At 26.3% G+C, this 57,671-nt stretch carries 54 protein-coding genes, 3 pseudogenes, 3 riboswitches and 1 other annotated feature; of the genes and pseudogenes, 15 read left to right on the top strand and 42 right to left on the bottom strand.

Annotated features, from left to right (window positions below):
• Positions 1-47 precede the first annotated feature (47 nt).
• Entirely contained in the window at positions 48-692 is a 645-nt protein-coding gene (locus tag KGF36_RS07820; protein WP_227828024.1) for a TetR/AcrR family transcriptional regulator, read from the bottom strand.
• 298 nt (positions 693-990) lie between these two features.
• Here KGF36_RS07820 and KGF36_RS07815 point away from each other — a divergent pair, with 298 nt between their 5' ends.
• The 5 genes from KGF36_RS07815 (at position 991) to KGF36_RS07795 (ending at position 7,106) form a co-directional block, all read left to right on the top strand.
• Positions 991-2,055: a 4Fe-4S dicluster domain-containing protein gene (locus KGF36_RS07815; RefSeq protein WP_227828023.1), complete on the top strand. Its 1,065-nt coding sequence runs from the start codon at positions 991-993 to the stop codon at positions 2,053-2,055.
• 165 nt (positions 2,056-2,220) lie between these two features.
• Positions 2,221-2,907, top strand: a complete 687-nt coding sequence (locus tag KGF36_RS07810; protein WP_227828022.1) for a response regulator transcription factor — start codon at positions 2,221-2,223, stop codon at positions 2,905-2,907.
• Positions 2,897-3,928, top strand: a complete 1,032-nt coding sequence (locus KGF36_RS07805) for a sensor histidine kinase (RefSeq protein WP_227828021.1) — start codon at positions 2,897-2,899, stop codon at positions 3,926-3,928. Before KGF36_RS07810 ends, KGF36_RS07805 begins: the two co-directional genes overlap by 11 nt.
• An 82-nt stretch (positions 3,929-4,010) precedes the next feature.
• Positions 4,011-4,676 (top strand): ABC transporter ATP-binding protein, encoded by a 666-nt coding sequence (locus tag KGF36_RS07800; protein WP_227828020.1) that lies wholly within the window; start codon positions 4,011-4,013, stop codon positions 4,674-4,676.
• A gap of 12 nt (positions 4,677-4,688) precedes the next feature.
• Positions 4,689-7,106 carry an ABC transporter permease gene (locus tag KGF36_RS07795; protein WP_227828019.1) on the top strand — a complete coding sequence of 806 codons (2,418 nt, stop codon included), beginning with the start codon at positions 4,689-4,691 and terminating at the stop codon, positions 7,104-7,106.
• Between the two features lie 115 nt (positions 7,107-7,221).
• On the opposite strand, the gene KGF36_RS07790 is transcribed toward KGF36_RS07795, so the two are convergent.
• The 19 genes from KGF36_RS07790 to KGF36_RS07700 form a co-directional block, all read right to left on the bottom strand.
• Entirely contained in the window at positions 7,222-8,013 is a 792-nt protein-coding gene (locus KGF36_RS07790) for a class I SAM-dependent methyltransferase (protein WP_227828018.1), read from the bottom strand.
• Between the two features lie 32 nt (positions 8,014-8,045).
• Positions 8,046-8,633: a TetR/AcrR family transcriptional regulator gene (locus KGF36_RS07785; RefSeq protein ID WP_227828017.1), complete on the bottom strand. Its 588-nt coding sequence runs from the start codon at positions 8,631-8,633 to the stop codon at positions 8,046-8,048.
• A gap of 177 nt (positions 8,634-8,810) precedes the next feature.
• The gene (locus KGF36_RS07780; RefSeq protein ID WP_227828016.1) at positions 8,811-10,202 is read right to left on the bottom strand and encodes a hypothetical protein; all 1,392 of its coding nucleotides are present in this window, start codon (positions 10,200-10,202) and stop codon (positions 8,811-8,813) included.
• 150 nt (positions 10,203-10,352) lie between these two features.
• On the bottom strand, positions 10,353-11,651 hold the full coding sequence (locus tag KGF36_RS07775; protein WP_227828015.1) for an acyl-CoA thioesterase/bile acid-CoA:amino acid N-acyltransferase family protein: 1,299 nt from the start codon (positions 11,649-11,651) through the stop codon (positions 10,353-10,355).
• 447 nt (positions 11,652-12,098) lie between these two features.
• A complete protein-coding gene (locus tag KGF36_RS07770; protein WP_227828014.1) occupies positions 12,099-12,974 on the bottom strand; it encodes a kinase in 876 nt (291 codons plus the stop codon).
• A gap of 182 nt (positions 12,975-13,156) precedes the next feature.
• On the bottom strand, positions 13,157-13,843 hold the full coding sequence (locus KGF36_RS07765; protein ID WP_227828013.1) for a DUF554 domain-containing protein: 687 nt from the start codon (positions 13,841-13,843) through the stop codon (positions 13,157-13,159).
• Positions 13,844-13,892: 49 nt separating this feature from the next.
• Positions 13,893-14,432 carry a prolyl-tRNA synthetase associated domain-containing protein gene (locus KGF36_RS07760; RefSeq protein ID WP_227828091.1) on the bottom strand — a complete coding sequence of 180 codons (540 nt, stop codon included), beginning with the start codon at positions 14,430-14,432 and terminating at the stop codon, positions 13,893-13,895.
• A 65-nt stretch (positions 14,433-14,497) separates the two neighbouring features.
• Positions 14,498-15,130, bottom strand: a complete 633-nt coding sequence (locus KGF36_RS07755; protein WP_227828012.1) for a cyclase family protein — start codon at positions 15,128-15,130, stop codon at positions 14,498-14,500.
• Between the two features lie 82 nt (positions 15,131-15,212).
• Positions 15,213-16,295, bottom strand: a complete 1,083-nt coding sequence (locus KGF36_RS07750) for an SIR2 family protein (RefSeq protein WP_227828011.1) — start codon at positions 16,293-16,295, stop codon at positions 15,213-15,215.
• A gap of 138 nt (positions 16,296-16,433) precedes the next feature.
• The gene (locus KGF36_RS07745) at positions 16,434-17,780 is read right to left on the bottom strand and encodes a M20 family metallopeptidase (protein WP_227828010.1); all 1,347 of its coding nucleotides are present in this window, start codon (positions 17,778-17,780) and stop codon (positions 16,434-16,436) included.
• Between the two features lie 69 nt (positions 17,781-17,849).
• Positions 17,850-19,130 carry a methionine gamma-lyase family protein gene (locus tag KGF36_RS07740; protein ID WP_227828009.1) on the bottom strand — a complete coding sequence of 427 codons (1,281 nt, stop codon included), beginning with the start codon at positions 19,128-19,130 and terminating at the stop codon, positions 17,850-17,852.
• A gap of 123 nt (positions 19,131-19,253) precedes the next feature.
• Positions 19,254-19,523, bottom strand: coding sequence for an RNA chaperone Hfq (gene hfq / locus KGF36_RS07735; RefSeq protein ID WP_169466998.1), 270 nt, complete (start codon positions 19,521-19,523; stop codon positions 19,254-19,256).
• 115 nt (positions 19,524-19,638) lie between these two features.
• Positions 19,639-20,574, bottom strand: a complete 936-nt coding sequence (miaA, locus tag KGF36_RS07730) for a tRNA (adenosine(37)-N6)-dimethylallyltransferase MiaA (RefSeq protein WP_227828008.1) — start codon at positions 20,572-20,574, stop codon at positions 19,639-19,641.
• A gap of 38 nt (positions 20,575-20,612) precedes the next feature.
• Complete coding sequence (gene mutL / locus KGF36_RS07725) at positions 20,613-22,598, bottom strand: DNA mismatch repair endonuclease MutL (RefSeq protein WP_227828007.1); 1,986 nt, start codon at positions 22,596-22,598, stop codon at positions 20,613-20,615.
• Between the two features lie 10 nt (positions 22,599-22,608).
• Positions 22,609-25,452: a DNA mismatch repair protein MutS gene (gene mutS, locus KGF36_RS07720; RefSeq protein ID WP_227828006.1), complete on the bottom strand. Its 2,844-nt coding sequence runs from the start codon at positions 25,450-25,452 to the stop codon at positions 22,609-22,611.
• A gap of 162 nt (positions 25,453-25,614) precedes the next feature.
• A complete protein-coding gene (locus KGF36_RS07715; protein WP_227828005.1) occupies positions 25,615-26,349 on the bottom strand; it encodes an ABC transporter ATP-binding protein in 735 nt (244 codons plus the stop codon).
• Entirely contained in the window at positions 26,318-27,337 is a 1,020-nt protein-coding gene (locus tag KGF36_RS07710; RefSeq protein ID WP_227828004.1) for an ABC transporter substrate-binding protein, read from the bottom strand. Before KGF36_RS07710 ends, KGF36_RS07715 begins: the two co-directional genes overlap by 32 nt.
• Positions 27,338-27,358: 21 nt before the next feature.
• Positions 27,359-28,129, bottom strand: a complete 771-nt coding sequence (locus KGF36_RS07705) for an ABC transporter permease (protein ID WP_227828003.1) — start codon at positions 28,127-28,129, stop codon at positions 27,359-27,361.
• Positions 28,104-28,394 carry an MTH1187 family thiamine-binding protein gene (locus KGF36_RS07700; protein ID WP_227828002.1) on the bottom strand — a complete coding sequence of 97 codons (291 nt, stop codon included), beginning with the start codon at positions 28,392-28,394 and terminating at the stop codon, positions 28,104-28,106. The genes KGF36_RS07705 and KGF36_RS07700 overlap by 26 nt, the downstream gene beginning before the upstream one ends.
• A 130-nt stretch (positions 28,395-28,524) precedes the next feature.
• Positions 28,525-28,624, bottom strand: a riboswitch (TPP riboswitch).
• A 469-nt stretch (positions 28,625-29,093) separates the two neighbouring features.
• Positions 29,094-29,183, top strand: a riboswitch (cyclic di-GMP riboswitch).
• Positions 29,184-29,236: 53 nt separating this feature from the next.
• Here KGF36_RS07700 and KGF36_RS07695 point away from each other — a divergent pair.
• Entirely contained in the window at positions 29,237-29,413 is a 177-nt protein-coding gene (locus tag KGF36_RS07695) for a hypothetical protein (protein WP_227828001.1), read from the top strand.
• Positions 29,414-29,907: 494 nt separating this feature from the next.
• On the opposite strand, the gene KGF36_RS07690 is transcribed toward KGF36_RS07695, so the two are convergent.
• From KGF36_RS07690 to KGF36_RS07665, 6 genes and pseudogenes are all read right to left on the bottom strand, one after another.
• A complete protein-coding gene (locus KGF36_RS07690) occupies positions 29,908-30,054 on the bottom strand; it encodes a hypothetical protein (protein ID WP_227828000.1) in 147 nt (48 codons plus the stop codon).
• A 151-nt stretch (positions 30,055-30,205) separates the two neighbouring features.
• Positions 30,206-31,690, bottom strand: a complete 1,485-nt coding sequence (locus tag KGF36_RS07685) for a metallophosphoesterase (RefSeq protein WP_227827999.1) — start codon at positions 31,688-31,690, stop codon at positions 30,206-30,208.
• A gap of 108 nt (positions 31,691-31,798) precedes the next feature.
• Positions 31,799-32,107 carry a hypothetical protein gene (locus KGF36_RS07680; RefSeq protein WP_227827998.1) on the bottom strand — a complete coding sequence of 103 codons (309 nt, stop codon included), beginning with the start codon at positions 32,105-32,107 and terminating at the stop codon, positions 31,799-31,801.
• A gap of 197 nt (positions 32,108-32,304) precedes the next feature.
• Positions 32,305-32,403, bottom strand: a pseudogene (locus KGF36_RS07675) (XRE family transcriptional regulator); the annotation flags it as partial.
• Positions 32,404-32,508: 105 nt separating this feature from the next.
• Entirely contained in the window at positions 32,509-32,685 is a 177-nt protein-coding gene (locus KGF36_RS07670; RefSeq protein ID WP_227827997.1) for a hypothetical protein, read from the bottom strand.
• On the bottom strand, positions 32,652-33,503 hold the full coding sequence (locus KGF36_RS07665; protein ID WP_227827996.1) for a M56 family metallopeptidase: 852 nt from the start codon (positions 33,501-33,503) through the stop codon (positions 32,652-32,654). Before KGF36_RS07665 ends, KGF36_RS07670 begins: the two co-directional genes overlap by 34 nt.
• Before the next feature lie 177 nt (positions 33,504-33,680).
• On the opposite strand from KGF36_RS07665, the pseudogene KGF36_RS20345 reads away from it, so the two are divergent.
• The 3 genes and pseudogenes from KGF36_RS20345 (at position 33,681) to KGF36_RS07650 (ending at position 35,920) form a co-directional block, all read left to right on the top strand.
• Positions 33,681-34,248, top strand: a pseudogene (locus KGF36_RS20345) (aspartate/glutamate racemase family protein).
• A 421-nt stretch (positions 34,249-34,669) separates the two neighbouring features.
• Positions 34,670-35,281: an NUDIX hydrolase gene (locus tag KGF36_RS07655; RefSeq protein ID WP_227841444.1), complete on the top strand. Its 612-nt coding sequence runs from the start codon at positions 34,670-34,672 to the stop codon at positions 35,279-35,281.
• A gap of 300 nt (positions 35,282-35,581) precedes the next feature.
• Complete coding sequence (locus KGF36_RS07650; protein ID WP_227827994.1) at positions 35,582-35,920, top strand: DUF3784 domain-containing protein; 339 nt, start codon at positions 35,582-35,584, stop codon at positions 35,918-35,920.
• A gap of 387 nt (positions 35,921-36,307) precedes the next feature.
• Here KGF36_RS07650 and miaB read toward each other — a convergent pair whose 3' ends face one another.
• The 4 genes from miaB to KGF36_RS07630 all read right to left on the bottom strand — a co-directional run bounded on the left by miaB (position 36,308) and on the right by KGF36_RS07630 (position 40,559).
• Positions 36,308-37,744 (bottom strand): tRNA (N6-isopentenyl adenosine(37)-C2)-methylthiotransferase MiaB, encoded by a 1,437-nt coding sequence (gene miaB, locus KGF36_RS07645; protein ID WP_227827993.1) that lies wholly within the window; start codon positions 37,742-37,744, stop codon positions 36,308-36,310.
• Between the two features lie 352 nt (positions 37,745-38,096).
• Positions 38,097-38,648, bottom strand: a complete 552-nt coding sequence (locus KGF36_RS07640) for a tryptophan transporter (protein WP_227827992.1) — start codon at positions 38,646-38,648, stop codon at positions 38,097-38,099.
• A gap of 150 nt (positions 38,649-38,798) precedes the next feature.
• Positions 38,799-39,063 (bottom strand) — a binding site (T-box leader).
• A gap of 282 nt (positions 39,064-39,345) precedes the next feature.
• The gene (locus KGF36_RS07635) at positions 39,346-39,744 is read right to left on the bottom strand and encodes a hypothetical protein (RefSeq protein WP_227827991.1); all 399 of its coding nucleotides are present in this window, start codon (positions 39,742-39,744) and stop codon (positions 39,346-39,348) included.
• A gap of 320 nt (positions 39,745-40,064) precedes the next feature.
• Positions 40,065-40,559, bottom strand: coding sequence for an AAA family ATPase (locus tag KGF36_RS07630; protein ID WP_227827990.1), 495 nt, complete (start codon positions 40,557-40,559; stop codon positions 40,065-40,067).
• Positions 40,560-40,932: 373 nt separating this feature from the next.
• On the opposite strand from KGF36_RS07630, the gene KGF36_RS07625 reads away from it, so the two are divergent.
• Positions 40,933-41,463, top strand: a complete 531-nt coding sequence (locus KGF36_RS07625) for a PadR family transcriptional regulator (protein ID WP_227827989.1) — start codon at positions 40,933-40,935, stop codon at positions 41,461-41,463.
• Positions 41,464-41,708: 245 nt separating this feature from the next.
• On the opposite strand, the gene KGF36_RS07620 is transcribed toward KGF36_RS07625, so the two are convergent.
• Positions 41,709-42,191, bottom strand: a complete 483-nt coding sequence (locus KGF36_RS07620) for an SH3 domain-containing protein (protein WP_227827988.1) — start codon at positions 42,189-42,191, stop codon at positions 41,709-41,711.
• A gap of 85 nt (positions 42,192-42,276) precedes the next feature.
• Positions 42,277-42,370, bottom strand: a riboswitch (cyclic di-GMP riboswitch).
• A gap of 496 nt (positions 42,371-42,866) precedes the next feature.
• Between KGF36_RS07620 and KGF36_RS07615 the strand changes: the two genes are divergently transcribed.
• The 3 genes from KGF36_RS07615 to KGF36_RS07605 all read left to right on the top strand — a co-directional run bounded on the left by KGF36_RS07615 (position 42,867) and on the right by KGF36_RS07605 (position 47,082).
• Positions 42,867-45,200 (top strand): FtsX-like permease family protein, encoded by a 2,334-nt coding sequence (locus KGF36_RS07615; protein WP_227854659.1) that lies wholly within the window; start codon positions 42,867-42,869, stop codon positions 45,198-45,200.
• Positions 45,201-45,210: 10 nt separating this feature from the next.
• A complete protein-coding gene (locus KGF36_RS07610) occupies positions 45,211-45,978 on the top strand; it encodes an ABC transporter ATP-binding protein (protein WP_227827986.1) in 768 nt (255 codons plus the stop codon).
• Between the two features lie 279 nt (positions 45,979-46,257).
• Positions 46,258-47,082: a hypothetical protein gene (locus KGF36_RS07605; RefSeq protein ID WP_227854658.1), complete on the top strand. Its 825-nt coding sequence runs from the start codon at positions 46,258-46,260 to the stop codon at positions 47,080-47,082.
• A gap of 308 nt (positions 47,083-47,390) precedes the next feature.
• Here KGF36_RS07605 and KGF36_RS07600 read toward each other — a convergent pair whose 3' ends face one another.
• The 4 genes from KGF36_RS07600 to KGF36_RS07585 form a co-directional block, all read right to left on the bottom strand.
• Positions 47,391-47,717: an AzlD domain-containing protein gene (locus KGF36_RS07600; protein ID WP_227854657.1), complete on the bottom strand. Its 327-nt coding sequence runs from the start codon at positions 47,715-47,717 to the stop codon at positions 47,391-47,393.
• Positions 47,710-48,411 carry an AzlC family ABC transporter permease gene (locus KGF36_RS07595; RefSeq protein WP_227854656.1) on the bottom strand — a complete coding sequence of 234 codons (702 nt, stop codon included), beginning with the start codon at positions 48,409-48,411 and terminating at the stop codon, positions 47,710-47,712. The genes KGF36_RS07600 and KGF36_RS07595 overlap by 8 nt, the downstream gene beginning before the upstream one ends.
• 288 nt (positions 48,412-48,699) lie before the next feature.
• Complete coding sequence (locus KGF36_RS07590) at positions 48,700-50,082, bottom strand: PLP-dependent aminotransferase family protein (protein WP_227841625.1); 1,383 nt, start codon at positions 50,080-50,082, stop codon at positions 48,700-48,702.
• A gap of 291 nt (positions 50,083-50,373) precedes the next feature.
• A complete protein-coding gene (locus KGF36_RS07585; protein WP_227435106.1) occupies positions 50,374-50,538 on the bottom strand; it encodes a hypothetical protein in 165 nt (54 codons plus the stop codon).
• 570 nt (positions 50,539-51,108) lie between these two features.
• On the opposite strand from KGF36_RS07585, the pseudogene KGF36_RS07580 reads away from it, so the two are divergent.
• Both KGF36_RS07580 and KGF36_RS07575 read left to right on the top strand, forming a co-directional pair.
• Positions 51,109-51,312, top strand: a pseudogene (locus KGF36_RS07580) (MerR family transcriptional regulator); the annotation flags it as partial.
• Between the two features lie 237 nt (positions 51,313-51,549).
• Positions 51,550-52,089 carry a GyrI-like domain-containing protein gene (locus tag KGF36_RS07575; RefSeq protein WP_227842007.1) on the top strand — a complete coding sequence of 180 codons (540 nt, stop codon included), beginning with the start codon at positions 51,550-51,552 and terminating at the stop codon, positions 52,087-52,089.
• Between the two features lie 386 nt (positions 52,090-52,475).
• On the opposite strand, the gene KGF36_RS07570 is transcribed toward KGF36_RS07575, so the two are convergent.
• The 7 genes from KGF36_RS07570 to KGF36_RS07545 form a co-directional block, all read right to left on the bottom strand.
• On the bottom strand, positions 52,476-52,808 hold the full coding sequence (locus KGF36_RS07570; RefSeq protein WP_227827980.1) for a carboxymuconolactone decarboxylase family protein: 333 nt from the start codon (positions 52,806-52,808) through the stop codon (positions 52,476-52,478).
• Positions 52,809-53,074: 266 nt separating this feature from the next.
• Positions 53,075-53,716 (bottom strand): SdpI family protein, encoded by a 642-nt coding sequence (locus KGF36_RS07565; protein WP_227827979.1) that lies wholly within the window; start codon positions 53,714-53,716, stop codon positions 53,075-53,077.
• Positions 53,697-53,990, bottom strand: coding sequence for an autorepressor SdpR family transcription factor (locus tag KGF36_RS07560; RefSeq protein WP_227827978.1), 294 nt, complete (start codon positions 53,988-53,990; stop codon positions 53,697-53,699). Before KGF36_RS07560 ends, KGF36_RS07565 begins: the two co-directional genes overlap by 20 nt.
• A 267-nt stretch (positions 53,991-54,257) precedes the next feature.
• On the bottom strand, positions 54,258-54,392 hold the full coding sequence (locus KGF36_RS20160; RefSeq protein ID WP_255287792.1) for a hypothetical protein: 135 nt from the start codon (positions 54,390-54,392) through the stop codon (positions 54,258-54,260).
• Between the two features lie 368 nt (positions 54,393-54,760).
• Positions 54,761-55,513, bottom strand: coding sequence for a sulfite exporter TauE/SafE family protein (locus KGF36_RS07555; protein ID WP_227827977.1), 753 nt, complete (start codon positions 55,511-55,513; stop codon positions 54,761-54,763).
• A gap of 62 nt (positions 55,514-55,575) precedes the next feature.
• Positions 55,576-57,240 (bottom strand): helix-turn-helix domain-containing protein, encoded by a 1,665-nt coding sequence (locus KGF36_RS07550; protein WP_227827976.1) that lies wholly within the window; start codon positions 57,238-57,240, stop codon positions 55,576-55,578.
• 11 nt (positions 57,241-57,251) lie between these two features.
• Complete coding sequence (locus KGF36_RS07545; RefSeq protein WP_227827975.1) at positions 57,252-57,614, bottom strand: metal-dependent transcriptional regulator; 363 nt, start codon at positions 57,612-57,614, stop codon at positions 57,252-57,254.
• Positions 57,615-57,671 lie beyond the last annotated feature (57 nt).

Here is a 57,671-nt window from a genome sequence, read left to right as displayed (position 1 = left end):
ATTTAATTACAGTTTTTTATTTATAGATTATTTTTCTTATTTATAGGTTATTTTTCTTTAGAACATTCTCTATAAAATGCTTTAATTAATTTTAAGTCGTTATCAGCTATAATAGGTACACCACTTGCACTTAATAAATTAGCTAGACATTCAATACGTTTGAAATGTTTTTCTGTACTTTCACTAAATAATACTGGGTCTAACCAAATATTTATTAATATTATAAATACTTCAGACATTTCATCTGGATAATCAGTTTTAAAAACGCCTTCTTCAATACCTTGTTTTATTAAGCAAGATAATAAAGGAGTCATTTCAAGCGTAGATGCTCGTATACTCTTTATAAAGAAGGTAGGTTTTTTTTGAGAGCACATATAATCAATCAATTTCTTTCTTATTTCTGAGCTAGATATACATAAGATAAACGCAGATATTTTTTCTCTAATCGTAAAGTCAGAATTATGTAATATTAACTTTAAATTTTCTATCTCTACTTTTAAAATATTTGATATAATCTCTTCGAACAGGACTTCTTTATCTTTAAAATGATAGTATACAGATTCTTTAGATATATCAAGAGTATCTACGACTTGTTGCATGGTTACATCATCATAGTCACTTTCTTCAAATATTTGCCATGCAACTTCTAATATCTGACTTCTTATCTTATCAGAATGCTTATTTCTTGACATATAAATTCACTTCTTTCTTTATCAATTTGTATTAATTCTTAGTATATTTATTATAATAAGATTTTTTACAATATGTCAATACACTCCATTTAAAGACAATAAATCATATTTATTCTTAAATTTTTTATTATTTATTATTAATATAATTTATATGTAAAAATATTATAAAACTTGTATAAATACAAATTATTTAATTTAACGACGCTTAAATTGAAAATATAACCTTATTCTTATATAATTAAGTTATGTAAGGATAAGGTTATATTATTTAATTATACTTTTACTAGGGGGAATAGAATTGAAAAGGGTTGATGAAAGAAATACTATGTTTGCAAGAGCAAATTATAAAAAAAATGGTTTTGCTTATAATGACTATTATGAGAAAAATCCTAAAAAAAAAGAAGTTGATGATAGTATAAGAAGTAGACCAAATTTATGTAGTGAAGGAACTATGACTTATAATGAGATAAATTCTCCAATGGCAAGTAGTGCATTTGACTTTTTATCTGATATAAAATCACTATGTGAAGGAAAAATTTGTGACAATAAAGTAGATGTAGATGCAAAGTCAATGACTAAAAAGATAAAAGGGTTTGCAAAGCAATATGGAGCTTCTGTGGTTGGTATAACTAGATTAAAAGACTACCATATTTATACAAATAGAGGAAGACATGAAGAAAACTACGGTGAAGAAGTTAATCTATCTCATAAATATGCAATTGTATTTGGATGTGAAATGGATAAAGAAATGATAAACAGAGCCCCAATGATATGTGAAGTTATAGAAACTTCAAAATGTTATGTAGATGCATCTATTGTCGGTATGATTTTAAGTTACTACATAAGAAACCTAGGATATGATGCTAGAAATCATATGGATGCTAATTATCTAGTAATGCCTGTTTTTATAGCTCGCGATGCTGGATTAGGTGATATAGGGAGAAATGCAATACTTACAAATAAAGATTATGGTTCTAGACTTAGACTAGGGGTTGTCACTACTGACATTCCACTTATAGAAGATGAATATGTTGATTTTGGACTTGAAGACTTTTGCAAAGTATGTAAAAAATGTTCTTTTAATTGCCCTTCTCACTCACTTTCTAATGATATTAAAATTGGTGATGATGGAAAATATAATTGGGTGATTGAACATGAAACATGTTATATTAAATGGAGATATCTAGGCACAGACTGTGGTATGTGTATATCTGCTTGCCCATTTAGCCAAAACCTTGAAACTATAAAAAACACTACTTCTTTTAAAGGCAATAATGAGCTTATTGAGAAGGCTTTGGATGAATATACTTCAAAATTTGGTAAAAGAATATTTGTACCTGGAAATCCATCTTGGTTAAAATAATTTTATATATTTAATAATTAGTCTGTTCTATGATAAATTCTAGGGCAGATTATTTATTAAATATTTTATTTATATAAATAATTTATATTATTTATGACAATTTAGCAACATTTTGAGTCTATAATTGACTTTATATAGAATATTAAAAATAAAAGGAGTGAATATATGGAAAAAATATTAGTAGTAGAAGATGATACTATATTAAATAAAACACTATCATATAACTTAAATGAAGAGAGATATATGGTTATTTCAAAATTTACAGCTATATCTGCTTTAGAATCTATTGCTAAACACAAATTTGATTTAATTATTTTAGATGTTAATCTACCAGATAAAAGCGGATTTGATTTATGCAAGAAAATTAAAGAAAATTATGATATCCCTATAATTTTTTTAACTGCCAATGATATGGATTATGATATGATTAAAGGTTATGAACTTGGAGCTTTGGATTATATAACAAAACCATTTAACATCAATGTGTTTAAACAAAAAGTAAGAGCACTTTTAAAGCATATTACAACAAAAACAAAACAAGATTGCTATGATGATGGACATCTCAAGATTAACTTTTCTGAGCTCTCTGCATGTATAAATGGCAATCAAATTGTATTTACGCCACTAGAATATCGTACTTTAAAACTATTTATTGAAAATCCCAAAAATATTCTAACAAGAAAAATACTTTTAGAAAAACTTTGGGATATAGATGCTAATTTCGTAGATGAACATACTTTGACATCTGTTATAAGTAGAATTAGAAGTAAAATTGAAAAAGATGACTCTCAATATATTAAAACAGTATATGGTATGGGATACATGTGGATAGGTGAAAAAAATGAATTTTAAAAAATTTTCTTTTAATTCTATTTATTTAATAATTGCTGTTAGTATGGCTCTTACAACTATTCTATTCAATATAGGAATTTATATAATAACTAATGATTTTAAAATAGTTGCCCTATTATTAATATATACAATAATATTCTGTGGTTTTATATTATTAATCATGCTCTTACTTCATAAGAAAATAACTCTCTTTTGCTCTGAGATATGTTTAACTTTAGATAAGATGATGAATAGTGAAGATAATCTAGAAATTGCTTTTGAAGAAGAAACTCTTTTGTCGCGTATTAATCATAGAATGATTAGAATGTATGAAGTCATTCAAGAAAGTCGTCATAATATTGCTATGGAAAAAGCTGATTTACAAGAATTAGTTTCTGATATATCTCATCAAATCAAAACTCCTATTGCAAATTTAAAGATAATTAATACTACCCTATTAAATCAGAATCTTAAAACGGAAATTCAAAATGAGTTTTTGATGGATATGCAAGGTCAATTAGATAAATTAGAATTTTTAATGCAGTCTATGATAAAAACTTCAAGACTAGAAACAGGTATAATTACATTATCTAAAAAGAAGAATTTGATTTATGAAACAATTGCTACTTCACTTAGTGGAATTTTATTTGATGCTGAAAAAAAGAACATTGAAGTTACAGTTGATTGTGATTCAAACTTATGTATATGTCATGATAAAAAATGGACTTCTGAAGCTATTTTCAATATATTAGATAATGCAGTGAAGTACACAAGCCCTAAAGGTAAAATACATATATCTACAGAATGCTGGGTTATGTATGTTAAAATAGATATTACTGATACTGGAAAAGGCATATCGGAAAGTCACCAAGCAGAAATTTTTAAGAGATTCTATCGTGAAGAAGATGTACATGATATAGATGGTATTGGAATTGGTCTATATCTCTCAAGAAAAATTATATCTCTTCAAGGTGGATATATTAAAGTTACATCAAAAATTGGAAAAGGCTCTACTTTTTCTATATTTTTGCCTAATAAATAAATTTTCAAATATTTTATTTGTGATAATTCTGCAACATTTTGATTATATACTGTACTTACAATATATGAAGGAGGTCCTTATGATGAGTATTTTACAAGTAATAGACTTAAAGAAATATTATGGTAGAAATTCAAACATTACAAAAGCTCTTGATGGTGTGAGCCTATCTGTTGAAAAAGGTGAATTTATTTCTATTGTAGGTACATCTGGTAGTGGTAAATCTACATTATTAAATATGATGGGCGGTTTAGACAATCCTACATCCGGAAATGTAATTATAAGAGGAAAAGAATTATCAACTATGAATGATGAACAACTTACAATTTTTCGACGTAGAAACATAGGTTTTATATTCCAAAATTATAATCTTGTTCCCTTACTTAATGTATATGAAAATATCATTTTGCCAATTGGATTGGATGGTGAAACACTAGACAAAGACTTTATAAATGAAATTATAAGTCTACTAGCACTAGATGAAAAACTATATGATGTTCCAGGTAATCTTTCTGGAGGACAACAGCAACGTGTTGCTATTGCAAGGGCACTTGTAACGAAACCTGCTATTATACTTGCTGATGAACCAACAGGTAATCTTGACAGTAAAACAAGTGCAGATGTATTAGGTTTACTTAAAATGACAAGTGAGAAATTTAACCAAACAATTGTAATGATTACCCATAATAATGAAATTGCACAATTAGCAGATAGAATTATTCGTATTGAAGATGGAAAAATTGATAACTAGGAGGTGAAATATATGTTTAAAAATAATAATGGTGCTTTCATTAGAAAAATAGCATTGAATGATTTAAAAATTAATAAGCTTAAATTTTTTCTTTCAGGTATTATTATAATGATTTCTACATGTTTATTATTAACGACTGCTTTAGTTTCATATAATGGTTCTATGGATTTAATTAATGCATCTCCCTATCATGCGAGATATCAATCTGTAAATGAAAAATCAAAAAATATATTACAGCAAAATAAAAACTTTAGTAGCGTAGGAGTTTATAAGTTACTTGGTAATGAGATAAAATCAGATTATAGGATGTCAATGATATATGCAGATAAGACTGCAATTGAGCTTCTAAATTTTAAACTACTAAAAGGAACTATCCCAACAAATAAATATGAAATTGCTATTTCAGAAAAATATCTGCATGAACTTGGTTTAAATAAAGACCTTGGAGATAGTATTACATTAAAATATCGTGATAATATTACTAACAAAGAAATACAAAGTAATTTTATTATTGTTGGATTTGTAGAAAATTATTATCAAGATAATGCTAAGCAATACTATACAGTTGTTTCCAATGATTATCTAAAGAATGTAGCTTCTACACCTTTACAAATCAAAAGCAATAATTTTGATGAAGCAACTCCAAATACTGTAGATGTATTAGTTAGATTATCAAAAGAAAATTTAGAAAAATCCCCTACTTCAATTAAGACTCAATTAAATGAAATTGGTTCCTCTTTAAATATTAAAAAACATAATATATATTTAAATGATAATTATATTGAATCAAATTTAATTGATAGTGAACAAGTTATTACAGTTTTAATAGTAGGAGTAATTATTCTTTTTTCTAGTTTATTTGTTATTTATAGTATTTTTTATATTTCAGTTGTTAATTCGGTTCAAATGTATGCAAAATTGAAAGCACTTGGTATGACTTCTTTGCAATTAAGAAAGATTATTTACCTACAAGGAAATATTTTATCTATTATTTTTATTCCAATAGGCATTATATCTTCCTGCATAATTACATATATAATTCAACCTTTAGCATGGCAAATGACTACTGACTTATTTATTATTGTAGTATTATCAATAGTAATATTTTTGACTGTAAGAATTTCTTTAAATAAACCAGCTAGAATTATTTCTAAAACTTCTGCTATTGAAGCTATGCAATATGCAGAAATTAAATTTAGAAATAAAATTAAAACACTTAATCATATAAATATTAAAAATTTAGCACTAAAAAATATTGAGGTAAATAGAAAGAAAAATTTAATAGCATTAATTTCATTGAGTATTAGTGGAATATTATTTATTTCAATTGCTAGTCTTGCTAATTCTATAGATTTTAATAAACAGATGTCTCAGACATTCGTTTATAATGAAAATTATATTATTGGAAATAAAATTGACAATTTGTATGAACGCATTACACAAATTCAGCAAAATAATCCATTTACAAACACTCTTAAAAATGAAATCAATTCAATTTATGGAGTACAAAAGGTAATTGAATCTAAAGGAATTAAATGTGAAGTTATAGACCCTTCAATTAAAGATGAAGATGGAAGTAAAGTTACAACATTGATTGAAGGTATCACACCAGAGCTTGCAAAATCATTCCAAAAGTATATTGTAAATGGAAAAATTGACTATAATCAATTGGATTCAAACAGCTTAATTGTAAATAAATATAAAACAAAATCTTATGGAATTGATTTGAAAATTGGAAGTACAATTACATTTAACATATTTAGTGGAAATGACATCATCAAAAGACAAATGAAAATAGTTGGAATAATCGATAATTCCAATACAGGATGTATGTTCTTTACTTCAGATAAGGCTTTAGATAAAATAACACCATATAATACAAATTTACATTTTTCAATTTTATCTGATAAAAAGTATTCAAAAGAAGTTGAAGAAAAACTATTAAATATTATTCAAAATAATTCAAATTTAATCCTTTATTCATATGATAATGATTATAAAATGCTAACTAGAGCTTTTAAGTATATGATTATAGCTGCATATGTATTTGTTGGCTTAATTTCCTGTTTTGGTATCCTTAATATGACAAATATTCTTGTAAATAGTGTATTAATTAGAAAAAAAGAGTTTGCCTTGCTTCAGGCAGTTGGAATGACAAAAAAACAGTTGCACAAAATGCTCTATCGAGAAGGTTTGAATTTGAGTATTAAAGCTATATTTGTATCGATTATATTGGGTTATTGTGGTTCAAAATTACTCTGCTTTTTTATAAAAGATGTTATTAGATTAGACTTCATTAATTTCAATTTTTCTATCTTTTCTATTTTAATTTTTTCATTTGTGTTAATATGCATACAAATATTAATAATTGAATTACTTATAAGAAATCTAGAAAAACAATCCCTTACAGAACGTTTACGCTCTCAATAAGAATAGATATAAAAATAGCTACTTTTATACTACACTCAACATAGATTTTCAAAATTCGGAGGGTCAGAAAACTTTGATTTTACGACCCTCTGTTTGTTTTTTTACCTTCTATTGTTTATCTTCTGAATATATCAATCGAATGACTCGTAACGCCTATTAAATCTTCGCGTTCACAAGTAGCAAAGTGATACTTCAAATATAACTCAAATGCGTCATCATCCATAGCATCTACTGCTTCATGCATACATAGGGCTAAACCGTCTGATGCGACGTAATGCAGTCTTGTTACAGGAAAGACAGACATCAAATCGTCAATGTTTTCTTTACGGACAAGTTCAAACAAATCATTTGGCTCTGACTTGGTAGCAAATGTCTGTGGGTCAATCAAGCCCTTTTCAATATATTCAGCTACATTGATATTTCCTCGGTTGAACCCTTCATCAATAAGACAGCCATCAGATATAACATATGCAGCAAAAATCACACCCCCATGTTTTGTTACACGAATAGCCTCATGTAGAGCTTGTTGCTTATCCTCTTTGTTATAAAGATGATACAACGGACCTAACAACAATGTAATGTCATATTCATTATCTGGGAAAACAGATAAATCCATAGCATTACCTTGAGTAATAGTTATATTTTCATTTGATTGAATATTTTTACGGAAAACTTCTATGTTATGTTCGACCAATTCCACTGCATCGACGTCATATCCCTGACGTGCCAGCGTGTGAGAATAGCGACCAGTTGCAGCACCAATTTCAAGCACACGGTCGCCAGGTTTTATGTACTTCTCAATGTAATGCATAGTAGTTAGGAATTCAACTGTTCCATACTTTAATGCCAACCGACTATCTTCGTCGTAATTATTGTAAAAATCAATTAAGTATTGGTTTGTTTTCATATTGCACCCCCTTCTGTATTAGTTAGTAAACATCAAATAGATAAATTCCAATCCGTTTTTTCTTGTCTTATAAAAGCTGATAATATATTTTTTAACATTTTTTCAGCACTATTTCTATCTAATGTTATTTTTTTTGTTGCTGTTAAGACAGCTATGCCATGAGTATAAAGAAATAAATCTAAAAATATGACTTTTGCACATTCTAACTCTATTCCAATGCTTTCCGAAAAAAGCCTTGCCTTTTTTTCATTATCAATTTCTTTATAAAAATCATTTGCCTCTTCCATCATCAAATCTAAATCGTTTATAAATAGCAACTTAAATAAATGTGTTTCTTCTTGAGCAAATTCAATGTATGAAAGTGGAAGTAATAAATAGTGACTGACATTTTCAGAGTTATGATAATTAATAACATACTGATTATAGTATTCGTATGCAAAAGCAAGAAATTCAGATTTTAATTCATCCATGTTTTCATAACAAGTAAAAATTGGTCGAGTAGAACATTGTAATTTACTTGCAATACTCCTTGCATTTACAGTTTCAAATCCTGTTTCTCTTGTAATATCCAAGACAATATTCAAAATCATTTCTTTCGTTATTTTTGCTTTAGGTGGCATATAAGTTCACTTCTCCATTAAAATTTTATAAAACACATGTGTTGTATAACAATTATTATATATCAAAAAAATTATGTCAAGAAAAAATTTTACATTTTTTTGTCATTCCTGGGGTTAATAAATAAAAAATGAGTTGCAATTAATCAATTAACAGACAATTGCAACTCATTTTTTATTTTAAATAGTTTTCTTTTTATCTGATATTTCATATACATAATCTTCTGATGAATTACTATCATTTTCTCTTCTCTTTTTAGAATCTATTAGCACAAAATAAAGTATAAAGCCTACTACAAGACCCCATGTTCCACCTTTAGCAGCAATTACACCACCCATCAGCCCAATTAAACCTCTCTCTACGCCAGTATCACATAGTTCCATTGATAGTTTAGTACATAAATAACCTTGAACTAGAAGTGTCACTGATAATGCTAATGGTATAAGAGGAGTAGCTATTTGTGCAATTGGATAAAAGCAAATAAAAATAGCTGAAACCCATACTAACGTACCCATACCACTAAAAATAGACTGCATTGCTTCCTTTCCGACCTTATATCTTTGAGCAACACTTCCAGTAAGAGTTGCCGCCAATGGACCACACATAGCTATATATGGAGAAATAACTGCCATAGCAATATTTCTTATTCCACTTATAACATTAGACCTATTGGAATTAAAATCAATATACTCATCTGTTCTGTTTTTACTTTCAGAAAGAACTAAATTTTCACCTGTTATAAAATCACCAAACGCAATTATGTATATCATGAAAGCCATTGGCAATCCTTGTATAAATAATATTACACTTGGAAAACCTATTCCAAAAGGAGATACTGTATCTATTAGTTTTTGAAAATCCATTATATAAATAATATTTTCAAAATTAAAGCTAGGAATTCCTATTTCTTTACTAAATATTCCTATAATTAAACTCACTAAAATAGCTGGAACCACGCCATATTGACCTAATCGAAACAAAAACTTATTCTTTATTTTTAGAGCATCAAATTTTTCAGAAAACATTACAAAACAAGCAACTAAAATCCCTACTGTTATAGATATTGGATAAGATTCAAATCTGCCTTTAGGACTAAATTCTGATATTACAGTTGATATACCAACTCCCATAAGTATCCCACCTTTGATGGAATTTGGGATTCTATTTACTAGTTTTCCAGCTATACCTGTTATTCCCATTAAAATAAATATAATTCCTAAATCTATTTGTAAAGCTGTTAATGCTTGTATTCTTTCAATACCAATATTGAACTTTAACAAATATGCAGTTGTAAGAGTTATAGAAGCTGTAATCCAGCCAGGAACTACTGGGTCTCCCATAAAAACATGTAAGCAGTACAATATTGAGTTAATGATAGCCATACTCCATGCGACTTCATATGGTAATCCTAATATTTGCGTGCTAAGTCCAATAGTTCCTAAGCTTGTCATACTTGATATTATGCCTTGAATAGCTTCTGGTTTCTCAAATCTGTAATGTATAAATGGAATTCGTATCTTAAACATTCCAAATTTTATATGAGGCTGTTCACTTCTAGTGAGTCTTTCCATAATTTCACTCCACCTTTCAATAACTCTTATAATTGTTTATAAATTATCAATCTTGTTAAAACTAGTATATAACATACAAATTACATAAACAATAAATTAAAGTTGTAAAATTGATAGATTTTGTGCATATATAGAAAAATATAGTCATTTTTATTTTTTTATATCAATTGATAAAGGTTCTTTATAAAATTCAATAGTTCTTTTCCATGATTCAAACTGTCCTTTTGCATTACCTTCTACAGTTCCTCCTGAAGAAAATATTCCTCCATCCATATTCACAAATAAAGTTTCCTTTAGAGGCACAATATATGGAATTGGTAAAGGATGTCCCATCTTATCATATGTTAATAGTTCCACATTATATTGGTAGTTATTTTTTTTAAGTTTTTCCATGATTTCTACACAACCATCATAACTATTCCAAATATTATCTTCTTTTCCAGAAATCATAAGAATATCAGCTTCAGAATTTTCTACTTTTATTCTAGCTTCTTCTTTATTGTCTGCCCTTACAATGCTTTTCTTATAGGTACTGGCAAATCCAAATGGGATTCCTTTTTCTATATCTTTTTTCTGGTCTTCAAAAAATATATTATTGTCGACTTTGATATATGGAAGTGGCTTACCTTTATATGACCATGATGAAGTATCTTTTCCATTCATCTGTCCATCAAGTGCTTGAAAACAATACGCATGAGGCTGTGATACTACTACTTTTTTAATTTGCTTATATCTTGAAGCAAGTAAAAGTGCTAATTCGCCACCTTTTGATGTTCCATGTACAAATAGTTCTTTAGTATTAGTGATTTCATTTTCACTAATCCATTTAAATACGTTTTCAAAGTATTCTAATGGTACTTCTTCTAATTTACTTGGCAATCCTTCTAAATCAAAATAAGCAACTGTTAGTACATTGAATCCTCTAGATGCAAGTGGAGCTGCTAAAAGTTCTAAAGCATCTAAATTTCCATCAGAACCACCTAAAACTAAAATTGTTTTATTACTAGAATTTTGTTTATAAAATAATTTTCCTATAAATTCATCTGATATGTCTTTTGTGATAATATCTTCTGTTTTAAACAATCTCTTCAACCTAACCTCTTTTCTTTCAATATCAGATTCAAATATCATATTCATGATTATTGGTTTATCAATAGATATATTTTCTGCAAAATTTTTACCTTCAGTTTTCGATTTTTTCAAGGAATAAATTAACCCCATGCAGTCAGCCGTTTTATAAGACCCTTCTAAAGGTTCCACTGAATCTAAATTCACTTCTCCTTTTTCATTTGAATAAAATACTCCATAAGATGAAAATTCCTCTCCTTTACACCATGGAAATTCCATTTTCATAGATACTCTTAATTTACTATTTGGAATTAAGTCTGAAACTATAACTTTAATTTTATCATCTACAAGTGATTCTACATCGTACACATTTACTTTCATAATTGATTCCTCCATATAATAATTAGTGTTCATGAGTTATATATATTTGAAATAAATTTCTTTAGTAGACTATTAATAATTCAAATATACGACATTATGTTGACTATTTTATTATATCAATTCAAATTAATTTAGTCAATATATTGTCTTTTTTATTTGATTCAAATTCTCTTAACAATATGAACCATTTTTAACTTAAATTTTGCTTCTTATATTGGATGATAAAAAAAATGAAATTTAAATATAGTCTTTATCATTAATAAAATACCATAGAAATTTTCTTTAAGAAATTAGATAGAATATAGCTGAAAAAATAAAAAACCACCCCTTTAAAGGAATGATTTTTATCTAGAAAATATAAATTATTTTTTAGTAAGCTTAACAAGTATTTTTTATTTAAAATTTTAGTACAATCATATATTTTTTTATTTACAGATTATATAAAATTTATGCATTGGCAAAAGTGTATATGGCATTAACTCTTGCTATATATAGATTTTCATCACTACATCCAATATACTTAGCATACTTTTCAATCTTCTCTCTTGCATTTTCAGCATCACTTTCATCGCTCTCTACTAGTTCATTTATATAAAGATCCATTAAGGAAGCCTTATATTCTTTTATATCATATCCTAAAAACTCAGTTAATCTTTCAATCTCTTTACTAAAATCACCATCCTCTTTTACCAAAAATTCGTATACGTCTTCTCTATATGGATTTAATGTTATTATTTGTTTTACAACCTTACACTCATCTGCTTTTCCAATAAAACCATCTTTATAATTATTAAATAAGGCATTAGATTTTTTTATAGATTCTTCATCAATATAAGAATGGACTTCACTGACTCTATTTTCTATAAGAGCATCTATAACAGCATAATGAATTTTGAAACAATCATTATACAAATAATTACTCATTTTTTTTACTGTAGATTCGATTTCTAAAAAATTTGCATAATTATTTTTTTTATTCTTATTTGGTATAATAAAAGTTTTATTTAAGTTATTAAAAAGCCTTTTAAAATCTAAATATTTTTCACAATAAACACTTTTAAAGGTATCAATATCTATAGTTATAATTCCAAAACTCACTATAGTCTCGATTCCTTTCTTAAAAGATTCTTCTATATATTTTTCTCCTAGATTTAGACCTCTATCTGATATTTGTTTTAGATTTTGAAAATTATTTAAACAATCTCTCTCAAAGTTTTTAGAAATTTCTAAAGCATACAATTTAAAAATTTTTCTTATCTTATTATAATTATTTTTTGTATCATCAAACCTGATAATAGCTCCATTTACATCAAATGTAATCATTGAGTTTTAACCTCCCCCATTAGTTTCATCAATAAAATAAATTTAATATAAACTTTATAATCATAATATTAAACTTATTTCTACTATAATTATTAATTTGATGATAAAAGCCATTTTCCTTCTAAATAAAAAATTTGTCTAAAGTTTTTAAAAAATTTAGACAAACTTTAAGTTTTTAATTTCTAGATTAATCCAAACACACCAAATAATATTGGCATAAATATAGCTGGCAAAAGATTTGCTACCTTTATATTTGTTAGCTTAAGTACATTTAAACCAAGACCTATAATTAATAAACTTCCTGCAGCTGTCATTTCTGTAACTACAGGGTCACTTAAAAATCCATTTAAGAATGATGCCCCTAAACATATAATACCTTCATATAAAAATACAGATACAGCAGAAAACATTACACCTATACCTAAAGAAGCCGTAAATATAATAGAAGCTATCCCATCTATTACTGATTTTACAAATAGAGTATCATGGCTTCCTGTAAGTCCACTTTCTAATGAACCAACTACTGCCATAGCCCCTATACAAAACAACAAACTAGATGATATAAAACCTTCAGCAATAGAATCTTTTTTGTTGCCTTTAGAAAATCTACTCTGTAAAAATGCCCCTAATTTATTTACCCATTTATCAATATCTATTAATTCTCCTATTAAAGCCCCTAAAGCTATAGATATTATCGTTACTAGTGTATTTTTTCCTTCTAGTGCTCCTGATATCCCTATATATAATACACATAATGCAATTCCATTCATTATAGTATCACTTACTCTTTGAGGTAATCCTCCTTTGATTATAAGACCTACTATACATCCTCCTGCAATTGCTAGACTATTTGCTATTACTCCAAACATTTTTTCTCCCCTCGATTAGCTAATTAAAATTTGCTCCCATTATCAAAACTTAAACATCAATACTTTGTATTGGATATTTTAAATATTCCAAAAATTCTTCAAAGCCCTTTCTAGATATGTTTACAGTTTTAGTATTTATATTCGGATGAAAATTTAAATACTCTTCTTTAATTACATCCTCATCTATGTAAAGCTCTACTTTTCTTTCTGTATCATTTACCAATGAAAAAGGATTTACACTTCCAGGAAGAAGTTTAAGTACATTGTATAATCTTTCAGGCGAAGCAAATGATAACCTAGAACTTCCTATTTTTTCTTTAACTGAATTTAAATCAACATGTTTATCCCCTCTAACTACAATTAGATAGTATTTATTTCCTTTAGCATTTCTTAAAAATAAATTTTTACACTGACATCCTTTTGTTATATCATTTAAAATTACTAACTGTTCTGCTGTATATACAGCTTCATGTTCTACTACCTCATATTTAATATTTAATTTATCTAATACATTGTATATTTTAGTTTCATTTAAATTTAATTCATTTTCATCTGATAATTCTGTCATTTTATCTTTTAAATCACTCATCATACTATAATCTCCTTTAATACTTTGTATATTACACCTATGTCACTTTATTTTATAGTAAAATATTATTCTACTATGGCTATTGCTCTTACTGGAGCACCATCAGCATCATTATACTTAAATGGAGCTGCTATAAATAAAAATCTTTCTGGCACAGCTTCTAAATTGGTAAGATTCTCTATTATTATTTTACCTTTTTCAAATAAAATATGATGCACTTCAAACGATAACGTATCATATCTATCTACTGACAACATATCAATCCCTATTCCTTTTATATTACTATCAGCTATATAGTGTGCAGCCTCTTCTGTTAAAGTAGGATAACCTACATAATATTGTTTTTTATCCCAAAACTTTGACCAGCCTGATTTAAATATTATAAACTCACTACTTTTTATCTCATCTTCATATTTTTTTAGATATTCCAATTCTATATTTTTGCTTCCTTGCTCAAGTTCTAATACATAAGCCTGACCAACAAAATTTTCTATATCCAATGTATCTAAGGATTCCCCTTTAGTATACATATGTTTTGGCGAATCCATATGAGTTCCATTGTGAGAAAATACACTGATTAATGTTTCTTGATATCCATTTTCTTCAATAATAGCTATTTTTTTTATATCTGGTCTATTAGGCTCTGCATATACAGGCATATCATTATGTGTCACATGAGTTAAATCAAAAACCTTCATTTTTATACCCCCTATGTTTTATTTTCTATTATATACCTAAATTCACTTTATTTCTATTGGATTTTATCCTATTATTGCCAAATTAATATATACTTTTTATAAAATTTAATGGATTCATAGAAAAATCTTGAAAAGAATTATCAGTAAATATAATATCTTCTCCCAAAAAACGTTTATATCTTCTTTCTTCTTTCTTTAAAGTAATCCTTTGTTTTTGTGAATGATTGTTAAAAACCATTATTTTAAGTGGGGCTTTTTTTCGATTTGTCTGAACTCTTTTTAACATATATTTTATATGCATATCAGCTTCAGGAAATGAATATCCACAAAATATTAAAAGGTCAGTATCTCTTAAAGTTTTTTCTGTTTCATTCCAGACATTACTTAAAAATATATTTGACATATTCTTAAAATATGTTGGTGGAACTATAATAGGTTCTGTCAATTCATTGCATTCTAGACATTTTGTCTCTGAACTGTTTTCAATTAGTTTCATAACACCACCTTCATGTGGTGTAAGAGTTAAACTGTTACAAATGGGACAGTAAAGCCAGTTCAATGAACCATGTATCTTATAGAGTTTAATTAATGGTTCTTTCGGTTTTCTCCAGTTTAATTCTTCCTTAAAATTAGTAAATTCTACACCATAATCAAGCATAATAGGCAAATTATTTTTATCTCTTAAACCAGTAACTGTATTGTCTATATGTATATCATAATTTGCACTAATAAAAGTTGTATCAAGGAGTAAATCATCTTGTAAAAGATTTTCAACTAGAAGTTTGTGATATTTATTATCTGTTCTAGGTGTGTTATGGATTGCTTCAGCCATCAACAGTATTAAATACTGTCTTAAAAAACGTATACTATCACTCCTATTATTTAAATTTTCAAGTCCAAAATTTCTAAATCCTTCTCTTCTTTGTTCTGCTAAATCTAAAAGCCCTAAAACTTCTTCAAATGTTGGAAAATTTGCATTATCTAGATTATCTTTTCTTATATCAATATTAAACATTTGTTTAAAAAAAGCATACAATTCTCTATTCATATCAGTATCATAATTTTTAGGTTTTAATTTCTTAAAGTATTCACTAAATAATTCATTTTGAATAGGTAAATTTTCTGCAGCTGATGCTCCTGCTCCCAAAAATATAGCTATTTTCATATAATTCCTCCTATATAAACATTACTATTATTTTTTATATCTATTAAATATTTATCTTATTAACCTATTTAATAATACAATAATAAAGCTGTCTTTTACTAGAAAAAATCCTATTACAAGACAGCTTTATATTTATATTTAAATCTTTAATAATTCATAAATAGAAAGAGCATATATTTGAGCAGCTTTTACAATATCTTCTACTATCAAATGTTCATTAGCTTGATGCTCTGTTTCTGGTTTCCCTGGGAAAATAGCTCCAAAGGCAACACAATTGTCTAAAGCTCTTGCATAAGTTGCTCCTCCAGATGAAAGAGGTGTTCCATCAAGACCAGTTTCCTCTTCATATACTTTTCTCAATGTTTTAACAAGAAGTGTATCTTCTGGAACATAAATTGAATCCAAGAAATCATATTCTTTATAATCTAAATTATATTTATCTGTTATTTTCTTTAGTTCTTTTACAAAGTCATCTTTTTTATATGTTACAGGAATTCTTACATCAATTCCAGCAAATTCTTTTTTACTATCGATAGTTACTTTACCTATATTTACTGTTAATTTTCCTGACACATCATCCTTGCAATTAGGAACTATATTGTTTCCATTAGCATCTTCACCAATAACTTCTGCTAAAAACTTAATTATATTAGAATCTATCCCTATATTATTAAGAGCTATACAAAGTCTAGCTACTGCATTTATACCAGTATCACTGGCTGCTGAATGAACACTTTTTCCTATTATACATATTTTATTTCCTTCAACAGTGTATTCAAAACCTAATTTATCTAATTCTTTTTTTAACTCATCAGAATATTTTCCAATATAAACTGCTTTTCCTGGAACTGCATTTAAAGCCTTCCCAACTGATAATTCTATATCACTTTTACTATCACATGTTAAATGAACTTGTAAAAGACCTTTTTCTGCATTTGTTATTGGGAATCTAGAATCAGGAGTAAATCCATAGTCTGGTACGTCTTCATTATTTTCTTTGTATTTATTTATACATCTCCAAAGATTTTCTTCATCAGCTCCAAAAATAAATCTTATTCTCTTATTTAAATCTATATTTAAATCCATAAGAGCTTTTACTGCATAAATTGCTGATATTGTAGGTCCCTTATCATCTTGTGTTCCTCTTCCATATAATTTACCATCTTCTAAAACACCTTCAAATGGAGGATAATTCCAGCTTTCTAAGTCACCTTCTGGAACTACATCAACATGACCAAGTATACCTATCATTTTTTCACCTTGTCCTATTTCTGCATAGCCATAATATCCATCTTTATATACTGTTTTAAACCCTAAAGATTTACATAAGTCTAAAATACCTCTTAAAGCCTTATCTATATTTTCCCCAAATGGGAAATTTTCAGTTGGCTCAGATATAACACTAGGTATTTTTACACTTTCTTGTATTGAAGAAATCATTTCATCTTGTAGGGAACTTACTTTTTCTTTAATTTGTTCTTTCATAATTATCACCCTTCAATTCTCATCATAATATACTAGTAAATATTTTGACCTTTTAAAAGAAAAATATGCTTACTTTTTTAGTTTTTTTATAAATTCAATTGCTTTTAAAGTACCCATTTTAGAATGGTCAAATGTAAGCCCTCCTTGGAAATAAACATTGTAAGGAGGTCTTATTGGAGCATCTGCACTTAATTCTATGGAAGAACCTTGTATAAATGCTCCTGCTGCCATTATAACTTCACTTTCATATCCAGGCATATCCCAAGGCACAGGTTTAACATAAGAATCAACTGGAGCAGCTTCTTGTATTCCTTGACAAAAACTTATGACTTCATCACCACTATTAAGTCTAACACACTGAATAATATCACTTCTTAAATCATCATATTTTGGCAATACATCATATCCTAATTTTTCAAAAGCTCTTGAACAAAATATAGCGCCCATTACAGCTTGAGATACTACATATGGTGCTAAGAAAAATCCTTGAAGAACATTTCTAGTAGTTCCAAAGGTAAGACCACATTCTTTACCTATTCCAGGAGAAGTCATTCTATATGATATAAGTTCAATTAAATCTTTTCTACCAGCTATATACCCACCTGTTAATGCAAGTCCACCTCCAGGATTTTTTATTAGAGAACCAGCCATAACATCTGCTCCAACATCAGTTGGTTCTTTAGTATCTAGAAACTCACCATAACAGTTGTCAACCATTACTATAACTTCTGGTTTAACAGATTTTATTACATCAATGGCTTCCTTTATATCACTAATTGAAAGTGATTTTCTCCAAGAATACCCTTTTGACCTTTGTATCATAACAAGTTTAGTTTTATCATTTATTTTTCTTTTAATTCCTTCTAAATCCAAATTTCCATCTTCTAAAAAATCTACATCATCATATGTAACACCATATTCTTTTAAAGAACCTTTTTCTTCTCTTATACCTATAACACCCTCTAAAGTATCATATGGTCTTCCAGTAACAGATAGAATTTCATCTCCTGGTCTGACTATTCCTTGTATACATAAAGTAAGTGCGTGTGTTCCATTTACAATTATTGGTCTTACAAGAGCATCTTCTGTATTAAAAACTTTGGAATAAATTTCCTCTATTTTTTCACGTCCAATATCATTATATCCATATCCTGTGGTCCAATTAAAATGCATGTCACTTAATTTAGATTCTTGCATAGCTTTTAAAACTTTATATTGATTGTATTCTCTTATTTCTTTTATTTCCTCAAACTTATATTTTATATCTTCCATTGTTTCTTGTGATAGTTTAAAAGTATCTTCATCTACACCATAGTAATCTTTCAGTAATTCTTTTGTCTCATTAAGCATTTTATCACCTGTCTCTTTGTTATTTTATTTAAACATGTCAAAGGAGACTATTTTACTAAAACAAATAAATTATAGTTTATAAGTTAGCATAAGTCTCCTTTTAATTATCTTAAATTAAATTAATTATCTATTGTTATTGTTGTTATTATTATTATTATTTTGATTTTGATTAGTTAAATTAATATATTTACCAGGTTGTATAGTCGAAACAGCATGTTTATAAATCATGTTTTGTTGTCTATTGTCCCCTTCTATCAATATTATATAACTGTCAAATCCTTTTACAAGCCCTTTGACTTGCACTCCATTGACTAAATATATAGTAACAGGTATCCTTTCTTTCCTAGCATTATTTAAAAACAAATCTTGTAAATTTAAAACTGTATTTTTCATTAGATTTGTACCCTCCCAAGATTAAATTGAACATCTAAAATATTCCTATCTTATATTCTATATAAGTTATGGTAAATTTTCAATATGAAGTTGTATACTTAAAAATTTATATATATTATTTTATAGAATTTTTAATATATATAATTATTTCATTTTTTAATAAATCTATATCTTCATATTTATCCAAATCAAACCATTTTGCCGTTTCATATCTTTTAAACCAAGTTATCTGACGTTTTGCATACCTTCTAGAATCCCTTTTTATTATTTCAATGGCTTCTTCATATGTATATTCTCCATCTAAATACTTCAATATCTCTTTGTATCCTATACCTTGCATTGATATCATGTCTTTTTTAAATCCCATGCTTAAGAGTTTTTTAACTTCTTCAACCAAACCACTCTCTAGCATAATATCAACTCTCATATTTATTCTTTCATACAAATGCTCTCTATCTCTATTCAAAACTATTATTATAGGTTGATAATCGTCATTAAATTTTAAGTCACTTGAAAAGTCATTCATTTTCTTACCGCTTAGACAAACTTCAAGCGCTCTTATAACTCTCTTTGTATTGTTTTTATGAATTCTATCAGCAGCTTCTTCATCAAGTGATTTTAATTTATCATGCATGTAATCTATTCCATTCTCAAGAAGTTGTTTTTGAAGTTCTTCTCTTAATTCATTGTTAGCATCAGATTTTGCAAAATCCATATTGTATATTAAAGAATTCAGATAAAGACCAGTTCCTCCAGTCACTAAAACACACTTTCCTTTTTGATTTATTTCAGATATATATTTTTTTGCTCTTTGTTGAAATTCTGAAACTGAAAATGGATAGTCAGGTTTAACCTCATCTATAAGATAATGCTTTACTCCTTGCATTTCCTCTGAAGTAACTTTTGCACTTCCAATATCCATATATTTATATATTTGCATAGAATCTGCTGAAATTATCTCTGCATCCATATCTTTTGCTAACTTTATTGACAAATCAGTCTTTCCAACAGCAGTTGGACCTGTAAGTATTATAAGTGGTATTTTTTTCATAACATTCCTTTCCATATATTCTAACTATCCAAAATATTTTACATAATTCTTTTAAACATTTTTTCTATTTCGGTCTTAGAAATTTCAACCATTATTGGTCTTCCATGAGGACACGTAAATGGATTCTCACAATTTTCTAATTGTTCCAATAAGCTTTTTATCTCAATATCATATATTTTATCGTTTGCTTTTATTGCAGATCTACATGCCATTGATGCAAATCTCTCACCTTTTAAATCATAATTACTTGTAATCTCATCTATATTATCAATTATTTGAAGTATAAACTTTTCAGTTTCTGGAATTCCAAATATAGTTGGAACACATCTTATCATTACATGATTGTTGCCAAAAACTTCTAATTCAAAACCAAATTTCATAAATAACTCTAAATTATTTTCAATTTGAAGCATGTCTACATTTGATACTTCAAGAATTACTGGGTCTAAAAGTATTTGCATATTGATATCTTGTCTATAGAACTTATCCATATATCTCTCATACAAAACTCTTTCATGTGCAGCATGTTGGTCTAGCAAATACATAGAATCATCTTTACTTAGGATTATATAAGTATTAAATACAACCCCAATTACAGAATATCCATATAAGGAAAATTTACGTTTTGAATTAGTTAAATACTCCTCTTCGCTGTCTTTAATACTTTTTTCTAAATAATGACTGTCTTCATTTTTAGAACTATCAATTTGTTTAGGCCCATCAACTTGAAATTCTTCTTGTATATTGTCATTTACAACCTCTTCTCCTAAATAACCCGTATTTTTTAATTCATTTTCTATATTTGCATTTAAAACTTCACTTACAGAAGGAAATTCATCTATTAGTTTTTCACTTGATAAACTTACAACTTCAATAAATTCATCTTTCTCTTTAGTTGTATTATTATTTTTTGAATTAGCTTCAACGAAATTATTATTTTTAAATTCATAATCTATACTTTTTTCTCTATTATTAATAGCAATTCGAGGCTGCGTTTTCTTATCATTATACGTAGCATACTTTCCAATAAGGTTAGAATGTATTAATTTAACTTTTAAAAAATCTCTTAGTTCTATATACACTTCTTGTTCTTTTTCAAATTTAACTTCAAGCTTATTAGGATGTATATTTACATCAATACATGCTGGTTCTACTTCTATATTTAAGAAACAAACAGCATGTTTACCTATTGGAATTATAGATTTATAACTTTCAGTTATTGCATCTATAATTATTTTACTTTTTACAAACCTTTTATTTATATAGATATGTTGCAAATTTTTATTGGAACGATAGATGTTATTATTTCCTATATATCCATCAATTTTAAAGTGATTGCATTTAAATTCTATATTTATTAGGTTTTCTGTTATTTCTTTTCCATATATACTCCTAATAGTATTTATAAGCTTTCCATCACCTGGAGTATTTAACATTTGTTTATTATTATTTGTATATTTAAATTGGACATTAGGATTGCCTATTGCAAGCTTATTTATCAAATCACTTATGTTTATAGTTTCTGCATGAGTAGATTTTAAAAATTTCTGTCTTGCTGGTGTATTAAAGAAAATCTCTTTTATAATGATTGTTGTACCATTAGTAGAACCAATTGGCTCCTTTGAGACTATTTTTCCACCTTCTACAAATATTTTCGTTCCAACCATTTCATCCTTGGTCTTAGTAATCATTTCTAATTTTGATATAGCTGAAATAGATGCTAATGCTTCTCCTCTAAATCCAAGAGAGTACAAATCATATAAATCATCAATTTTTTTTATCTTACTAGTAGCATGTCTTAAAAAGGATTTCTCAACTTCACTTGAAGGTATTCCTATTCCATTATCTGTGATTTTAATTAAAGTTTTTCCTCCATCAATGATATCTATAGAAATCTTATTTGCACCTGCATCAATAGAATTCTCAATTAATTCTTTTAATGCAGAAGATGGTCTTTCTACTACTTCTCCAGCTGCTATTTTATTTATAGTCAAATCATCTAGGATGTTAATTATATTTTTCATTTTTACACCTCTAAGATTTTATTTCTTTTGCTTTTTTTTGAAGACTGTAAAGAGAATTTATAGCATCTAATGGAGTCATATTTAAAATATCTAAGTTTAAAATTTCTTCTGACAATACATCTCTCTTTACACTATCAAAAGATATTTGAGTTAGTGCAACTTCCTTTACAGAATCTTCTTTATTAATTTCTTCTTTACTATCCTTTTTCTTCATTGAACTAACTTCATCGTTTAATGTTTTAAACTTAGAATTTAGTTTATCATAATCCTTTTTCATGTGTTTATAGTCTTTTACTATAAGCTCATGTTCTATTTTTAGAGATTCGTATTTATTTTTAAAATTGCTCTGATTTACCTTAAGCAGTTCTTCATCTAAATCATTATTAATCACAGTAGTTTTTTCTTTATCTCCATTTATTGCGACACTGTTATAAACATGATTTTTTTCCAAATCCTTAAGTATATATTTTGCTCTATCTATGACTTCATCTGGCAATTTAGCTAATTTAGCAACATAGATTCCATAACTCTTATCTGCACCTTGAGGAATTATTTTTCTTAAAAATATTATTCCCTCTCCATCTTCTTTAACTGCTATTGAATAATTTTTAACCTCTTTAAATTCTTCTTCTAAATCAGTAAGTTCATGATAATGTGTTGCAAATAGTGTCTTACATCTAATATTCTTTTGAATATATTCTACTATTGACCATGCTAAACTTATACCATCATAAGTACTGGTTCCACGTCCTATTTCATCTAAAATAACTAAACTTCTTTCGGTAGCATTTTTTAATATAAGAGAGACCTCATTCATCTCTACCATAAAAGTAGATTGACCTTGAGATAAATCATCACTAGCCCCTACTCTTGTAAATATTCTATCTAATATTGGTACATTAGCATATTCTGCTGGAACAAAAGAACCTATATGTGCCATAAGTGCTATTATAGCAGTTTGTCTCATATATGTTGATTTACCAGACATATTAGGACCAGTTATTATGTTAATGATGTTTTCTCCACGATTTAAATATGTATCATTTGGAACGAAATTTTCTTCACCTACTATATTTTCAACAACTGGATGTCTACCATTTCTTATATCAAGTTTATTATTTTCGTTTATCTGTGGTTTTATATAGTTGTTCATGTGAGCAACGGTTGCCAAAGATACGAAAACGTCTATATTAGCTATAATCTTAGCTACTTTTTGTATTCTGTCTATATTTTTATATATAGTATCTCTTATACTTACAAATATCTCATATTCTAGAGATTTAATTTTCTCTTCAGCATGTAGTATCTTTTCTTCTATTTCTTTTAACTCTGGAGTTATATATCTCTCTGCATTACTAAGTGTCTGCTTTCTTATATATGTCTCATCTAGTTTTGCTTGTTTAAAGTTGGCCTTTGTTATTTCTATATAATATCCAAATACTTTATTAAATCCTATTTTTAATGATTTAACTCCTGTTTTTTCTCTTTCTCTATTTTCTATTTCTTTTACAAGAAAAGCACCATTTTTAGAAATATCTCTCAATTCTTTAAGTTCATCACTAAAATCAGATTTAATTATATTCCCATCTTTTATAGTTATTGTAGGTTCTTCCAAAATGGCTTCATCTATTAAACTGTATATATCATCCAACTTGTCCATTTTTGATACATACTCTTTTAATCTATTCGCATTTGATAAGTCTATTGTGTCTTTTAGATTTGGTAATTTTTCTACTGAATTTTTTAAGTGAACTAATTCTTTTGGTGTTACTCTTTCAAATGCTATTTTCCCACATATTCTTTCTATATCATATATATTTTTAAGTATATCGTTTAAGTCTTCTCTTAGTATAAAATCATCTTTTATTTCTTCTATTACATTTAATCTATTTTCAATTTTAGATTTATTTATCAGAGGCTCTTCTACATATTTTCTTAGAAGCCTTCCTCCCATTGCAGTAGATGTTTTATCTAAAACATGTAATAGTGAACCTTTCTTTTTGTTTCCTCTTATAGTCTGAGTAAGTTCTAAATTAGTTCTAGTAAACATATCTAATACCATGTACTCTGATGAATTGTATATATTTATATTGTTAATATTGGATGTTATCTGCTTTTGAGTGTTATATATATAATTTAGAAGAATTGATAAACTCGATTTTATAAGACCCTTATCATCAAACTTTAATTTTTGTAGATAAACATCTGGAAAATATTCTTTTAATATATTTATATCTAAATAGTTGTCACTAAAACTTTCATTTATGTATATGTTGCTTACAGTAGCTATATCTCTAAGTTTTTCTATAAAATTCAAATCATTTACAATTATTTCTGTAGGATGAATTTTTGCAATTTCTTCTATTACTTTATCTTCATTTAGATAAGTTGCATTAGTTTCTCCTGTACTTATATCTACATAAGTTAAACCTATATTGGCATCATCTTTGTATAAAGATAATAAATAATTATTTTTTTTATTTTCAAGTAGATTTCCATCTAGAACTGTTCCAGGAGTAATAACCCTTATGACCTCTCTCCTAACAATTCCTTTTGCAGTAGATGGGTCTTCCATTTGCTCACCTATTGCTACTTTATATCCATTTTCTACTAACTTCGATATATATGAATTGGCTGAGTGAAATGGCACTCCACACATAGGAGCACGTTCTTCTAAACCACAGGCTTTCCCTGTTAATGCTATTTCAAGAGCTTTTGAAGCTACTAATGCATCTTCAAAAAACATTTCATAAAAATCTCCCAATCTAAAAAACAGTATACAATCTTTATACCTATTTTTTACTTCAAGATACTGTTTCATCATAGGAGTTAATTTATTCATATCTATTTGCATTATTAAACCTCCTTCTTTTCTAATTAAATATTATATCATAGTAGATGATTATTATTAACATAATATATAAAATTTTGACGTATAACTAAAAAACAATCCAAAATGCTAATTGCACTTTGGATTGTTAGGTTTAATAATCACTAAGTAAAAACGTATAGAATTTTATAATAAAGATATTATCTCTTTTTTCAGTTTAATAACATTTTCAAGATTATCTTCATTTATATTTCTATTATCTATGATAAATTCTTTTTTTACTATTGATGGTTTTTTTGAGATAACATAGATTCTATTTGATAACATTATAGCTTCATCAATATCATGAGTTATAAGAAGTATCGTTGAATTTACTTTTTTCTTAACATCTAAAAGCCATTTTTGCATAGATGTTTTAGTTAATGAATCGAGTGCACCAAAAGGTTCATCTAAAAGCATTATGTCATTAGAATTTATAAAAGTCCTCAAAAAATTAGCTCTTTGTCTCATACCTCCGGAAAGTTCTGCTGGATATTTATACTCATATCCTTCCAAACCAAAAACCTCAAAATAGTGTTTTACCATAGACCTAGCTTTGCCCTTTTTTTCTTTTTTTAGTACCAGTGGAAGAGATACATTATCTATTATAGTTTTATATGGTAAAAGTAAATCTTTTTGATACATGTAACTATAATTACCATTTATGTTTACCATACCACTATTGTAGTCTGTCAATTGAGTTATGATGTTAAAGATAGTACTTTTTCCACATCCGCTTGGCCCCAATATAGAAACAAATTCGCCTTCATAAACATCAATACTTATATCTTTTAAAACATCTACATCTTTATATGTCTTTGATACATTTTCTATAGATATTTTTGCTTTTTTATTGTGGTAAGAATTCATTTGTGTAAGCATCACTTGCCTTCATATCCTTATCTATTAATTTATATTCTTTTAAGAATGATGTATAGTTATTCCATACACTATCTTTCATTTCGCCCCATCTTGGTGCATCATCTTTATATTTACTTGCTAAGTATTCTTGACTCTTTATTGCTAATTTTTCATCTACTTCAGGAGCATGCTTTACTAAAATTTTTGCAGCATCTTCAGGGTTTTTTATTGCATATTCATAACCTTTTGTTGTAGCTTTTAAGAATTTCTTAGCAAGTTCTGGGTTGTCTTTAAGCACAGTATCATTAGAAATTATAAGTGGTGTATAATAGTCTAATCTTTCATCTAAGTCTTTTACTGGTATAAAGTTTAAATCATAATCAATTAAATTAGCTTTAACTACATCCCAACCTTCAAATATCCATGCAAAATCTACAGTTTTCATAGCTGCAAAGAAATCATCTTGACCAGTATTAACTATTTTTAATTTATTAAAGTCAGCTCCATTTTTATTCATAACTGCTTTGAAAACAGCTTCTTCTGATGGAGAACCCCAGCCTCCATAAGTTTTTCCTTCAAAATCTTTTGCTGTAGTTATATTTTTTTCTTTTGGAGATGCAAATCCAGAAGTATTGTGTTGTATAACAGTCGCCACAGCTTTTATTGGAAGTGGGTCTTCACTAGTTTTTGCATAAGTGACTTGCTCTTGATAACTTATACCAAAGTCAGCTTTTCCTGTTGCTACTAAAGTCTCAGCTCCACTTTCAGGTGGTTGTACTATTTCAACATCCAAGCCTTCTTCTTTATAGTAACCTTTATCAAGTGCCACAAATAATCCAGTATGATTCGTATTTGGTGTCCAATCAAGTACAAAAGTCACTTTTTTAGAAGAAGTATCTTTACTATTTTTTTTGTCTTTATCACTATTATTTCCAGAAGAACATCCAGTTATTGTTGCTAATATAAGAGCACTTACTAAACCTAATATTCCTAATTTTTTGAAATTCATAATATCCTCCCTCAAATACATTTAATCTTCTAATCTATGTTTTATAACAACTTTTTTTATAGCTTGTACAATTCCTACAAATATTAAACTAAATATAACTACTAATATAGTAGATGCAAATACTTTATCAAGTGCATATGCACTTTTTGACCTTAGCATATAAACACCAAGACCTTTAGTTCCACCTAACCACTCTGCAACAGTTGCTGCCATTACAGCATAAGTAGCCGATATTTTAAGTCCAGAAAAAAATTTATCCATTGACATAGGAAATTTAAGATGAATAAAAGTATTAATCTTATTTGAATTCATAGTCTTAAACAAATTTAAATAATCTTTATCAATATTCTCAATACCATCTACAAAACTTATTAATATAGGAAAAAAACAAGTAAGCGTTACCATCAATATTTTTGGCATTGTCCCAAAGCCAAACCAAATCATAAAAAGTGGAGCTATTATTATTGTAGGTATCATTTGAGTCACTAACATAATAGGATAAAGACATTTTTTTATTATCAATACAAAATCCATTAATATTCCAATTATTAAAGATATTATTATTGCAACTATAAATCCAAATATTGCTTCCCCTATAGTAACCATGGCATGCATGGATAAATTTTGATAATCTTTAAAAAATACATTAATTATATCTATTGGTGTAGGTAGTATATATTGAGGAACCTTTAAAACTTCTACCACAGATTGCCAAAAAATAAGTATAAACAAAAATGTTGCTATTGGATATATACTATTTTTGACTTTATCTATGATTTCTAAGTTTCTCATCTATAGTTAAACCCCCAGCTTTTTCATCTACTCTAGCTACTGTTATAACTCTTTCACATCCAAGATTAAAAGGGATTTTATGCACTTTTTTTAGGAGTTCAAAAACTTCATCAAAATCACCTTCAACAGTAGTACTCATTGCTCCTATTTCACATTTAAGACCGCTGTTTTCAATTTCTGCTATACAAGCATCTACTACTTTATACATTTCTTCTTCACCTTTGTAAGGTCTTAGTGGCATTACTGCTATGTCTGCAATTACCATTTAAATCACTCCTTTTAAAATAATTAATACCTACTAGGTATATTTTGTTTTTTATTAAAATATTTAATAGATAAAAACATAGTATATTTAAATAAAATAAAAGTCTTATCCAAAATAGGATAAGACTTATTTTTATCTTTACTGGTCTCCCTACACTGGCATTATCCAAACAGGTTCAAAGGGTCGAGATAAAATCTCCTCTCAGCATATTAGCTCCCCGAAATATATTATATCTTTTCTACTTGATTATACTACACTTATTATATTTTAACAAATTTTTTATTTATATTATATATTTTATCTGTATTAAAATTTACAAAACTATATAATAGTTTATGATTTATTATCTTTATCCTCACTAATTTTTTAAAATTTCAGTAACCCTCTTTTACTTACTATAACTTTATTCTGTCGATACTATTATTTTTGATATAATAGATTTTTATACACATATATTGATTATCTATACTCTTTTTAATATATTGACCACTTCTTGTTGATTAAGTTTGTGTTACTTCATCAATATAATTCAAATAAATTAATAATATAAATTTACAGTTCCTTTTACACAATAAGCTTTATTACATAATTTACTTGTATGTTTTATTTTTAAAGGACAAAATAACTTTTATATTTAATTTTTTTAGTTTATATATTGAAAAACAAAACGTTTTCCTGTAATATTATAATCGTAGAATAAAACTAAATAGGCAAAACTAGAGAAATTTAGTGACGCAAAGCTATAGGGACTAACACTTATAAAATAAGTTATGTCAGCCAGTTGCCAAAAAGATATTTTCTTTTTGTTTTTTATGAAAGTTTTTTAGGGGGATAAATAATATATGTTTATGAATAAAGTAGATAGATGTACACATATACTAACTGCCTATATATGCAGTTCATATGATTACTGTAATTTTATAGATACGCAGTTAAACGATTTTATACTAGAGTATGGTGAAAATGTTGTGGAATCTTGTTTACATCAAGTAATGGTATTGGTAAGTAAGTATAATTAAATGGATTTTATTTTCTAGAAAACCCTTTTTAGTTTTATCTACATTTTAAATGTATTGTTAATAGAAAATTGATTAAAAAGAAGATGGCATTAATAAAAAATTAGCAAGTAAAGGTAAAGCAGAAACACTAGAAGAACTTCTCAATCAATTATGTAGAGAAGTTTTGGAAATTAGTTCATATACATTTAATTGAAGGTTCAATCGTTTTTAAAAGATAAATTTGAACTAGTTTCTAAAAACTTATTTTTATTTAAAAATATCTAATAAAAACCCTTAGAATGTATTTATTTGGATTCTAAAGGCTTTTTTTCTAAGTATAATCCATAAACTAAATTTTAAGACTTATTGTTTTAATACAGATAAATTATATAAAAATGTATTTTTTATTTCTTGTACAGCTTGGATACTAATTTAAATAGTTTTAGATAGATTGTAGCCTAATTTAATATCACAATACAAATTCTTACTTTTAGATATACTCTACTATAGAAATTTTATTTATTTTTGTTTTTCTTACTATCTAATACTACTCCAATAAGTAACCCAAGGGATAAGCCAATAGATAAATTTTTAAATACTGAACCTAAAATAACACCAAAGCATAATCCTAATCCCAAATAACTTATACTTTCATTTTTCATATCTTTTACTCCTTCAAATTCCTATTTATCTATATTATATTAAAATAACCTGTATTAATCAAATCGTACACTAAAGTAGATGTTTTTGTATACACTCACAAGGAATACTAGCATCTAAAGACTTATTTAAAGATATCTAGTAAAAATGCCCTTAAAATCCATTTATTTGGATTTTAAGGGCATTACTTTCATTTAAAATACAATAAAAACTAAATTTAACTGCTGGTTGTTCTTTATACACTAACTGAATATCATATCCTTCACTATTTTTCTTTATTTCAAATTTATCATTCTTTTTAGGTAGTATCTCTAGTACACCATCTTGATACTTAGATTTATCTACTTTTAAGTCTATACCAAAGTCTTTTCCATTAAAACAAGCATATGAGGAAACTTTTTCATCTTTCATAAATACCATCTTAATTCTATTATCATTTTCTATATCTATAAGATTTTTCCATTTATAGCCAACTATATAGTACATCTTTTCAACACTAGTATCATTGCTAAATAAATAAGCTCTGTCCCATTTGAATTTACTTAATGATGACAAATTCACTTCGCTCTTTTTATCATTTAACTCATGTAAATTTATTATCAAATCACCAAAATTTTCTAAACTTTTATCTTCTTCTAGCTTAGTTAACTTTGAATATTTATCTTGTACTTTCCAAGTATTATCATCTTTTTCTAATTCAAATGTTATTTTTGATATACAAGAGTTATGGCTGCCTGGTTGTGTAACTATTACATTTTCACCTTTATTATTTGTATAATCATGTTGTTCAATTTCCTTATGAGTATGGCCCGCTACTATCGCATCAATTCCAGCAACTTCTTTAGCTAGTTCTTGTATTCTATTACCTGGATTTTTAGGCTTTTTAGGTTTTTCTCCACTATGTACTACGGCTAATAGTATATCTGGATTTTCTTTTTCTTTTATTTCCTTCACCCATTTTTTAGCATCTTCTATTATATCATTCATATATAAATCCTGGTATGTAACCATATCTTTTAAATCTCTGGACTTAGCCTTAATTTTATTTCCGTTTTCATCAAAATCCCATCCTTCTCCGACTTCCTTGATTGTAAGACCAAGTATACCAAGCTTAACTTCACCATCTTTTGTTTCAATTGTCTTTATTGTGTAAGGTTTAACATAACTTGAACTGTTACTATTATATGTATTTGCAGATAAAACTTCTATATTTTCACTATTAAATTCATTTATTATTTTATCTAAATTTTTTTTAGAACTAGAAACAAACTCATGATTACCAAGTACTACTGCATCATATTTAACTTCACTCATTTGTCTAACTATAGGTACTTCTTTTTTAATTACTTCATCTTTTTCGTAAGCATCTCGAGCCTCACTAAGATATTGATTCATTGCCCCTAAACCATCTGAATCATAAAAATCTCCTGCATCTACTAATGTTATATTAGAGTCTTTTTTTCTTTCTTCGTTTATTTTTTCAGCTATGTTATATGTAACTTCTCCATGTAAGTCTGTAGTTGCTAATATATTGATTTTAGTGGTTTTCTCCTCCTTAAGATTAGTACACCCTGTAAATATCATTGAAATTGAGATTAAACATAAACTTAATACTTTGCCTTTATTTTTAAAATTCATTTTATCCCCCCTATAAAACTAAATATACATAAAGTATAGCAGTTATTTATTTCAAATTTATTAAAAATATCTTACAATTAAAAGACTTATTAGTTCCCTAGAAACTTATTACTTTATCTTAGTATATTTTTGAAATTTATGAGGAATTAAATCATATGCTATTATAAAAAAATTAAGTATCAAAATAAGTATTAATAATCTAGATAAAAAACCTAAAGGTATTCCTTTATAATTTGTAAAAATTGGCGCAACAAATATACTTGAAAGATATATAACTAAATAGTATATAAAACGATAAATACTTCTTTTCACTCTATATGTGGTATTACATTTTTTACATCTAAGTTTTCCTGTAAATATATTTTTAAATCTATCTATAATAGTAAAAGTATAACTGCACTCTAAACAATTTTTCATAATAAGTCTCCTTTTTATTCTATTGTACCAAAGATATTAGTGAATTTTATAATGAAAAGGTTATAATCCAACTAATCTCTAAAGACATATTTGAAATTTGTTTTGATACAATAAAAAAGCTCCAAAATAATTAAACTTATAGAAGCTTTTTAAATAAAATATTTATTTAATATACATTATCTAAGCGTGATTGAAACAATTTTTACATTTTCTGTAACAACTTCTTGAGTTAGTCTTTTCTTTATCCTTGCAATTTTTACTCTTTGACCTATTGCTTTGAAATCAAGTTCTTTCATCCTATGTACTTCTCCTTCATTATTAGTATTCTATAACATTATAACCTTTCAAAAAGTGTATTATAATAAATTATTAAATTAATTTATATATTAGTTGAAAACTTTTTAATCTACAGTTATAGTAAAAGATTTTTCTTTCCCTGTATTTACTGGCATTGGAGCCTCTAAAGAATGTTTAACTGGATTTGATGCAATTGAATCAAATTTAAAATATGTAATCAATGAGAATAAACATAAAATTATTGCCATTAAAATACCTGTTCTATTTTTTTCATTAAACATATTAGATACTCTTTTTTTATATCTGATTTCTTATGTAATCTGGCTACAAATTTATTTGAAGAATTTAAATCTTTTTTCATTGCATTTATAACAGTCAAAGCATACTCTTTTTTATCTTCTATACTACGATTTTTTAAAACTCTTTCATCACAATAAAGTTCACAATCTAAATCTATAATCTTATCCATAATGTACATAAAAGGATTAAACCAATATACTATTTTTAAAAATAATACTAGATATTTAATACAAAGGTCTTTACTCTTAAAATGCATCAGCTCATGTCTAAATATCCATTCCAGTTCTTTTAGTGTATAATCATATGGTGGTAAAAGAATACATGAATTAAAAAATGAGGGTGTTTCAACTTCATGAGAATATTTAATTTGTATATTTTTGTTTATATTAAGTTCTTTTAATAAATTACTATAAAGATTGTTTATGTATTTGTCATCAACCTCATAAGACAAATCATCTATCAGATTTTTAAGTTTAATATATTTCCATAAAGTAGAAATCAAATAAAATATTGTAATAGTAGCCCAAACAGAAACTAAAATCATAGTACACAAAGTAGAAAGATTGTTAAAACCTTCTAGATTTACCTTATTAATATTCTCTTGATATTTAAATTCATTAAATGCAAAAGTATAATATGTAAATGGTAACAATAGCTTAATAATAACAATAAACCATATATAGTAGTTAAATCTTCTACTAAAAATTTTAAAAATAGTCATTCTAAAAACTAATAATAGAACCGTAAATAAACTACTTACTAAAACTGTCCTAAGAAAATCGTTTAGAATCGAAAGCATAAATTTTCACCACCCTTATTCTAGAGTGAATTGCGGAATATTTGAAAAACAAACAACACTCTAAAAATATGAACAGAACTATGGCTCTTTTAATACAAAGAACCATTTGTTGATTTAATTATTGATGAATGTCAGTCTCAATATGGAGTGAAGTACGATGAAGAGTTTCCTGAAATTATGATATATTCCTTACCTACTCCATTTTATATTGACCGCCCAATAAATCATGAACTTATGAAAAAAACTATCATTAAGGGTCTAAAAAAACTTGAATCCGTTGGGGCAAACTTTATTGCGATGCCATGCAACTCAGCTCATATATATTTTAAAGAATTGAAAGAATCAATAAGTATTCCATTATTAAATTGTAGAAGAAACTGTTAAAGATTTACCTTCTACTCCACAAAAAGTAACTCTACTTTCAACAAGTTCAACATTTGAATCTAAAATTTATCAAAAAGGGATAACAGATGCTGGTCATAAATTTATATTTAAAGATGAATGGCAAAAAAAGATAAATGCTCTTATCCAAAATATAAAAGCAGATAAGAATAATCCACAAAATATCAATATTTTGAATGAACTTCTAGAAAGTGTAAAATTTGAATCTATTGGAAATATAGTAATTGCTTGCACTGATTTAAATGTTGTCTTAGAAAAGATACAACCATCAATTAATATTATTGATTCGTCAAAATGTTTAGCAGAGTCAGTTATTAGGAAATATTTAGAATTAGAAAAATAGAATTCACTCTATTTTTAATTCATAAATATTTTAGATAAAGTATTCATAAAAAAGTAAAGTGGTAAGATTATCTTACCACTTTACTTTTTTATGAATACTGAATTTTTTATTTTTGATGATGATTCTAAAGTAAAATTCACCTTAAATGAGATTGTAAAAATAAAAAAATGAATGTCAGTTAAAGTAAAAATATATTTTTCAATTGAATGTCAAAAAACTATTTTATAATAACTTAGTTTAAACATTGCTAAAATTAAATACTTTAGTATTTGTTAATACTTGTTAATATATATTTATTGATTTATTATATAATAATATAGATATTACTATATATTGAATTAGATAAATATAATTATATATATATTGTTATTGTCGGAATTTAATTCTATATTTTTTAATAATATTATTTTAGGAGGAAAAAATGATAAACAATATTAAAAATAAATTTAAAGATTACAAACCATATATAAACGGTTATGAAAATATGAAAAGAGCATCTGTATTAATTCCAATAGTAGAAATAAATAACATACATCATATATTATTTGAAGTTCGCTCAAAAAATTTAAAGCATCAACCCAATGAAATTTCTTTTCCAGGTGGAAAAATAGAGTCTAACGAAACTCCTTATGAAGCCGTTATTAGAGAGACATGTGAGGAACTTGGAACTTTTAATGACAATATAGAAGTTATAGCAAGTCTTGACTTACTTATAACGCCTGTAAAATTTATAATACATCCCTATTTAGGATATATAAAGAACATCAATAATTTAAATATAAATAAGGGTGAAGTTGACCATACTTTTTTGGTACCTATAAAATATCTTTTAGAAAATCCTCCAAATACCTATAATAATACAGTCAAAGTTTTTCCTGATGAAAATCTTCCATATGGTTCAATTCCAAATCAAAAAGATTATAAATTTGAAAGTGGAAGTTATCCTGTTCTATTTTATAAATATAAAGATTATGTAATTTGGGGAATAACAGCAAAGATATTAGAAAATTTTTTAAATTTCTTATCAGAATAATACTTGTATTCAAATACTCAAATTTTTATATACGAAGTTTTTAAAATTTTCTAAATTTAAAATTCTAAAAAAGATATGAAATTATATTTTATACTTGATTATTGTTCAATTATTATTACACAATTTTTGATACAATTTCAAGCTAAGCACTATTTATTAATATCACACTATAAATAAATTATAGTATGATAATATATCTAATAAGATTAAGATATGAAATAAATGATTTTAATGTATGTTTATGGTAAAATATTAATAAACAAGTAAACTGATAAATCAGAGTATATGGAGGTGCTTATAATGTTTGCAGTAGGATTCACAGTTATAATTGCAATTGCCTCTTTCATTTTAAGTATATTGTTATTTAATGGAAAAGCAAGTATGTTATTAGCAGGTTATAATACTATGAGTGATAAAGAAAAAGCTCGATATGATGTAAAAAAACTATGTAGAAGTTCTAGTATTGTTACTTTTATTGTATCTATAATGTTATTTATCATGTCATTTTTGGGATATAGAGTAGAGAGTGGACAAATGGATGAAAAAAAAATGCTTCCATTTGCTGTAATATTTATAATAGTTATACTTGCTAGTGTGCTTTTCAACATCTATTACTCTAATAAGAAATGTAAAAAATAAAAATTAGTAAGTAGCAGTTAATTGTGAAAGATTGACTGCTTTTTTATGTCTATTAGATATTTTAGCATTTAAAAAGCTCTATAAAAAATAACATATATAAACTTATAATGGTATAGTTGCCTTTCCTGCATGCCCATAGTCTATTATATAATATTTTAGTATATATAAAGAAATACTAAATATAGTTAGGTAAGCTTTGATAAAATAGAATAAAAAATAGATGTACAATTAATTTACATCCTATATCAAATTTATTTTTATTTATAATAGAAACTGAAATTAGCATAATATATATGATATGTTCTTAAAATTAAAAAATTTAATATATTTTGTTTTATAGTACATCTATTTCAATTGGTTTACATAATTTTATTATTTTATACAGTATTAATCATTTACTAGTACACCATTCAATGAAAATGTTCTAGGTTCAGTGATTTTAACCATAACTAATTTTCCAATTAAATCATCACTTCCACCTTCAAAATTTACAAGTTTATTTTGTCTAGTTCTACCAGCAAATTTATTTTCATTATTTTTGCTTCTTCCTTCGACCAAAACTTCAACTACTCTATTTTTATATTCATCATTTATCTCTGCTGAGATTCTATTTACTGCTTCTAATACTCTATTAAATCTTTCATGTTTTATTTCTTCTGGTATCTGATTTTCCATTTTAGCAGCAGGAGTTCCCTGTCTCTTAGAATAAATAAATGTAAATGCTGAATCATATCTAACTTTTTCAACCACATCTAGAGTATCTTCTAAATCTTCTTCTGTTTCTCCTGGAAAACCTATCATTAAGTCTGTTGAAAAAGCAATATCTGGAACTTCTTTTTTAGCCTTTTCTATTATTTCTAGATAATATTCCTTTGTATAATGTCGATTCATTTTTTTTAGAAGACTACTACTTCCACATTGTATTGGTAAATGTAAAAATTCACACACCTTGTCACAATCTCTAATTGCATATATCACCTCATCAGATATGTCTTTAGGATGAGATGTCATAAATCTAACTCTTTCAATTCCCTCTATATCATTAACTTTTCTTAAAAGTTCTGAGAATGCAACTGGATTTTCAAGTGTTTTTCCATACGAGTCTACATTTTGTCCAAGCAAAGTTATTTCTTTTGTTCCATTTGAAACAAGCTCTTTTATCTCGTTAATTATATCTTCAGGTATTCTACTTCTTTCTCTTCCTCTTGTATATGGAACTATACAATAGGTACAGAAATTATTGCATCCATACATTATATTTACAAATGCTTTTAATTCAAATTTTCTATTACTTCTAAGACCTTCTATTACTTCTCCATCTACATCCCATACATCTACTAACATCTTGTCAGAATTTATTGATTCTGTAAGTAATTGTGGAAATTTATATAGATTATGTGTTCCAAATACAAGGTCTACATGTTTGTATTTTTTTCTTAGTTCTTCTACAACATGTGGTTGTTGCATCATACATCCACACACAGCTATTTTCATGTTTGGATTTTTTCCTTTTAGATGCTTTAACTGACCTAAATTTCCATACACTTTTAGCTCTGCATTTTCTCTTACTGCACATGTGTTATATATTATTAGATCACTTTCTTCAACTATCATTGACATTTGGTATCCCATTTCTTCTAACATTGAACAAAGTTTTTCTGAATCATGTTCATTCATTTGACATCCAAAGGTTTGAGTAAACACGAGTTTTCTCTTTCCTGTTCTGTTGAAGTACTCTTCATTTTGTCTGTGTATTTGTTCTATATATTTATCTTGTTCTTGTATTTTCTCTATAGGTATTGTTACTTGTTTTCTTTTACTCACGTCTATTCCTCCTAGTTAATTTCTTATATTACACATAACCTTAATTATATCAAATAAGAAAAATCTTTTAAAGGTATTATTAAAGTTTTAAGTATAATAAAAGACAGCTCAATGCTGTCCTTGATTATACTTTACTTTTATATAAAAATAGATTTTAAATCAATCCATTTACAATTCTACAAAATATATTTCTATTGATATCTAATAATGTACTCAGTTTATACTATACAAGTATATTAAATTAATCTTATTTAAGAAAATGAAATAATTATAATGTCTTTATAAAATAAACTTTTTATCATATCAAATAGATTTTAAATAAAATATTATAAATCATATATCTAATCAAATTTTAACTTTGGTAACTAACCCTTCTTATTGATAAATTAACAATCTTGAATAAAAATATTCCTGCAACTAAATTTATTAAAACAGTTGGTAATACTATTGTTAAGAATAAAGCTGCAAAAGAAGCTCCTGGAAGACCAACTATAGCTTGAGCAGCTAACAAAAAGATTGCTCCACTCACAAGTGTTCCTATTGGCATTATAATTGAAACTACTATAGTATCCTGTGTTTTTTTGGATAAGTTTTTTATAAAAGGCATTCTATAGCTAACATATATTAATAAAAATACTATATTTGCTGTAAGGGTTTTATCTATTATATTAGGAACTTGACCTCCTGGGAAACTTGATGTAAGCGCTGTAAATATACCTGTTACTATTCCTGCTATTAAGCAAGTTTTATAGTCATCTCTATTTAAAACTAATATTACAAATAACATTGTTAGTGGTATATCTGGTTTCATTGGTAATCCTATAGCAGGTGTAATTTGATGTATTAGTAATCCTATTGCTAAAAGTATTGCATTTAAAGTTAGTTTTTTTGTATTTGTTTTCATTTCTGTATTTCCTCCTAATTTTTTAATTTTTAATTTATTTTTTTGCCAGTCTTCTAAATCATCCTCTTTAGCTTTAGAAATTCATAACATCTATTTCACCACCTTCTACATATCGAATTTTTCGTAAAATAAAAAAACTCCGTCCTAAATTAATAGGACGGAGATTATCCGCGTTGCCACCTAAATTATATAAAAATTTAATATAAAACTCAATTTATATATATCTCATTATCAGGTACTTACATACCCTATTCGCTATAACGTGCGACTGACGATAAAGTCTACTCTCAAAAATATGATTTTGATTTACTCCTCTAAGGCCCATTCATCAAATTTTTTCTTGCCAAGATTCCACCATCCTTAGCTCTCTATATTGAACCTAAATTTAACTACTCTTCCTTGTCATAGGATTTAATTTATTATATATTGTTTTACCATTAAAATAATGATATTACTTTTCCTAAAAAATGTCAATATATTTTTATAATTTTTTAAATATACTTCTTCTAAAACTATTTTCTAAAAAATAATACTAATAAAAATCAATACTAATTTCTTTCTTAAAATTTTATACCTAATTCCAACTTTTTAAATTTTATTTTCAATAATTTAATTCATTTTCCTATCATTTATCTAGCTCTTTTATGTAATTTTTGAATTATTCTTAATAAAACTCTACTAATTCTATTTTTATATTTTAATAAAATCTTTTCTTATTTCTTTTAATGAATATTACTATTACTATAGCTATAATGATAAATATCACTATTACTAACAATATCAACTTTGATATTATACTGTGTCTTTTTATATTTCTGTTACTATGTTTATTTCTAATTCCACTTCTATACCTTCTATTACTTGTACTTCGTTTTTTTAGTTTTATTTTACTTTTATTTGACCTACTACTTCTATGTCTTTTTCTAGATTTAATAGTCCTAAACTTAGCATTACTAGATGTATAGTTCGTTTGTGTTGAGTAAACAGATGTACTAAAATCGTTAATAATTTCAGCTTCTACTTGAAGTGGATTTACAATACTGATTAACAGTAAAAAACATATGATTACCCTAATCAATTTTTTCTTTTTTTTCATTTCTTTTCCCCTCATAAAAAATTTATATCTATTTTATTATAATATATACTCACTCAAAAACTACAAATTTTTTCAAATTTCTAATTTATTTTATATTAGATATATTTTTTTATTAAAAATACTTCTAATAATATTAGAAAAATATTAAAATTTGACTATATTTTTTATATGTTTTTTCACCCTTATTCTTCATCCAACTAGAACAGTAGGACTTGCACAAATAAAAGTAAGTAATAAATTCCTTTTTTACACTTCTCAATCAACAGAGGAATGTTCAACAATACTATACTATCATTAACATTGGAGTTAAAACTAAAATTTTACAATTCAGATATCTCTTCGACAATCTCTTTGACAGACTTATTAGAAACATTAATTTTAGTTGTTGCTAATCTTTCATACAATGGTAAATAGTTGACACTTCTTTCTATTACATCAGTAAAACGCAAACCTTCATCTACATCTCTCTTCAACCTTTTTCTCAGTACAGTTTCATCACAAATTAAAGAAATCTTTATTATTCTATAATCCGATATATCTAGACAAGATATAATAGTATCAATAATACTTTGTTCATGCATTACCCAACAGAAAATAATATTCTCAAAAGCACTACATTTTATAAAGTTATTCAACAATGAACAAATATTTGAAAGAACCATTTTTTTCGTTTCACCAGTAATTTGAAATGGATGCATATCCCAACACCAATCACCATCAAGAAAAACACTATTTTTCAAGATTAATTTTAGAGACTGGCATACTGTTGTTTTGCCTACTCCCATTGTACCACCAATAATATAAATATTTTTCATTCATTTCACCTTTCAAAGTTCAATTTATTTGTTAGTCATATTTTATCACATCAACATATAAAAATCATACTTTAACATCTATCATATTATTCACACCATATACAATTGCTTTGTTGTCTTTAGTTATCTTATATTCATTCCTAAATGGCTTAAGTAGAAAATTAAACTTATAAATCATTTTTTATCACTTAAATTCTTGAAATAATTAAATTAAACTTTATACATTTATTAATTTGTAGCATAATCCATATTCATGCTTTTTTTTATCAAAATTCCATGATACAATAATACTGCTAGATAATAGTAGTTTAATATAGAACTAATATATATATAGTTATATAATAATAAATATCAAAAAGGAGAGTGAATTGTAATGTTATCAAAACCAGCAACAATGCTTTTAGGCCTAATAAATGAAAAACCTCTTAATGCCTATGAAATTATAAAAGTGTTAGAATACATGAATGTAAAGTACTGGTTTAATATCGCAGACTCAACCGTATATACTACAATTAAGACTTTAGAAAAAAGAGAATTGATTTTAGGTACTGTTAAAAAGGATGGTAATATGCCAGACAAAACAGTTTACACAATCACAGAAAAAGGAAGTATAGAATTTCATGATACTTTGAGAAATTCTATTTTGAAATTCGATTATGACACTAATATTTTTTCTATTACAGCATTCTTTATTGAATGCCTAGGAAAAGAAGAAAGAAAAAATCTTTTAGAAAAACGATTAGAAATTTTAAATCAATATCTAACAGGAATTAAGCAAAAAGATGATGATGATTGGAAAAAGGAAGTTAGTGAATTTCATGTTGCTAATGTAAAACGTATGATTGATATAGTATTAGCAGAGATTTCTGGGACAAAAAGATTATTAGCTGTTTATAAAGGTTAAACAAAAACTGTAAATAATGTCTTTCCACATATAATTCATAGTCTACTGTTTTGTATTTATTTCATTTACTCTTCTTTCATAGATATAGAAAGGGCACCTCATATGAAGTGCCAATCTATATTATATTCATTTTTATTTATTGCCTTTAGTTATTGTATAAGAGCTATTTCTCAATATATTTTCATATAGCCTTATGACAACTTGCATTTATAGTATTCTTTTTTTATAAAGCTTATTATATATGATTATGCCAAAGTCGAATATTCTTCTACATACTGACTATATACATATCCGGAATATCTTTTCCCATTTTTGTGGATATTAATTCTTGACCATTTTCCAACACTATAACAGACTTCAACTTTAAAACCATCAGGAATTGTAGTTATTATTTTTGAATCTGTTGTTCTGTCATTTCTTAATTCTAGATTTAAACCATTAGTTTTTATATTTCCTATGTAATTTCTTTTTCTGCTTTCTAGAATATTATTACTTTTAGTGTTGCTCAATTTCTCTAAATATTTATAGAGTAACCAACCTTTGTCATAATTACTTTCAACTTCTGCCCATTTTCCATCTACACAATTTAACTTAACCATTTTTCCTTCTGGTATGCTTTTTAATTTCATACTGTTTATATCTGGTTTCTCTCTTAAATTCAATTTAATCTTAGTCTTAAAATTGAGGTTAGATTCATCAAAGTTTTTTAACATTAATTCAGATATCATTTCAAGCCCTCCTCTTGCCAAATTTTAAGTTATTAAAAATACCTAACTCTTAAAAAATAAATTTAACAAAAATAATTATTATCTTTTTGGCAACTGGCTGACATGACCTTTATTATATAAAGATTTTAGTCCCTATAGCTTTGCGTCATTAGATTTATCTAATATTGCCTATATCTGAATAATAACACAAATTAAATATTTAAAAAATAATATTCCCTCAAATTTTATATTAATTAAATATAAATTCAATTTTTAATTAATAATAAATAAAAAATATCTTTATATTACTAAATAAATTATTATTCTCTATAAGTCATCTATAAAATAGTGATTTACCTAACATATAATTTTTTTAAAGCTTACTTGACAAAAGAAGTATAACACTGTATCATTATTATAAACCGACGGTCAGTCTGTTTTCCAAATATAATTATAACATGTCTATATATTTGTATGATTATGAAAGTATATAAAGACTACTTAATAGAAATTTTGATGAAAATAGTGGTAACTATTGTTATCTCTTATCAATATGCAGCATTAATAAAAAATAACTTATTATACACTTACTTGAGCTTTTTTATATTCAACTCAGTTTACTTACTTCAGTTATTTACATTGCTATACTTATGCTATTTTTAATTTTTAGAAATTTTTAAGAAACGAGGATGAAATATGTTAAAAAGAATATTACAAAAAGATTTAACAAGAAATAAAGTAGTAACAGCCGCATTATTCATATTTATTTTACTGGCAGCTATGTTAATATCTAGTGCTACAAATATTATTATGGAACTTACTAGTTCTATGGCTTCCCTGTTTAGACAATCTCGTGCACCTCACTATGTTCAAATGTATTCTGGAGAATTAAACCAAAAATCAATCAATGAATTTACAGCTTCAACTCCGTCTGTAAAAGAACAACAAACTGTTGAACTCTTAAATATCAATGGAAGGAATATTTTTCTAGGAAATGATAAAAAAAGCCAGTCTGACAGTGTTTTAGAAAATAGTTTTGTGAGGCAAAATAGTAAGTTCGATTTTTTATTAGACATGGATAATGAGATATTTCAAGTAGAAAATGGAGAAATAGGGGTTCCTGTCTATTACATGAAACAAAATAATTTAAATGTTGGAGATAAGATACAAATAGTCAATGGTGATTTCTTCATGAAATTTACAATAAAAGACTTTGTACGTGATGTACAAATGAACCCTTCCCTTGTTACTTCAAAGCGTTTCTTAATCAGTAATGATGATTGGAATACTTTACATGCTAACTTGGGTGAAAGTGAGTACCTGATTGAGTTTCTATTAAATGATATAAATAAAATTAGTGAATTTGAAACGTTATATCAATCAACTAATCTTCCACAAACAGGAACATCAATAACTTATTCTCTTTATCAAGTGCTAAATGCATTATCTGATGGAATTGTAGTTGCAATTATTATCTTAATTAGTGTTCTACTTATTATAATTGCTACTTTATGCTTACGATTCACACTAATTGCAACTATTGAGGAAGATTATCGTGAAATTGGTGTTATGAAAGCAATTGGTATCCAAAGTGGTAATATCCGAAAGTTGTATCTGGCAAAATATATATTGATTGCATCTTCAGCAAGTTTTTTTGGTTATATAACCTCATTATTTATTGGAACTTTTTTTACAGAAAATATCAATCTTTATATGGGCAAAGTAGAAAAAAGTGCTTTTGCTATTTTTATTCCATTAATTGGTGCAGTTATTGTATTTATAGCAGTTATATTCTTTTGTAATCTAATACTCAAAAGATTTAATAAAATATCAGCAGTAGAAGCATTAAAAACAGGTACTTCAATGACCACTAAACGAAACAGATATAATATAAAACTATACAAAAGTAAAATAACAAATGTTAATTTCTTTTTAGGATTAAATGAAGTAACTGGAAGATTTACCATTTATAGCTTACTCTGCTTTGTTTATGCTGTCTGCATCTTCCTTATGATTGTACCACTTAATTTTCTAAATACTATTCAGTCTCCAGAATTTATTACTTATATGGGAGCTGGTCAAAGTGATATTCGCATTGATTTACAACATACAAATGAAACTCAAAACCATCTTAATTCTATATTGAAGGTTATTGAAAGTGACAATGATGTTGAAAAGTATGCTTCCTTTATAACGAGTTCTTATAAGGTAATGAACCAGGATGGGACGATAGAAAATATGAAAATAGAAAATGGAGATTTTTCAACTTTTCCACTTGAATATGTAAAGGGTTCTGCACCAACAAATGAAAATGAGATTGCTCTATCTGTTATAAATGCTGATGAATTAGGGAAAAGTGTTGGAGATAATTTATCTATTTTTTCAGAAAAAGATAATGAGCTAATCCTTACTGTTAGTGGAATTTATCAAGATGTTACATATGGTGGTAAGACTGCTAAAGCGATGCTACCTTACAAAGAAGATACAATTTTATGGCATGTCATAAATTTAAATATGAAACCTGGAGTTAATTTAACAGATAAATTAAATCAGTATAGAATGAATTGTTATCCCGCAAAAGTTACAAATATGGACGATTATGTAAGTCAGACATTAGGCTCTGTTATTAGCCAATTAAGACTTGTTATAAAGCTAGCTGTTATTCTATCTATTTCGATTTCTGGATTTATTACAGCAATGTTTTTTAAAATGTTGATTGCTAAAGATACATCACAAATTGCAATTATGCTTAGTTTAGGCTTCTCTACTAAAAATATACGAACTCAATATATTGCAAGAGCATTATTAGTCCTTACAACTGGAATTATTTTAGGAACTATTGCATCAAATACAATTGGTCAAAAAATAGCAGGGCTACTTCTTTCTGGTATATCCAATTTACAATTTATAACAAATCCAATAATTGTATATATAATTTGTCCAATAACTTTAATTATAACTGTATCTATTGCTATCACAACAATCAGTATGACAATCAAAAAAATAAAAATTATGTCTATCATAGAATAAGAGGTATATTATGAATAATATTATAGAAGCTAAAAAAATTAGTAAAGAATATGTCATCAGCAAAGAGAATATACATCAAGTTTTAAAAGGAATTGATTTAACCATTCAACATGGAGAGTTTGTATCTGTTATGGGAGCTTCTGGCTCAGGAAAAACAACTCTACTTTATAACTTAAGTGGTATGGATAAACTCACATCTGGAAACATTACATTCTGCGGAGAAATGATTTCTAATATGTCTGAGGAAGAATTATCGAAGATACGATTAAAAAAAATGGGATTTATCTTTCAACAAAGCAATTTACTAAAAAATTTAAATATCTTTGACAATATAGTCCTTTCTGCCTACTTGAGAAAGGAAGAAAGCCGCCAAATAATTAATGAGCGAGCAAAAATACTTATGGAGAAGACAAATATCTCAGAAATCAAAGATAAAGATATTACTCAGGTTTCTGGTGGTCAACTTCAAAGAGCAGCTATATGCCGTGCTTTAATTAATACTCCAGAAATCTTATTTGGAGATGAACCAACAGGTGCACTTAATTCTAAAGTAACAAATGAAGTGATGGATATTCTTTTAGATATCAACCACTCTGGTACGACCATTATGCTTGTGACTCATGATGCCAAAGTTGCAGCAAAAACAGAACGAGTAGTATTTATGTCCGATGGTGTAATCATAGGAGAAATTATATTAGGAAAATTTAATGAATATAATAACAATTTAAAAGAAAGAGAAAACAAACTTACAAACTGGTTATTAGAATTAGGTTTTTAGAAATATTAGTACGAATAAAACAGATATTACTAGTAGTATAAATCAAAATAAATTATGAGTAAAGAAATAAGTAAATCTATTATTAGGGAATCTATAAAGTAATATAAGTACAACTTTTTAAAGCCTTAATTATTTATAAGAAATTTTTTATATATCTAAATTAAGATATGCAATATTTTATTAAACTATCTACTTCACATATATATTAAAGCTGATGACTTATCTAATGTTTGATGATAAAATAAAATTAATAAATATTTAATTATAGAGGATTATATTATGAACATTATTAAAAAAGTAACCTTAGTATTAATATTATTAATTGTAATATCAATAACAGGATGTTCTCCAAGAGAAAGTGCTAGTGAAGTAGCAAAAAAGTATACTGATAGAGTAAATTCTGGAGATTATGAAACAGCATATGATTTACTAAGCAAAGACACCAAGAAAAAAGTTAGTCTTGAAAGGTTTAAAGAGTATCAAGATGTATTAATCGAGACCAGAAAAGTAATTGGCTATAAATTAGGAAAAGAAGAAAATATAGAAAAGTATAAATATGATAAAAAAGAATATAAGAATCTTATTAAACTAGAAGAAACTTATGATATAAAAGATATGCTTTCCAGAAAAAAGAAATCTTTAAAAATTGATAGGTACTTTGTAGTTGAAAAAAATCGATATAAGTTATTGTGGCATGAAAATTTTAAAAGTAACCTTAGTTCTAGATACCTTGATTTTGTATATCTAAAACTTGAAGAATTTTCAGAAGCATCTTTTAAGGAAATTGCTATATTGCTAAAAAAAGCAACTGCGGCTGATCCTAGCAATTCAGATCTTTACTATATAGAGGCATCTAACTATATGTATTTAGATGACTATGATAAGGCTCTACTTCCAATTAATAACTGTTTAAAATATTTAGATAAAAAAAGTTCTAACTACAAAAAGAAAGCAAGTGATGCATACAATTTAAAAGGAGTTATATTAATGTGTAATAAAAAATATGATGATGCAAAAAAAATTTTAAATAAGTCATTAGACATTAATCAAAATAATGATGATGCAAAATATAACTTAAATACAATAAAAAATGATTTAGAGTAACTATTTAATTTATACAAAATAAACTAATTTCTATTTATTATGTATTTATATAATATTCTCTATTAAATTAAAATACTTATAAATTAATTACAAACTTAAATTATAAAAAAGAACTTATTACTATATGAAAGTTAATATATGAGCAATAAGTTCTTTATATTTGTACGTAAAACATTAATCAATTAAATTTAAAATACATAACAAGATAATACTAAAAATATATAATTATGTTAGATAATAAAATCTAAAGCAATATGTATTTATAAATATTTATAATTTTTAAATTTGTATATAACAGTAGTTAAATATTACATAATAAATCCAAATAAATATATAGATATAACACCCGTAACAATAGAAATCCCAATAGATTTAAATTTATATGCAACAAGAAGTACAATTTGAAAAGATATAATTTTAGGATTTACTACAGATAAATATAAATTATCTCCATTAAAAAATACATCTTTCGCTGTTAAAGAAGTAAGTATTGCTACAGGTATAAATTTCATTATTTTTTTCAAAGACTCAGGCATATCCTTTTTCGAAAAGATTAACATTGGAAGAACTCTTGGAAGATATGTAACAATGTACATTCCTATTATAATAAAAAATATGTAATTACTATTATTCATAAGATTCCTCCTTTTTATAATACACCTCTTCTGCAAAGAACCCAATTAAAGATGCTAAAATTGATGCGACTATAATTACTAAATTACTCTTAAACAATACATATAAAATAATTGAAATAATAATTGATGATATAAATACTAAAACATAAATTTTGTTTTTTATTTGAGAAACTATTAATGCTATAAACATAGAAGTCAGTATAAATCCAGAAATAGAACTATCTACAGATATTGTTTCTCCTAAAAATGCCCCAATAAAGTTAGCTAAGACTGATGAAACTAGGCAAAAAAAATTGAGATAGATTGCATTTCTGTCAGTCCAATTTCCAGTAGTAAATTTTTCATAATTAACTGCAAAAGTTTCGTCAGTTATGGTATGGCAAAATGGCAATATAAACTTTGGACTTTTATTTTTTATATACATATTTAAATTGGAACTCATTAAGAAATGTCTCAAATTAACAATAAATGTGGTTAATACAATGGATGTTATACTTGCACCAGCTGAAATCATTGAAGCTGCAATAAATTGAGAGCTTCCTCCAAATACCAAAGTTACCATCAATGCTATTTGAAAAGGTGAAAGACCAGATTTCTGCAGTAGTATTCCTCCTACTATACCTATTGGTATATAGCCCAAAAATATGGGTATAGAGGCAATAAAACTTTCTCTTAGTTGTTGAGTTCTTTCCATGATAAATCACTCCTTTTAACTTTTAATATATTGAGTATTATTAAAATATAAAATAGATTAATCATATAATTGCAATTATACTTAAAAATAAATTTGAATTAACTATATAAGCTTTACTATAATAAATAAAAATAAATTAGTTTTGAAATACTATTAATCTATAATTACTTTTTGTTATAAGGCAATGATATATGTCAATTCTTATAAATCTATTATCTATTATCTATTATGTTTTTATTGTAACAGCAAAAAAAATTACACACAATTAAAATATTGTGTGCAATACAATTATCTTTTTTCTTTCAGTAATCGTTTTAATACACTTAAACCAGATTTAAGTTCTTCTATATTTTCTGTAGCACATACAGCTATTCTTATTGCAGAAATAGGTTTTTCTTTTCCAACCGCAAAGCGCTCAGATGCATAAACTTGTACACCTTCTTTGAGTGCCTGTAACTCAAGTTTTTCTGCCATTATATCATCAGGTAGTATTAACCATCTAAATATACATTCATCATTTCCTAAAATATTATACTCAGATAAATATTGATTGACAATCTCATTTCTTCTCCTAGCAGACTTACGGCGTGCCTCAATTAATTTATCTGCTTCTCCTGATGCAATCATACGGTAAGCTATTTCTGTTAAAAAATATGATTGAGACAGATTAATATTATATAAAGCACTTGATAACGCTTCTCTATACTTTTTAGGTGTAGCAATGTATGCAAGACGTAAGCTAGGTGCAAGAATTTTTGATAAGCTTGTAATATAAATTGTCTGATTAGGTATATAATTAGCAACTGGGTTCAAATGTATTTCATTAAGTAAACCATGAATAGCATCCTCAATCACAATTAGATTATATTTAGATGCAATATGTGCAATCATTTTTCGTCCAGCCTCTGACATTATATGTGTAGTTGGGTTTTGATAATCTGGTATTATATATATTCCCTTGATGTTTTCATTCTTGCAAGCATATAATAAACCTTCTTCACTAATCTCTCCATTTTCTTGTTTAATTGGTATCAGTTGTATTCCAAGCATTTTGGCTGCCGTCTTTATTCCAGGGTAAGTTAATGGGTCTACACCTATTCTATCTCCATGTTGAAACAGACCTGCCAAAATAGCTACAATTGCATTTTGTCCTCCACTTGCAGGAAGTAAGCTATCAGAAGAGGTTTTAAATCCAGTTTTGGAAATCAATTTAGCTATAGCTTCTTTTTGCCAATCAGCACCATCTCTCTGTCCATATTGAAATATAGTTTTAAAATCCAATTCTTTAGTTATTTGTTTAAATAAAGTACTCATTTCTTCTAATGCACAATCTGGATTCATTGTACCCATTTCAATGAATGTAATTTTATTACTTGACATCAAAAATAAATTTGACCGTATATCATAAGCTACAAAAGTTCCACTTCCTGTCACACCGCTTATTAATCCTTTCTTTTCACAAATTTTAAAGGCTCTAGAAATAGTACTTACATTTACATCTAGGAAGTCTGCTAATTCACGTTGTGGTGGTAATTTAGTACCAGGCAACAAAGTTCCATTATTAATATCTTCTTCTAATTGTTCTGCAATAGCTTTATATAGTATTTTCCCTCTTGATGGTCGTTTTGGCTTCCAATTCATAGGATAATTTTCAAAAGAATTAATTGGCATAAAGTTTCACCTCACATTACTAATTTGACTGTTTTGTTTATCTAAGGCAATAAATTCATTAAGAAAGTGATTATACAAATCTCCAACCTAAACAAATTAATCAATAGCTGTATTTCATAATTACCTTTAAATTTATTTTAATATATACACCATATATTTAAAGAACTTTCTTGTCAATATAAAAGTAGTACAAACCATAATTAAATGAATACTAGAATATTTAATTATTTTTGTACAATAAAAAAGAAGGCATAAAGAGCTACCCTCAAGCTCAATATACCTTATAAATATCTACACTTCGTTTTTGACTAATTTCTCTATGTCCTTGATAATATGTTCTTTAGATTTTTTTCCAGCTATTGCATCAAAAATTGCAACAGCTTTTTTCTCTCCAAACTTCTCTGCTACATCATTAAACTCTAGAAATCTAACACTTTCCTTTTGTTTACCAAACATACAACACCTCTCATACATTTTTATATATTTATTATAACTTCTATATGTTTATTTTTCACCAATAAACGTTAGACAAATTAGTGCCTTTATTTTTTTAACTTTATTTTCCCTTCAAAATCCTTAACAAAACTAGTTTATTCTACCCTATGAATAAAAATATACAATTTAATTTGTAGGAAACTCAGTAATAAAATAAAAAAATCAATACTTCTCTTTCCAAAAGTTTTACAGTAAAAATAATAAAAATTATTTATTGTGTAGCAGCTTTGATATATACATAAGATTCACTAACTATTTTGTTTCTCAAAGTAAGTAAAAAATAAAATAGTTAATAACAGAAAAATTTCAAACTGATATGATATTAATAGATACAATCTCTGTATGTCTTTGACATATGCTATCTCGAAAGTTTTTGATGTTACCATAGAGACTTATTTAATTTTACAGATGGCTAAGTATAATAGGAGATATTTAAACTGATTAAATTAAGACAATCAATAATTTTAATGTTTAATTGTTGACTTTGACACCGTGTCGTAGTTTATACTAAAACTGTAAGGAGGAAGTATAATGAGGACAATAACTATAAGCCAAGTATCTAAAAATATGGGTATATCCACTAGAATGCTACGCTATTATGAACAAATTGGATTAATTAAAAGTTTTCGTCGTGAAGGTTATTCTTACAGAGTTTATGATGAAGAAGCAATTTCTAGAATTGAGCAGATTATGCTTTTGCGTAAATTGCGAATTCCTGTACGTCAAATTCAAATAATTCTAGAAAATAAAAATGCAATTACTGCTATTAACATCTTTCGTCAAAACATAAATGAATTGGATGAAGAAATTACGGCTCTTTCTACAATCAAGGATATTCTCTTTTGTTTTATCAAAGAACTAATTAAAGTTACAGAACTACCACTCAAAACTATTATTTCTGAAAATGACACATTGTTATCAGCTATTGAATCACTCAATATTGTTAGTATTAATTTTAAGGAGGAACAAGGTATGAATAAGTTAAATAAAGCAGATGAAAGATTATCAAAACTCAATGATGTACGTATAGTATACCTACCACCAACTACTATTGCTTCCGCTCATTATATTGGTGATGACCCAGAACTTCATGCAAATACAATGCTTGATGAATTCGTGCGTAAAAACAATTTGAATAAAATTAAACCAGATTTAAGACGTTATGGTTTCAATCATCCTAATCCAATAGATGAAACAGGCTATCATGGTTATGAAGCATGGGTGACAATTCCAGATAATATGGAGATTTCGGCACCACTTAAAAGAAAGCAATTTGCAGGAGGGTTATATGGTGCACATATGATTGCTTTTGGCAATTTTGCTGAATGGGATGCACTTCTTGAATGGGTGAATAACAGTGAGAAATATGAATTTGCAGGTGATTTACAAGACCAAGAACATATGTGTGGTCTTTTAGAAGAACATTTAAACTATTTTAGCCATATAGAAAATACAGACCATGAGGTAAAAGATATACAACTTGATTTACTAATACCTATTAAGGAAAAATAAGATAAAATATCAGCATAATAATACTAGTTTGTCAAAAAGATTATATGACTGTGAGATAACAATTATGATAGAGAAAGATTATTTTTGAAAAGAAGAAATATGTCTTTTATTTAACATTCTAACTATTGACAATTAGACAAGATTATAATAAAAAATAGATAAACTATATAGTTTATCTATTTTTTTATTACAACTTTAAGGAATCAATATATTTAAATTTAATAAAATTTATCTAAAGTCTTTCTAAAATTCCAATATGTAAAATATTAAAGTTACATTAATAATATAAGTATTTGTTATGTAATAGTATATGCTATATTAAAACATACTCAATAGTATTATTAAATTAATATATTCGTATTAATACAAATAACTATGTACAAAAATTATATATTAAGTTCTTCTAAGATTTTTATTGCAAATCTTGCATTTGGATATGTAATAGAGCCACCACCAATTACACCTATTTTTATTGCTTCTATAATTTCAGCCTTACTTGCTTCAGAGTCGACACATCCCTCTATATGATAGCAAATGCATTCATCACAACGACTTAAAATAGAAATTGCTAATCCCATCAACTCTTTATTTTTTTTACTTATGGCTCCCTCTGAATAAGTCTTATCATTAAGACTTCCAAATACTTTAAAAAATTCATCTGTTTCACTTAGTTTATTATTATATAATTTTCTATATTCTTTCATTTCTTCAAGATTCATATCTACCTCCTGTGTTTATAAATAATTTTTATAGATTATACTATCACATCATACTTGTATTTTCAATATTAAATATGAATTTTCAATTTATAACACATAGCTTGATTTGCAAATGACCTTAGAATATATAATCAATGATGATTTCTCACTTTGAATATTAATTAATTTTCAGAGCTAAAATAAATACCTTAATAAGTTTTTAATTGTCTGTTTTAGCTCTGAAATATATAATATTTAACTAAGTTTTATAAAAATATATAACTATCCTAATTATTTTTAGCTGAATTTTTATATATAAAATAAGAATAAATAAATGGTATCACTACAATCATAATTATTATGAAAGTATTATAAAAAGGAATATTAATAAATGCATTAATAATTAACAATATTCCACCAATAATCCAAATCCACCCAGCTAAATGATGTGTTTTATTCCAATTTTCTTCATTATTAAGAGTCCATGGTAATTTTATTCCTAATGTATAATTTTGTTTACATTTAGGAATATAGTTTCCAATAAAGAAAATCAATATTCCTGAAAATAATCCTATATAAAAGTTTGTCTCTAAAGTAATTCCTATTGAATACATAATCATCATCACTTGTAAAATAACTGACAGTATAGCAACTCCCCACTTTGAAAAACTTTGAAGTATTTTTGAAAATCCTATTTTCTTTGGTTCATTTTCAAGTCTAAACCATGTATATATATGAATACATAGCATTAATAATGGTACACCAAAAGCTGCTATAACTTTTGGAGCATAATTATCTGGATTTCCATAGTTGTCAAAATGAATTGCAACCTGATCTGGTAATCTATTATAAAAATAAATTGATACAATAAATGGTATAAAACATACTAAAGTTGATAAAACAAATTGTTTATTTATCATTTTTTTCATTATCTTTTTCTCCCTTCTCCATAAATTGTGAAAACCAAAGCATAACTTCTTCAAAAACTGAAGTATTTATTTCGTAGAAAATAAAGTTTTTATACTTGGTTTCAAATATGAGCCCTGCCTTTTTTAATTGTGATAGATGATAAGAGATTGTGGCATTTGTCATATTAAATTTTTCACTAATTTCTCCTGCTGACATCCTGTTACTCTTTAGCATAAGTAAGATTTCTCTTCTTATAGGGTCAGAAAGAGCCTTAAACGTTTCTGGAAAACCCAACAATATCACCTCTCTATTTAGAATTTCATCTAAATACAATATAACATAATTAATTATTCATTTCAATAACTATTTAGATTTTTTTCTAAATAGTTATTGAAATTATTATATAAATTTTTAGAATTAGTTTTAAATAAAGCAATCTCACTCATAGATTACTCTTATTTAAATACTTTACTTTCAAAAAAAATAAAAAGACTTAGAAATAAAACTCTAAGCCCTTTTATTTTACAAACTTTCTTATATTTAAAATATAACGTGCACTATTTATGCAACATATTCATACTTTTCTCTGTATTCTCTTACGGCATCATTCCAAGCTTCTTGTACTGTTACACCTCTTTTATTAGCAATTCTCTGTGCCAGTTCAATTATTTTCATAGCTCTTCTTGATATGTTCATATATATTCCTCCTACAAATTATTATATATTTCATATACATAGATTAAAGTTATATTTTTATACTATATAACTTTTCTATTCTAATATTACAATTTCCATATGTATTATATATGAACTGTATTAGAAGATAATTAGAATTTTTGTAAAATTTGTATATATTCATATTTATACAACATTGACCTAATGAAAATCTTAAAATAACTTGAAATATATATTCTGATATATACTCTAATAAGCATTTAGAAACTGCAAAATACTTGAAGTTTTTAATAGTTAATATCATATAAAAAATCTACAACTAATCTAATTACAGTGGTTGTAGATTTTTATATAATATACAAATAATTATAAAAGATAAAACTATCCAATTAAAACAATGTTTGGTACATTAGCTTTGTGACCATAAATAATGCCATTACTAAAAATATTGGTTTTATCATTTTTGAACCATTTTTTATTGCAACTTTAGCACCTACATAAGCCCCTATTATCATTACTAATGCAAACAACACAGCAATTTTATAATATACTTGACCATTTATCATAAATAATAATAATGAAGTTACATTGCTTGTCAAGTTTAATATTTTTGTATTTGCTGAAGCATGCAAGAAATCATATCCATATATTTTTATAAATCCAAAAGCTAAAAATGTTCCTGTTCCTGGCCCAAAAAAACCATCATAGAAACCCATTATAAATGCCATAAGCATTCCTAATCTCAAATTTTTCTTATTAATACCTTCAAATCTGTCTTCTTGACCTAAATTTTTAGAAACAAAAGTATAAATTGCCACTATTAAAATCATCAATACAACTAAAACATTTAGTATATTTTCATTTATTGATAATACACATTTTACTCCTAAAATACTGCCTATAATAGTAAATGGAACTAATTTTTTTAAGAGTTCATTATTAGTTTTGCCAGATTTTGCATACCTATAAGCACTACTTATACAACCTGCTGATGCTGCAAATTTGTTTGTACCAATAGCAAGATGTATTGGTACTCCAATAGCCATAAGAACAGGCATACTGATAAGTCCACCTCCACCTGCTATAGAATCTACAAAAGCAGCTATAAAGCCCCCTATACATAAAAAAATAATTACAAACATAAAATTCCTCCATACATTCTATTTCAATCTCCTTTACAATATATACTTCATACAATTCTTTCTTAATTTTTATTGTCCAATATATTTTTTCTATATTCATTTGGAGTGCTATTATTAAATTTTTTAAATATTTGTGAAAAATAACTGCTATTATTAAATCCTACTTTCTTGCAAATATCAGCTATACTCATATTCCCATTTTTTAAATATTTTTTAGATTCTTCTATTCTAAGAATATTTATATACTCAGTTATTGAAATTTTATTCTTTTCATTGAAAATAGAACTTAAATAATTTGGACTTATAAAAAACATCTCAGATATACTATTTAAATTTATATTTTCTTTATAATATTTTTGTATATATTCGTTTATCTTTTCAATTAAATTTACTTTATCTTTTCTCCAAAATTCTCTATTTATATCAATACATTCTTTAGAAAATTCAAGTAATATATTCCATAAGTCTTTATCACTACTTACAAGTGATATTTTTTTAGTATATTTATTTTTTACGTAATAGATAAGATTTAAATCTTCTAAATCTCTAAGTACTGTTCTAGATAATACAAGTATCACCTCTTGAATAATACTTTTAATATTATTATGTATTTTCTTATTTATCTCTATTAATTTACAAATGCCTTCTAAATTCATATTTTTAATTTCTTTCTCAAGAGAAAATTCTAATTCATAAGGATACTCTACACAGTTAGTATTAAGTATACTAATTCCTACAGGACTTATAATGCACTTTTCTTCTAATAGCTTATAATTAGCCCTTTTAAGTGCATCTTCAAGTTTTATATTTTCCTTTCTACTCTTTAATATTTCCTCATCTTTTATACTAAGTTGGTTTTCAAAGAATCTTCTTTTTGCTATTTCCTGAATAAAATCAGTTACCATTAGTAAATTTTCTTTTAATACATATAATCTACTTTTAGGATTTAATGGGATTTCACTGTAAATTTTATTTATATATTTTATATCTATATTTGAGTTATTTGATAATATCGATAACTTTTTATCTATATCAATAGATTTATATATTATAAAATTTCCACATTCTATATATCCAATTATATTTTCTTCTAATACTATAGGTATCTCTAGGCTAGAAACATCATAATCACAATTATATATTTTAGTAAAATTATCGTTATTTATATTTTTATTAAGTTTTCTATTACATGTTCTTATGTTTTTGCAAATATTGCAAAACTTAACTTCTCCATTAGTTTCAAATATTTTTTCGTGTTTTGAATCATAAATAGATATTTTTAGCTTCAGTATATTAGATATTTGATTTGCAATATTTTCAATTATATTTATATTAATTAACTCTTGTATATTATTCTCAGAAAACATGATTGGTAATTGTTTTAAGCTTGAAAATTTATAGGGAACATAGGCGATTAATATTATCAAATCATTTTTACCAGTATTTATAATTTCATGTTCTGAATATGGTGGGCAATAGATTATTGATGATTTCTTTATATTAATCTTTCTACCATCAATTATTTGTATTCCTTCTCCTTGAATCACGTATAAAAGTTGTTCTTCACTTAAATGAAAATGTTTTTCTTGACAATTTCCTGGAAAAAATTTTACAACTCCAGCACTAAGTCTATTAGATTGTGTTTTTGATGGCTCATGTATCCATGTAACTTCTCCCCAATTAAATTTTTGCACTTCATATTTACTCGACTCACTAAAATACTCCATAAGCTCACCTCTTAGTTTTTGTCTAAATATTTTTTTATTCTTTCAAACGTCTCATTGCTTATAACATGCTCTATTCTACATGCATCTTTTTCAGCTATATTGAATGAAACTCCCAATGTATTTATTAGAAATCTAGTAATTAAAATATGTTTTTCATAAATTTCTTCTGCTTTTTTTCTACCATTTTCAGTTAAAATAATTTCACCATCAAACTTCATTACAATGAGACCACTTTCCTTTAAAATCCCTACAGCTCTACTTACACTTGCTTTACTATAATTTAGTTCTTTTGCTATATCAATAGACTTTACAATTCCATTTTTCTTCTCCAAAATCAATATTGTCTCTAAATAATTTTCTCTTGATTCATACATTTCTACTTCCCCCAAGCAATAACAATTCAATTCTAATATTTTTATCATACCAATTAA

The sequence above is a fragment of the Clostridioides sp. ZZV14-6009 genome, assembly GCF_020658095.1.
Classification (GTDB): Bacteria; Bacillota; Clostridia; order Peptostreptococcales; family Peptostreptococcaceae; genus Clostridioides.
Note: the sequence above shows the minus strand (reverse complement) of the source record. Positions and strands in the feature narration are given on the sequence as shown.

What these genes read in the sequence shown, in the direction of transcription:
- KGF36_RS07620 (WP_227827988.1), bottom strand. Translation starts at nt 42,191, where the DNA reads ATGATATCTGAATTAATGTTAAAAAACTTTGATGAATCTAACCTCAAT.
- KGF36_RS07770 (WP_227828014.1), bottom strand. Translation starts at nt 12,974, where the DNA reads ATGATTACATTTGATGTAAATGGAGCTATTATCAGGTTTGATGATACA.
- KGF36_RS07805 (WP_227828021.1), top strand. Translation starts at nt 2,897, where the DNA reads ATGAATTTTAAAAAATTTTCTTTTAATTCTATTTATTTAATAATTGCT.
- KGF36_RS07550 (WP_227827976.1), bottom strand. Translation starts at nt 57,240, where the DNA reads ATGGAGTATTTTAGTGAGTCGAGTAAATATGAAGTGCAAAAATTTAAT.
- KGF36_RS07615 (WP_227854659.1), top strand. Translation starts at nt 42,867, where the DNA reads ATGTTAAAAAGAATATTACAAAAAGATTTAACAAGAAATAAAGTAGTA.
- KGF36_RS07765 (WP_227828013.1), bottom strand. Translation starts at nt 13,843, where the DNA reads ATGTTTGGAGTAATAGCAAATAGTCTAGCAATTGCAGGAGGATGTATA.
- KGF36_RS07630 (WP_227827990.1), bottom strand. Translation starts at nt 40,559, where the DNA reads ATGAAAAATATTTATATTATTGGTGGTACAATGGGAGTAGGCAAAACA.
- KGF36_RS07605 (WP_227854658.1), top strand. Translation starts at nt 46,258, where the DNA reads ATGAACATTATTAAAAAAGTAACCTTAGTATTAATATTATTAATTGTA.
- mutS (WP_227828006.1), bottom strand. Translation starts at nt 25,452, where the DNA reads ATGCAAATAGATATGAATAAATTAACTCCTATGATGAAACAGTATCTT.
- KGF36_RS07810 (WP_227828022.1), top strand. Translation starts at nt 2,221, where the DNA reads ATGGAAAAAATATTAGTAGTAGAAGATGATACTATATTAAATAAAACA.
- KGF36_RS07575 (WP_227842007.1), top strand. Translation starts at nt 51,550, where the DNA reads ATGAATAAGTTAAATAAAGCAGATGAAAGATTATCAAAACTCAATGAT.
- KGF36_RS07665 (WP_227827996.1), bottom strand. Translation starts at nt 33,503, where the DNA reads ATGCTTTCGATTCTAAACGATTTTCTTAGGACAGTTTTAGTAAGTAGT.
- KGF36_RS07740 (WP_227828009.1), bottom strand. Translation starts at nt 19,130, where the DNA reads ATGCTTAATGAGACAAAAGAATTACTGAAAGATTACTATGGTGTAGAT.
- KGF36_RS07685 (WP_227827999.1), bottom strand. Translation starts at nt 31,690, where the DNA reads ATGAATTTTAAAAATAAAGGCAAAGTATTAAGTTTATGTTTAATCTCA.
- KGF36_RS20160 (WP_255287792.1), bottom strand. Translation starts at nt 54,392, where the DNA reads ATGAACATATCAAGAAGAGCTATGAAAATAATTGAACTGGCACAGAGA.
- KGF36_RS07555 (WP_227827977.1), bottom strand. Translation starts at nt 55,513, where the DNA reads ATGTTTGTAATTATTTTTTTATGTATAGGGGGCTTTATAGCTGCTTTT.
- KGF36_RS07795 (WP_227828019.1), top strand. Translation starts at nt 4,689, where the DNA reads ATGTTTAAAAATAATAATGGTGCTTTCATTAGAAAAATAGCATTGAAT.
- KGF36_RS07755 (WP_227828012.1), bottom strand. Translation starts at nt 15,130, where the DNA reads ATGAAGGTTTTTGATTTAACTCATGTGACACATAATGATATGCCTGTA.
- KGF36_RS07625 (WP_227827989.1), top strand. Translation starts at nt 40,933, where the DNA reads ATGTTATCAAAACCAGCAACAATGCTTTTAGGCCTAATAAATGAAAAA.
- KGF36_RS07695 (WP_227828001.1), top strand. Translation starts at nt 29,237, where the DNA reads ATGTTTATGAATAAAGTAGATAGATGTACACATATACTAACTGCCTAT.
- KGF36_RS07655 (WP_227841444.1), top strand. Translation starts at nt 34,670, where the DNA reads ATGATAAACAATATTAAAAATAAATTTAAAGATTACAAACCATATATA.
- KGF36_RS07760 (WP_227828091.1), bottom strand. Translation starts at nt 14,432, where the DNA reads ATGAGTGATTTAAAAGATAAAATGACAGAATTATCAGATGAAAATGAA.
- KGF36_RS07715 (WP_227828005.1), bottom strand. Translation starts at nt 26,349, where the DNA reads ATGCTTACACAAATGAATTCTTACCACAATAAAAAAGCAAAAATATCT.
- KGF36_RS07640 (WP_227827992.1), bottom strand. Translation starts at nt 38,648, where the DNA reads ATGAAAACAAATACAAAAAAACTAACTTTAAATGCAATACTTTTAGCA.
- KGF36_RS07790 (WP_227828018.1), bottom strand. Translation starts at nt 8,013, where the DNA reads ATGAAAACAAACCAATACTTAATTGATTTTTACAATAATTACGACGAA.
- KGF36_RS07750 (WP_227828011.1), bottom strand. Translation starts at nt 16,295, where the DNA reads ATGAAAATAGCTATATTTTTGGGAGCAGGAGCATCAGCTGCAGAAAAT.
- KGF36_RS07785 (WP_227828017.1), bottom strand. Translation starts at nt 8,633, where the DNA reads ATGCCACCTAAAGCAAAAATAACGAAAGAAATGATTTTGAATATTGTC.
- KGF36_RS07610 (WP_227827986.1), top strand. Translation starts at nt 45,211, where the DNA reads ATGAATAATATTATAGAAGCTAAAAAAATTAGTAAAGAATATGTCATC.
- KGF36_RS07570 (WP_227827980.1), bottom strand. Translation starts at nt 52,808, where the DNA reads ATGAATCTTGAAGAAATGAAAGAATATAGAAAATTATATAATAATAAA.
- KGF36_RS07590 (WP_227841625.1), bottom strand. Translation starts at nt 50,082, where the DNA reads ATGCCAATTAATTCTTTTGAAAATTATCCTATGAATTGGAAGCCAAAA.
- miaA (WP_227828008.1), bottom strand. Translation starts at nt 20,574, where the DNA reads ATGAAAAAAATACCACTTATAATACTTACAGGTCCAACTGCTGTTGGA.
- KGF36_RS07745 (WP_227828010.1), bottom strand. Translation starts at nt 17,780, where the DNA reads ATGAAAGAACAAATTAAAGAAAAAGTAAGTTCCCTACAAGATGAAATG.
- KGF36_RS07600 (WP_227854657.1), bottom strand. Translation starts at nt 47,717, where the DNA reads ATGAATAATAGTAATTACATATTTTTTATTATAATAGGAATGTACATT.
- KGF36_RS07545 (WP_227827975.1), bottom strand. Translation starts at nt 57,614, where the DNA reads ATGTATGAATCAAGAGAAAATTATTTAGAGACAATATTGATTTTGGAG.
- KGF36_RS07705 (WP_227828003.1), bottom strand. Translation starts at nt 28,129, where the DNA reads ATGAGAAACTTAGAAATCATAGATAAAGTCAAAAATAGTATATATCCA.
- KGF36_RS07780 (WP_227828016.1), bottom strand. Translation starts at nt 10,202, where the DNA reads ATGGAAAGACTCACTAGAAGTGAACAGCCTCATATAAAATTTGGAATG.
- KGF36_RS07635 (WP_227827991.1), bottom strand. Translation starts at nt 39,744, where the DNA reads ATGAAAAAAAAGAAAAAATTGATTAGGGTAATCATATGTTTTTTACTG.
- mutL (WP_227828007.1), bottom strand. Translation starts at nt 22,598, where the DNA reads ATGAAAAATATAATTAACATCCTAGATGATTTGACTATAAATAAAATA.
- KGF36_RS07775 (WP_227828015.1), bottom strand. Translation starts at nt 11,651, where the DNA reads ATGAAAGTAAATGTGTACGATGTAGAATCACTTGTAGATGATAAAATT.
- KGF36_RS07585 (WP_227435106.1), bottom strand. Translation starts at nt 50,538, where the DNA reads ATGTTTGGTAAACAAAAGGAAAGTGTTAGATTTCTAGAGTTTAATGAT.
- hfq (WP_169466998.1), bottom strand. Translation starts at nt 19,523, where the DNA reads ATGAAAAATACAGTTTTAAATTTACAAGATTTGTTTTTAAATAATGCT.
- KGF36_RS07800 (WP_227828020.1), top strand. Translation starts at nt 4,011, where the DNA reads ATGAGTATTTTACAAGTAATAGACTTAAAGAAATATTATGGTAGAAAT.
- KGF36_RS07650 (WP_227827994.1), top strand. Translation starts at nt 35,582, where the DNA reads ATGTTTGCAGTAGGATTCACAGTTATAATTGCAATTGCCTCTTTCATT.
- KGF36_RS07690 (WP_227828000.1), bottom strand. Translation starts at nt 30,054, where the DNA reads ATGAAAAATGAAAGTATAAGTTATTTGGGATTAGGATTATGCTTTGGT.
- KGF36_RS07680 (WP_227827998.1), bottom strand. Translation starts at nt 32,107, where the DNA reads ATGAAAAATTGTTTAGAGTGCAGTTATACTTTTACTATTATAGATAGA.
- KGF36_RS07595 (WP_227854656.1), bottom strand. Translation starts at nt 48,411, where the DNA reads ATGGAAAGAACTCAACAACTAAGAGAAAGTTTTATTGCCTCTATACCC.
- KGF36_RS07670 (WP_227827997.1), bottom strand. Translation starts at nt 32,685, where the DNA reads ATGTTTAATGAAAAAAATAGAACAGGTATTTTAATGGCAATAATTTTA.
- KGF36_RS07700 (WP_227828002.1), bottom strand. Translation starts at nt 28,394, where the DNA reads ATGGTAATTGCAGACATAGCAGTAATGCCACTAAGACCTTACAAAGGT.
- KGF36_RS07565 (WP_227827979.1), bottom strand. Translation starts at nt 53,716, where the DNA reads ATGAAAAAAATGATAAATAAACAATTTGTTTTATCAACTTTAGTATGT.
- KGF36_RS07820 (WP_227828024.1), bottom strand. Translation starts at nt 692, where the DNA reads ATGTCAAGAAATAAGCATTCTGATAAGATAAGAAGTCAGATATTAGAA.
- KGF36_RS07710 (WP_227828004.1), bottom strand. Translation starts at nt 27,337, where the DNA reads ATGAATTTCAAAAAATTAGGAATATTAGGTTTAGTAAGTGCTCTTATA.